General features: G+C 59.2%; 50 protein-coding genes. 28 read left to right on the top strand and 22 right to left on the bottom strand.

The annotated features are described in order from the left end of the window. From BMX80_RS16800 to BMX80_RS16775, 6 genes are all read left to right on the top strand, one after another. The coding region (locus BMX80_RS16800) for a transposase (protein ID WP_139213993.1) at window positions 1–218 on the top strand (218 nt) is incomplete at its 5' end. Between the two features lie 117 nt (window positions 219–335). Continuing rightward, complete coding sequence (locus tag BMX80_RS16795) at window positions 336–707, top strand: alpha/beta hydrolase (RefSeq protein ID WP_083394364.1); 372 nt, start codon at window positions 336–338, stop codon at window positions 705–707. A gap of 185 nt (window positions 708–892) precedes the next feature. After that, window positions 893–1,756, top strand: coding sequence for a GGDEF domain-containing protein (locus BMX80_RS16790; protein WP_328586317.1), 864 nt, complete (start codon window positions 893–895; stop codon window positions 1,754–1,756). Between the two features lie 91 nt (window positions 1,757–1,847). Then, window positions 1,848–3,254 (top strand): ATP-dependent RNA helicase RhlB, encoded by a 1,407-nt coding sequence (gene rhlB / locus BMX80_RS16785; protein WP_074870594.1) that lies wholly within the window; start codon window positions 1,848–1,850, stop codon window positions 3,252–3,254. Window positions 3,255–3,417: 163 nt separating this feature from the next. Further along, window positions 3,418–4,509 carry an efflux RND transporter periplasmic adaptor subunit gene (locus tag BMX80_RS16780; RefSeq protein ID WP_074870592.1) on the top strand — a complete coding sequence of 364 codons (1,092 nt, stop codon included), beginning with the start codon at window positions 3,418–3,420 and terminating at the stop codon, window positions 4,507–4,509. Next, entirely contained in the window at window positions 4,509–7,577 is a 3,069-nt protein-coding gene (locus BMX80_RS16775; RefSeq protein WP_071872015.1) for an efflux RND transporter permease subunit, read from the top strand. The genes BMX80_RS16780 and BMX80_RS16775 overlap by 1 nt, the downstream gene beginning before the upstream one ends. 50 nt (window positions 7,578–7,627) lie before the next feature. Here BMX80_RS16775 and BMX80_RS16770 read toward each other — a convergent pair whose 3' ends face one another. The 3 genes from BMX80_RS16770 to BMX80_RS16760 all read right to left on the bottom strand — a co-directional run bounded on the left by BMX80_RS16770 (window position 7,628) and on the right by BMX80_RS16760 (window position 9,867). Continuing rightward, window positions 7,628–7,876, bottom strand: a complete 249-nt coding sequence (locus tag BMX80_RS16770; RefSeq protein WP_071871794.1) for a MoaD/ThiS family protein — start codon at window positions 7,874–7,876, stop codon at window positions 7,628–7,630. Further along, window positions 7,869–8,351: a cyclic pyranopterin monophosphate synthase MoaC gene (moaC, locus tag BMX80_RS16765; RefSeq protein ID WP_074870590.1), complete on the bottom strand. Its 483-nt coding sequence runs from the start codon at window positions 8,349–8,351 to the stop codon at window positions 7,869–7,871. The genes BMX80_RS16770 and moaC overlap by 8 nt, the downstream gene beginning before the upstream one ends. Window positions 8,352–8,478: 127 nt before the next feature. Then, window positions 8,479–9,867, bottom strand: coding sequence for a PhoH family protein (locus tag BMX80_RS16760; RefSeq protein WP_071871796.1), 1,389 nt, complete (start codon window positions 9,865–9,867; stop codon window positions 8,479–8,481). A 214-nt stretch (window positions 9,868–10,081) separates the two neighbouring features. On the opposite strand from BMX80_RS16760, the gene BMX80_RS16755 reads away from it, so the two are divergent. The 3 genes from BMX80_RS16755 (at window position 10,082) to BMX80_RS17735 (ending at window position 12,968) form a co-directional block, all read left to right on the top strand. Further along, complete coding sequence (locus BMX80_RS16755; RefSeq protein WP_074870603.1) at window positions 10,082–10,423, top strand: zinc ribbon domain-containing protein YjdM; 342 nt, start codon at window positions 10,082–10,084, stop codon at window positions 10,421–10,423. A gap of 208 nt (window positions 10,424–10,631) precedes the next feature. Continuing rightward, window positions 10,632–12,695 carry a putative bifunctional diguanylate cyclase/phosphodiesterase gene (locus BMX80_RS16750; protein WP_071871953.1) on the top strand — a complete coding sequence of 688 codons (2,064 nt, stop codon included), beginning with the start codon at window positions 10,632–10,634 and terminating at the stop codon, window positions 12,693–12,695. Window positions 12,696–12,698: 3 nt separating this feature from the next. Next, a complete protein-coding gene (locus BMX80_RS17735; RefSeq protein ID WP_139214200.1) occupies window positions 12,699–12,968 on the top strand; it encodes a hypothetical protein in 270 nt (89 codons plus the stop codon). A 5-nt stretch (window positions 12,969–12,973) separates the two neighbouring features. Here BMX80_RS17735 and BMX80_RS16745 read toward each other — a convergent pair whose 3' ends face one another. Both BMX80_RS16745 and BMX80_RS16740 read right to left on the bottom strand, forming a co-directional pair. Next, window positions 12,974–13,867, bottom strand: a complete 894-nt coding sequence (locus BMX80_RS16745; protein ID WP_074870589.1) for a GIDE domain-containing protein — start codon at window positions 13,865–13,867, stop codon at window positions 12,974–12,976. A 5-nt stretch (window positions 13,868–13,872) separates the two neighbouring features. Next, entirely contained in the window at window positions 13,873–14,445 is a 573-nt protein-coding gene (locus BMX80_RS16740; RefSeq protein WP_071871798.1) for a LemA family protein, read from the bottom strand. A gap of 156 nt (window positions 14,446–14,601) precedes the next feature. On the opposite strand from BMX80_RS16740, the gene BMX80_RS16735 reads away from it, so the two are divergent. From BMX80_RS16735 to BMX80_RS16720, 4 genes are all read left to right on the top strand, one after another. Continuing rightward, entirely contained in the window at window positions 14,602–15,936 is a 1,335-nt protein-coding gene (locus BMX80_RS16735; RefSeq protein ID WP_074870587.1) for an imelysin family protein, read from the top strand. Between the two features lie 101 nt (window positions 15,937–16,037). Continuing rightward, window positions 16,038–17,432: a di-heme oxidoreductase family protein gene (locus tag BMX80_RS16730; protein WP_074870601.1), complete on the top strand. Its 1,395-nt coding sequence runs from the start codon at window positions 16,038–16,040 to the stop codon at window positions 17,430–17,432. A gap of 8 nt (window positions 17,433–17,440) precedes the next feature. Then, window positions 17,441–18,493, top strand: a complete 1,053-nt coding sequence (locus BMX80_RS16725; protein WP_074870585.1) for an imelysin family protein — start codon at window positions 17,441–17,443, stop codon at window positions 18,491–18,493. Next, a complete protein-coding gene (locus BMX80_RS16720; protein WP_074870583.1) occupies window positions 18,493–19,578 on the top strand; it encodes a DUF1513 domain-containing protein in 1,086 nt (361 codons plus the stop codon). The genes BMX80_RS16725 and BMX80_RS16720 overlap by 1 nt, the downstream gene beginning before the upstream one ends. A 14-nt stretch (window positions 19,579–19,592) precedes the next feature. On the opposite strand, the gene BMX80_RS16715 is transcribed toward BMX80_RS16720, so the two are convergent. Genes BMX80_RS16715 through BMX80_RS16700 form a run of 4 tightly spaced genes read right to left on the bottom strand, consistent with a single transcriptional unit; the run spans window position 19,593 to window position 24,883 of the window. After that, window positions 19,593–19,997, bottom strand: coding sequence for a hypothetical protein (locus BMX80_RS16715; protein ID WP_139214198.1), 405 nt, complete (start codon window positions 19,995–19,997; stop codon window positions 19,593–19,595). Continuing rightward, window positions 19,997–23,140, bottom strand: coding sequence for an efflux RND transporter permease subunit (locus tag BMX80_RS16710; protein WP_074870580.1), 3,144 nt, complete (start codon window positions 23,138–23,140; stop codon window positions 19,997–19,999). The genes BMX80_RS16715 and BMX80_RS16710 overlap by 1 nt, the downstream gene beginning before the upstream one ends. A gap of 1 nt (window position 23,141) precedes the next feature. Then, window positions 23,142–24,221 (bottom strand): efflux RND transporter periplasmic adaptor subunit, encoded by a 1,080-nt coding sequence (locus BMX80_RS16705; protein WP_074870578.1) that lies wholly within the window; start codon window positions 24,219–24,221, stop codon window positions 23,142–23,144. Next, a complete protein-coding gene (locus BMX80_RS16700; RefSeq protein WP_074870576.1) occupies window positions 24,215–24,883 on the bottom strand; it encodes a TetR/AcrR family transcriptional regulator in 669 nt (222 codons plus the stop codon). The genes BMX80_RS16705 and BMX80_RS16700 overlap by 7 nt, the downstream gene beginning before the upstream one ends. A 188-nt stretch (window positions 24,884–25,071) precedes the next feature. On the opposite strand from BMX80_RS16700, the gene hutI reads away from it, so the two are divergent. From hutI to hutC, 5 genes are all read left to right on the top strand, one after another. Then, on the top strand, window positions 25,072–26,283 hold the full coding sequence (hutI, locus tag BMX80_RS16695) for an imidazolonepropionase (protein ID WP_407922798.1): 1,212 nt from the start codon (window positions 25,072–25,074) through the stop codon (window positions 26,281–26,283). Continuing rightward, window positions 26,273–27,205 (top strand): formimidoylglutamase, encoded by a 933-nt coding sequence (gene hutG / locus BMX80_RS16690; RefSeq protein WP_074870572.1) that lies wholly within the window; start codon window positions 26,273–26,275, stop codon window positions 27,203–27,205. The genes hutI and hutG overlap by 11 nt, the downstream gene beginning before the upstream one ends. Before the next feature lie 17 nt (window positions 27,206–27,222). Then, on the top strand, window positions 27,223–28,890 hold the full coding sequence (hutU, locus tag BMX80_RS16685) for a urocanate hydratase (RefSeq protein ID WP_074870570.1): 1,668 nt from the start codon (window positions 27,223–27,225) through the stop codon (window positions 28,888–28,890). A 5-nt stretch (window positions 28,891–28,895) separates the two neighbouring features. Then, window positions 28,896–30,428, top strand: coding sequence for a histidine ammonia-lyase (gene hutH, locus BMX80_RS16680; protein ID WP_139214202.1), 1,533 nt, complete (start codon window positions 28,896–28,898; stop codon window positions 30,426–30,428). A 67-nt stretch (window positions 30,429–30,495) separates the two neighbouring features. Next, complete coding sequence (gene hutC / locus BMX80_RS16675) at window positions 30,496–31,209, top strand: histidine utilization repressor (RefSeq protein WP_074870567.1); 714 nt, start codon at window positions 30,496–30,498, stop codon at window positions 31,207–31,209. Window positions 31,210–31,211: 2 nt separating this feature from the next. On the opposite strand, the gene BMX80_RS16670 is transcribed toward hutC, so the two are convergent. The 10 genes from BMX80_RS16670 to BMX80_RS16625 all read right to left on the bottom strand — a co-directional run bounded on the left by BMX80_RS16670 (window position 31,212) and on the right by BMX80_RS16625 (window position 43,222). After that, the gene (locus tag BMX80_RS16670) at window positions 31,212–32,285 is read right to left on the bottom strand and encodes a protein-glutamate methylesterase/protein-glutamine glutaminase (protein WP_074870565.1); all 1,074 of its coding nucleotides are present in this window, start codon (window positions 32,283–32,285) and stop codon (window positions 31,212–31,214) included. A gap of 110 nt (window positions 32,286–32,395) precedes the next feature. Beyond that, a complete protein-coding gene (cheD, locus tag BMX80_RS16665) occupies window positions 32,396–33,007 on the bottom strand; it encodes a chemoreceptor glutamine deamidase CheD (RefSeq protein WP_074870563.1) in 612 nt (203 codons plus the stop codon). After that, window positions 33,004–33,822, bottom strand: a complete 819-nt coding sequence (locus BMX80_RS16660; protein WP_074870561.1) for a CheR family methyltransferase — start codon at window positions 33,820–33,822, stop codon at window positions 33,004–33,006. Before BMX80_RS16660 ends, cheD begins: the two co-directional genes overlap by 4 nt. Before the next feature lie 111 nt (window positions 33,823–33,933). Beyond that, window positions 33,934–37,035, bottom strand: a complete 3,102-nt coding sequence (locus BMX80_RS18095; protein WP_139214196.1) for a methyl-accepting chemotaxis protein — start codon at window positions 37,033–37,035, stop codon at window positions 33,934–33,936. Window positions 37,036–37,037: 2 nt separating this feature from the next. Continuing rightward, window positions 37,038–37,529: a chemotaxis protein CheW gene (locus BMX80_RS16650; protein WP_071871760.1), complete on the bottom strand. Its 492-nt coding sequence runs from the start codon at window positions 37,527–37,529 to the stop codon at window positions 37,038–37,040. After that, a complete protein-coding gene (locus tag BMX80_RS16645; RefSeq protein ID WP_074870559.1) occupies window positions 37,519–39,612 on the bottom strand; it encodes a chemotaxis protein CheA in 2,094 nt (697 codons plus the stop codon). Before BMX80_RS16645 ends, BMX80_RS16650 begins: the two co-directional genes overlap by 11 nt. 36 nt (window positions 39,613–39,648) lie before the next feature. After that, a complete protein-coding gene (locus BMX80_RS16640; protein ID WP_071871762.1) occupies window positions 39,649–40,014 on the bottom strand; it encodes a response regulator in 366 nt (121 codons plus the stop codon). 43 nt (window positions 40,015–40,057) lie between these two features. Then, window positions 40,058–41,764, bottom strand: a complete 1,707-nt coding sequence (locus tag BMX80_RS16635; protein ID WP_074870558.1) for an ATP-binding SpoIIE family protein phosphatase — start codon at window positions 41,762–41,764, stop codon at window positions 40,058–40,060. A 7-nt stretch (window positions 41,765–41,771) separates the two neighbouring features. After that, complete coding sequence (locus tag BMX80_RS16630) at window positions 41,772–42,056, bottom strand: STAS domain-containing protein (RefSeq protein WP_071871764.1); 285 nt, start codon at window positions 42,054–42,056, stop codon at window positions 41,772–41,774. Window positions 42,057–42,067: 11 nt separating this feature from the next. Next, entirely contained in the window at window positions 42,068–43,222 is a 1,155-nt protein-coding gene (locus tag BMX80_RS16625) for a methyl-accepting chemotaxis protein (RefSeq protein WP_074870556.1), read from the bottom strand. A gap of 318 nt (window positions 43,223–43,540) precedes the next feature. On the opposite strand from BMX80_RS16625, the gene BMX80_RS16620 reads away from it, so the two are divergent. Further along, a complete protein-coding gene (locus tag BMX80_RS16620; protein ID WP_074870555.1) occupies window positions 43,541–44,821 on the top strand; it encodes an alpha/beta fold hydrolase family protein in 1,281 nt (426 codons plus the stop codon). Next, window positions 44,814–45,602, top strand: coding sequence for an MlaA family lipoprotein (locus BMX80_RS16615; RefSeq protein ID WP_074870553.1), 789 nt, complete (start codon window positions 44,814–44,816; stop codon window positions 45,600–45,602). Before BMX80_RS16620 ends, BMX80_RS16615 begins: the two co-directional genes overlap by 8 nt. Here the strand turns inward: BMX80_RS16615 and BMX80_RS16610 are convergent, their stop codons facing one another. Together BMX80_RS16610 and BMX80_RS16605 are read right to left on the bottom strand one after the other, a co-directional pair. Continuing rightward, window positions 45,603–46,739: a patatin-like phospholipase family protein gene (locus BMX80_RS16610; RefSeq protein WP_074870551.1), complete on the bottom strand. Its 1,137-nt coding sequence runs from the start codon at window positions 46,737–46,739 to the stop codon at window positions 45,603–45,605. Window positions 46,740–46,860: 121 nt separating this feature from the next. Beyond that, window positions 46,861–47,799 carry a lipid A biosynthesis lauroyl acyltransferase gene (locus tag BMX80_RS16605; RefSeq protein WP_074870549.1) on the bottom strand — a complete coding sequence of 313 codons (939 nt, stop codon included), beginning with the start codon at window positions 47,797–47,799 and terminating at the stop codon, window positions 46,861–46,863. A 132-nt stretch (window positions 47,800–47,931) separates the two neighbouring features. Here BMX80_RS16605 and minC point away from each other — a divergent pair, with 132 nt between their 5' ends. The 5 genes from minC to BMX80_RS16580 all read left to right on the top strand — a co-directional run bounded on the left by minC (window position 47,932) and on the right by BMX80_RS16580 (window position 51,842). Beyond that, window positions 47,932–48,666: a septum site-determining protein MinC gene (gene minC / locus BMX80_RS16600; RefSeq protein ID WP_074870547.1), complete on the top strand. Its 735-nt coding sequence runs from the start codon at window positions 47,932–47,934 to the stop codon at window positions 48,664–48,666. Window positions 48,667–48,726: 60 nt separating this feature from the next. Further along, on the top strand, window positions 48,727–49,542 hold the full coding sequence (minD, locus tag BMX80_RS16595; RefSeq protein WP_071871771.1) for a septum site-determining protein MinD: 816 nt from the start codon (window positions 48,727–48,729) through the stop codon (window positions 49,540–49,542). Continuing rightward, complete coding sequence (gene minE, locus BMX80_RS16590; protein ID WP_071871772.1) at window positions 49,539–49,793, top strand: cell division topological specificity factor MinE; 255 nt, start codon at window positions 49,539–49,541, stop codon at window positions 49,791–49,793. Before minD ends, minE begins: the two co-directional genes overlap by 4 nt. A 55-nt stretch (window positions 49,794–49,848) precedes the next feature. Continuing rightward, window positions 49,849–50,484 carry an RluA family pseudouridine synthase gene (locus tag BMX80_RS16585; protein WP_071871773.1) on the top strand — a complete coding sequence of 212 codons (636 nt, stop codon included), beginning with the start codon at window positions 49,849–49,851 and terminating at the stop codon, window positions 50,482–50,484. Between the two features lie 65 nt (window positions 50,485–50,549). Further along, a complete protein-coding gene (locus BMX80_RS16580) occupies window positions 50,550–51,842 on the top strand; it encodes a M18 family aminopeptidase (RefSeq protein ID WP_071871774.1) in 1,293 nt (430 codons plus the stop codon). Here BMX80_RS16580 and BMX80_RS16575 read toward each other — a convergent pair. After that, on the bottom strand, window positions 51,839–52,786 hold the full coding sequence (locus tag BMX80_RS16575; RefSeq protein ID WP_074870545.1) for an NAD(P)H-quinone oxidoreductase: 948 nt from the start codon (window positions 52,784–52,786) through the stop codon (window positions 51,839–51,841). The genes BMX80_RS16580 and BMX80_RS16575 overlap by 4 nt on opposite strands. 92 nt (window positions 52,787–52,878) lie before the next feature. Between BMX80_RS16575 and BMX80_RS16570 the strand changes: the two genes are divergently transcribed. The 3 genes from BMX80_RS16570 (at window position 52,879) to BMX80_RS16560 (ending at window position 57,257) form a co-directional block, all read left to right on the top strand. Further along, entirely contained in the window at window positions 52,879–54,990 is a 2,112-nt protein-coding gene (locus BMX80_RS16570; RefSeq protein WP_074870543.1) for a carboxy terminal-processing peptidase, read from the top strand. A gap of 192 nt (window positions 54,991–55,182) precedes the next feature. Then, complete coding sequence (locus tag BMX80_RS16565) at window positions 55,183–56,268, top strand: ABC transporter substrate-binding protein (RefSeq protein WP_175474922.1); 1,086 nt, start codon at window positions 55,183–55,185, stop codon at window positions 56,266–56,268. 269 nt (window positions 56,269–56,537) lie between these two features. Then, a complete protein-coding gene (locus BMX80_RS16560) occupies window positions 56,538–57,257 on the top strand; it encodes an AAA family ATPase (protein ID WP_074870539.1) in 720 nt (239 codons plus the stop codon). Window positions 57,258–57,337 lie beyond the last annotated feature (80 nt).

The following is a 57,337-nucleotide window of genomic DNA, read 5'->3' as shown; positions in this document are numbered from 1 at the left end:
GCCAGTTGCAAGAGCAAATAGAACGCCTGAAAGCCAAAGTGCGCGCCAAAGTCGAGCATCCCTTTCACGTGGTTAAAAATCTGTTTCATTACCGCAAAACGCGCTATCGCGGTCTGACGAAAAACACGGCGCAGCTGTTCAGCCTGTTTGGCTTCGCGAATTTGCTGCTATCCAAGCGACATTTGATGCGTGCTCACGGGATAAATCCGTCTTGCTGACGGGAAATGGCCTCTACGGAGGCTGCGCTAACGCCAAAAGGCGCTAGTCATGCGGGGAATCGAGCTGGTTTTCTGATTTTGCGCTGCGAATCGGCACTGGTGCTGGTGTGAGGCTTAATAAATCAGCGTTTCCCTAGCGGCATTGCGCCTTCGCGGATCGTCTTGGCGGGTTTTTCACAAGGCGGCGCGGTCGCCCTGCACTGCGCTTACCGCATCTTGCAACAACCACTGGCGGGGGTGATTGGCCTCTCCACGTATCTACTCAACAGTGGCGAGCCGGCCAATGCGACCAACCTTGCACAAACACCCTTGCTCTATCTGCACGGCCAGCGCGACGACGTAGTGCCATTCCGCCTTGGGCAACACGCCTGTGCAGCGCTGAGCGAGCTGGGCGTGTCACTGACCGCTTACCAGCACGCTGGCTACCACGAAGTGCCCGCCAGCTGCCTAGAGTTGATTCAAACATGGCTAAGCGAGCGACTGCCTTGAGCGGCCAACAGGTCTAAGGCTACCGTTCGTCGCCGAGCAATTTGCGTATTACCCCACCCTGAACCAGTCTTGCCGGATGGCCAAACGCCAGCCAACGCAGGATTGTTATGTCGCACGACCACTGGCAGACACTGCTAGCGCAACTTCAGCAGGCGGACCTCTTTCAAGGTCTACCGGCAAAGGCTATGCGCGCGTTTTGCCATCAAGCGCAAACCCTTCAGCTCGATGCCGGGCAAACCCTGCTAAACCCCGAGCAGGACAACCACGCCTTGTTTATCCTGCTTGAGGGCGAACTGCTTGTGCACCTAAGCCCCGGCGAGCCGTTGCCTATCGCCACCTTAAAAGCCGGCAGCTGCTGTGGTGAGCTGAGCTTTCTCCAAGAAGAAAAACCCTGTGCTTATGTCACCGCCAGCCGACCTTGCACCCTGCTGCGCCTTACCCAAAGCCACTTACCTAACCTACTAAAAAGTTACCCACAGCTGGCTTTAAACCTGATTAACCTACTCAGCCAACGGCTGCGGCATAGCACGCAAGCACTGCACGCTAGCGAGCAAAACGCCAATATCGACAGCCTTACCGGGCTATACAATCGGCGCCGTCTAGAAGACATTTACGAGCGCGAAAGCACCCGCTGTGCGTACGACAACCTGCCGCTTAATCTGCTGATTCTCGATGTCGACTTATTTAAGGATTACAACGACCAGCACGGCCATATCGCCGGCGACTTCGCCTTAATGCTGGTGGCTGACACACTGCGCCACGAGCTACGCCCCAAAGACGCCATTGCACGCTTTGGCGGCGAAGAGTTTGTAGTGCTGCTACCGGAGCTCAACAGCCGTCAGTCGACCTCAGTAGGCCAGCGGTTACGCCAACGTTTAGCGAAAACCAGCGAGTTTCACTGCCCCATGGGCACCCTACCCGGCGTTACGGCCTCGATTGGGCTGGCGCAGATGCGCCAAGGCGACTCGCTGATTAGCTTAATCAGCCGCGCCGACCGCGCCCTCTACCGCGCCAAGCAGCGCGGCCGCAATCAAGTTTGCCGCGCTTGACAGACACACAGCCTTACTGCTTAAACACTGCGCGTTTTGCCGCAAATGCCGTAAACTGCCGCCATCTATCACTTTGCATACCGAGACGCCCGTGCTTAAAGCACTGAAAAAATTTATCGGCCAAGACGCCAGCGAACCCTCTTCAAGCGCCGCCGCAGCCGCTACCACGCCCAACCCAGCGCGCGCCGCTAGCGACAATGACAACCGCAACGCAGACAGCGCCAGCAAAAAACGCAAGCCACGCAAGCGCAAGCCAAAAACCGAGCGTAGCGTTGAAGCGCCATGGTCGCTGGACGAGTTCCCAGTAGCGGCGGAAGAAGGCAAAACCCGCTTCCACGATTTCAACCTGCCTCTGTCGCTGATGCGCGCCATTCATAGCGAAGGCTTTCAGTACTGCACGCCGATTCAGGCGCAAGTGCTCGGCTACACGTTAAAAGGCCGCGACGCCATTGGCCGCGCACAAACCGGCACCGGCAAAACCGCGGCGTTTTTGGTCTCCACCATTACTCAGCTGCTGCAATTACCACCGCCAGACGAACGCTACATGGGCGAGCCGCGCGCGCTGATCATTGCGCCGACCCGCGAGCTGGTCATGCAGATTGCTAAAGATGCCGAAGCCCTCACCCGCTTCTGCGGCCTGAATGTGATGGCCATGGTCGGCGGCATGGATTTCGAGCGTCAGCGCAAGCAGCTGGAAGCCCGTTACTGCGACATCTTAGTAGCCACCCCCGGCCGCCTGTTGGACTTCAACCAGCGCGGCGACGTGCATCTGGATATGGTCGAAGTGCTGGTGCTCGACGAAGCCGACCGCATGCTCGACATGGGCTTTATTCCTGACGTGCGTAAAATCGTGCGTCAGACTCCGTTTAAGGGCGAGCGGCAGACCCTGTTCTTCTCCGCCACCTTCACCGATGACGTGATGAACCTCGCCGAGCAGTGGACGGTTAACCCGCAGATCGTCGAAATCGAGCCGGAAAACGTCGCCAGCGATACCGTTGAGCAACACGTCTACATGGTCAGCCGCCAAGACAAATACACCCTGCTGTACAACCTGGTCAGCCAGAACAACTGGGAACGGGTCATGGTGTTTGCCAACCGCAAGGTGGAAGTCAGCCGCATCGAAGAGCGCCTGCGCAAAGACGGCATCAGCGTGGCGCAGATGTCTGGCGACGTACCGCAGCAAAAACGCATCCGCGTGCTGGAAGGCTTCCGCGAAGGCAAGATTCGCGTGCTCGTGGCCACCGACGTCGCCGGCCGCGGCATTCACGTGGATGGCGTCAGCCACGTGATCAACTACACCCTGCCCGAAGTGCCCGATGACTACGTGCACCGCATCGGCCGAACTGGCCGTGCTGGCACCACCGGCACCTCAATCAGCTTTGCCGACGAAGACTCCAGCTTTGCCCTAGAGCCGATCTGGGAAAAACTCGGCCGCAGCCTACCCTGCGAGATGCCGCCGGCGGAGCTACTCGCCGACGTCCCCCGTCAGCGCTCCTAACCCCCAACAGCCCGGTTCTTACCGGGCTGTTGCTTTTCAACGACACAAACACACACATGATCTGGCAGCAGCACAACCAACAACTAACTAAGCTACACCCCCGGTGGCCCTTTCAACGACCCGGAAGAGGTCAGACCACCTTCACCACCGTCTAGGAGACACCATGCGCACCTACCAACCTCTCGTCGCCTTGCTGTTCCCCCTATTACTGACTGCCTGCGGCAGTGACGAGGCTCCCCCCAGCGCCGAAGTGGTGCGCCCGGTTAAGCTGATCAGCGTGGCCGACTTGAGCAACAGCTTAGTGCGCGAGTTTCCCGCCCGCATTCAAGCCACCCAAGAGGCCGAACTGTCGTTTCGCGTGAGTGGTGAATTAAAAGAGCTGCCTGTCCTACAAGGCCAATCGGTGAAGAAAGGCGACTTGATCGCTGCCCTCGACCCCGCCGATTACGCCCTCAAAGTCAAAGATCGCCAAGCCACTTACGACTTAGCGCGTGCGCAGTTCCAACGCATGGCCAAGCTGGTGGAGCGGGAAATGGTCTCGCGCGCCGAGTACGACCAGAAAAAAGCCCAGCTCAATTCCGCTGAGGCCGCACTGAAAATGGCTAAGCAGGAGCTCGACTACACGCGCCTGCGCGCCCCGTTTGACGGCGTGATCGCCGCCACCTTCCTAGATAACTTCCAGGTTGTGCAAGCCAAGCAGCCGATCGCCACCATCCAAGCAGGTAACCGCTTAGACGCCACCTTCCAAGTACCAGAGAACCTACTCACCAGCGTGCGCAGCGAGCGCCGTGGCTACCATCCGCAGGTGCGTTTAGATAGCGCCGGCGGCTTACTACTCGACTCCGTGGTCAAAGAGTTCTCCACCATTCCCGACACTAAGACGCTGTCCTATCAAGTCACCGTGAGTTTCGAGAAGCCAGCCAACCTCACCGCCCTGCCCGGCATGAGCGCCACGGTCATCGTCGATTTCGCCAAGCTGTACGACAACAGCGAAGCCCCATTGCTGATTCCCGTGGAAGCCGTCTTCAGCCCCGACAATAGCGACGCCGACACCCAAGTGGTGTGGGTCGCCAGCACCGACGCGGCGGGTGTGCTGCGCGTTAACCAACGCCCAGTCACCGTTGGCCCCATCAGCGGCGAAGGCATTCAGATCCTCGATGGTTTAAGTGCTGGCGAGCAGGTGGTTGCCGCTGGCGGCCGCGAACTGCATGAAGGCGCCGCCGTTAAGCCTTGGGTTCGCGAGCGGGGGCTGTAATGAATAATCTCGCTGGCTACTTTATCGAGCACAAAGTCACCAGTTGGTTGGTGACTTTGTTGTTAGGCATTGGCGGCATGATCGCGTTCTTAGAGCTCGGCCGTCTTGAAGACCCCGCCTTCACCATCAAAACCGCCATTGTCACCGCGCAATACCCCGGCGCTTCGCCACAACAGGTCGAAGAGGAAGTCACCTACCCGCTGGAGAACGCCATCCAGCAGCTGCCCTATATCGACAAGATCCGCTCCATCTCCAGTAATGGTTTGAGTCAGATCACCGTCGATATTCAAAGCACCTACGGCCCCGATGATCTGCCGCAAATCTGGGACGAGCTGCGGCGCAAGGTCAACGACCTCACCCCACGCCTGCCACCGGGAGTAAAAGCCCCGGTGGTCAACGATGATTTCGGCGATGTATTCGGTGTCTGGTTAAACATCTCCGGTCCGGGCTATAGCTACCAAGAGCTACGCGATTTTGCCGACTTACTGCGCCGCGAGCTGGTGCTGGTACCCGGCGTGGGCAAAGTGGCGCTCAACGGCACGCTGCAAGAAGAAGTGCAGATCGAAATCTCGCGCACCAAGATGACCGCCCTAGGCATCGCTCCCGACCAAGTGTTTGGCATTTTGCAAAGCCAGAACGTGGTCTCCAATGCCGGTAGCGTGCGAGTCGGTAGCGAATATATCCGCCTGCACCCAACGGGCGAATTTAGCCAAGTGGCCGAGCTAGAGCGGGTGCTGATCAGCGAACCGGGCGCCACCCAACTGATCTATCTCGGCGATATCGCCACCATTCGCCGCGGCTTTGCCGAAATACCCAGCAACTTGTACCGCTACAACGGCGAGCGCGCCTTAGCTCTAGGCGTATCGTTTGCCCCTAAAGTCAACGTGGTGAATGCCGGGCATGCAGTACTCGCCCGCTTAGCCGAGCTGGATGGCGAACGCCCTGCGGGCATGCACATCGACACCTTCTATAACCAGGCCGTCGAGGTGGATGCTTCGGTACAGAGCTTCGTGCTCAACTTCCTCGCCTCGGTGGTGATCGTGGTCGGCATCTTGCTGATCTTCATGGGCGCACGCAGTGGCTTGTTGATCGGTCTGATTCTCGCCCTGACAGTGCTTGGCAGTTTCGTCTTTATGAAGCTGTGGGGCATCGAACTGCAGCGCATTTCTCTCGGCGCTCTGGTGATTGCCTTGGGGATGTTGGTGGACAACGCCATTGTGGTGGTCGAAGGCATCTTGGTTGGCCTGCAGCGCGGGCAAAGCAAGCTGCAAGCGGCCAACGCCATCGTCAAACAAACCGCCATGCCGCTGCTCGGCGCCACCGTGATTGCCGTATTGGCCTTTGCGCCTATTGGTCTATCCAGCGATGCCACCGGCGAATACTGCTATTCGTTGTTCCAGGTGCTGCTGATCTCACTGATGCTCAGCTGGGTAACGGCCATCACCATTACCCCGTTCTTCTGCGCCTTGTTGTTTAAAGAGCAAATCGCCAATGGCGAAAGCGCCGACAATGACCCGTATAAAGGGGTGATTTTCGTTCTGTATCGCAAGCTGCTGGATTTCTGCATGCGTTACCGCGCGGCTACGTTGCTGTTACTGGCCGGCTTACTGGTCGTCGCCATTGCTGGGTTCGGCATGGTACGGCAGAGCTTCTTCCCGCCGTCCAACACGCCGATGTTCTTCGCCGATATCTGGCTGCCACAAGGCACCGACATCCGCGACACAGAAGCCGCCGTCGAAGCCGCCGAGAAAATCATTCTCGCCGACCCACGCGTCGACCGTGCAGTGAGCACCATTGGCCGGGGCGCGATGCGCTTTATCCTCACCTACGACCCGGAAAAAACCTACGCCAACTACGCCCAAGTGCTGATCCGCACCCATCGTCAGGAGGATATTCTGCCGCTGATCGACGCTCTGGATCAGCAATTGCCCGAGGCACTGCCCAACATCACCCTGAAGTTCCGCCAGCTGATGCTTGGCCCCGGCGGCGGCGCTAAGATCGAGGCCCGCTTTAGCGGCGCCGACCCGGCGGTGCTGCGCCAATTGGGCTACCAAGCGCAGCAGATTCTGCACAACGACATTGTGGCTACTGGGGTTATGCATGATTGGCGCAATCGCACTAAGGTCATCCGCCCCCAGCTGGATGAAGCACAGGCACGCTCGACCGGCATCAACAAGTCGGAGCTGGATCAGGTACTGCTGACCAATTTCTCCGGCATGCAGGTCGGCCTGTACCGCGATGGCACCCGCATGTTGCCCATCATCACCCGCCCACCGGCTGGTGAGCGCTTAGATGCCAGCCAGATGAACAACCTGCAAGTCTGGAGCCCGGCACTACGCGCCTATATTCCAGTTAGCCAGGTGGTCAGCCAGTTTGTCACCGAATGGGAAGACCCCCTGGTAATGCGCCGCAATCGCCACCGCACGTTAACCGTGATGGCCGACCCGAGCATCATTAGCGGGCAAACCGCCCCCCAGATGATGGCTCGCGTGCAACAGCAGATTGAAGCCATCGAGCTGCCCGCCGGCTACACCTTTGAATGGGGTGGCGAACTGGAAAACTCGCAGAAAGCTCAGACCGCCGTTTTCGGCGCGTTACCGCTGGGCTTCTTGGTGATGTTCATTATCACCGTGCTGCTGTTTGACTCGTTCCGTCAGGCCAGCGTGATCTGGATTACCGTGCCACTGGCCATCATCGGCGTCACCGCCGGCTTCTTGCTCACCGGCATTCCCTTCGGCTTTATGGCGCTACTGGGCTTCTTAAGCCTGTCGGGCATGCTGATTAAAAACGGCATCGTGCTGGTGGATGAAATCAACCTGCAACTGGCGAGCGGTAAAGACCCGTTCGATTGCGTGGTGGATGCCGCCGTCAGCCGCGTGCGCCCCGTCTCCATGGCCGCACTGACCACCATCCTCGGTATGGCACCGCTGCTTGGCGATGCCTTCTTCCAGAGCATGGCCGTGGTCATCATGTTCGGCCTCGCGGCCGCAACCATACTCACCCTCGTGGTGGTGCCGGTGCTGTTCACCCTGTTCCACGGCATTAAACCGCAGCTACAAACGGCGTAAGCCGCCACATACAACAAAGGGGCTGATTGGCCCCTTTGTTGTGTTAATGCCTAACCACCGGTCACAGTGGGAAAGAACGCCACCTCATCGCCATCGGCGCAGCTGGTCTCAAGCGATACCAGCTCTTGGTTCACCGCGCACATCAGGCTGCTTTCTGCCAGCACCTGCCAAGCACCGCCACGCGCCAGCAAGGCATCGCGCACGTCGGCTAGGGTTTGCCATTCGGTTTGCCACGGCAGTTGCTCGCCGTCGCTGCCTAGTGTTTCGCGGTAGCGGGCAAAGTATTTCACGTTAAGCATCGCTAACCTCCTCGGCGCGGTAGTGGCCGCTTTTGCCGCCGCTCTTTTCTAGCAAGCGCACTTGTTCGATCAACATGCCTTTATCCACCGCTTTGCACATGTCATACAGGGTCAACGCTGCCACGCTGGCGGCGGTGAGCGCTTCCATCTCCACGCCGGTTTGCCCAGCTAGCTTGCAAGTGGCTTGAATATGCACGCGGTCGGCACCACTCGGCGTTAGCTCGACCTTTACCGAAGTGAGCATCAGCGGATGGCACAAGGGGATTAAGTCCGGCGTGCGCTTAGCCGCTTGAATACCGGCGATTCGCGCCACGGCGAGCACATCACCTTTGGGGTGGCCGCCTTGCTGGATCAGCTGCAAGGTGGTCGGCAGCATGCGCACCCAGGCTTCAGCGGTGGCACTACGTTGGGTAACGGCTTTCTCGGTGACATCCACCATGCGCGCTTGGCCTTGCGCGTCGATATGACTGAGCACGTAGCGCCCTCCTTAAACAAACATACCGGCATTGTAACCACAGTGGCGCGCGCAAAGCTGACGCAGAGCAAGCGCGAATAAAAAACGCCACGCGCTTTACAGGGCGTGGCGTTGGTTAGGCTGCGCGTTACAGGTTGGCTTCGGCAAATTCCGCTAACGGCGAACGTGGCACCCCTTGCAGGTGAATATGCGCGCCAAAGGGGAAGTCTTTAAAGCGCTCGGTGAGGTAGGTCAAGCCGGAGCTAGGCGCCGACAAATACGGCGTATCGATCTGCGCCAAGTTGCCCAAACAGACCACTTTGGTGCCGTTACCGGCCCGAGTGATGATGGTTTTGATTTGATGCGGGGTTAAGTTTTGGCATTCATCAATCAAGATAAAGCTCTGCTGAAAGCTGCGCCCACGAATGTAATTCAGCGATTTGAACTGCATCGGCACCTTGCTGAGGATGTAGTCCACACTGCCGTGGGTGCTTTCGTCATCCATATGCAGGGCTTCGAGGTTATCGGTAATGGCGCCGAGCCACGGCTCCATTTTCTCCGCCTCGGTGCCGGGCAAAAAGCCGATATCGGCATCCAGTCCTTGCGTGCTGCGGGTGGCAATTATGCGCCGGTAACGCTTATCCACCATGGTCTGCTCAATGGCGGCGGCCAGAGCCAGAATGGTTTTCCCCGAACCTGCCGCACCAGTGAGGTTCACCAAGTGAATATCCGGGTCGAGCAGGCTATACAGCGCCAAGGCTTGATAAATATCGCGCGGCTTTAACCCCCACGCCTCTTGGTGCAGCAAAGGCTCTTTGTGTAAGTCGAGCAAACGCAGGTTCTTGCCGTCGACTTCTTTAACCCAGCCAACAAACCCCTGCTCATCGATGATGAACTCGTTGATATTCACCGAGGGCAAATTATCGGTCAGCTGCACGCGATGCCACGTGCGCCCGGTGCCTTGTTCGGTTTCCACCTTATGCACACGATCCCAAAAACTGCCGTCGACGTTGTGATAACCACTAGGCAGCAGGTCGATGTCGTCGACCAACTGGTCGGTGTGGTAGTCCTCGGCATCCACCCCGCAGGCACGCGCTTTCAGGCGCATATTGATGTCTTTACTGACCAGCACCACCCGCCCGCCGGGGCGACGGCTTTTTAACTCGACCAGCTGGTTGATGATTTTGTTGTCGTTAAGGTTTTCTGGCAGGTAGGTGATGGGCTCGGCACGTTTATTCATCAGAATCGACAAGCTGCCGCTGGGGCCTGACTTATCGCGAATAATCGGCACGCCTTCTTCCACTTGCTCGGGCGTGGCATCGCCGAGCACTTTATCGATCAAGCGAATGGCTTGCCGGCATTCGGCAGCCACGCTGTGTTTACCGCTTTTTAGCTGATCGAGTTCCTCCAGCACGGTCATCGGCAGCACCACACGGTGCTCCTGAAAATTCAGCAAAGCATTGGGATCGTGAATCAGAACATTGGTGTCGAGAACGTAACAGGTGGGCTGAGTCGGCGTGCGTCCGCGTGCGGCCATAGAGCATTCCCCTTTGCCAATGAATGGTCGGTCGGCGCGGTGCGCTTCGCCCCCCGAATTGCTCCGCGCTTAATTAACCTTTAGCGCAAAAACTGTGTCAGCACTAAGACAAAATTGTTATTTCACCGGCAAAAATTTCGCCACAGCGATGATTTACCCCATCGGCGCTGGGCTGCTTTAAACTATGTGCCCGCCATTTTTTAAGCTAGCCACCATGAGTCAACTGCCTGCCTGCCCGAAGTGCGAATCGCCCTACACCTACGAAGACGGCCTGATGCTGATCTGCCCCGAATGCGCCCATGAGTGGAATGCCGATGGCAGCACCAACAGCAGCGATGCTGAGCGAGTGATCAAAGACTCAGTCGGCAATCTGCTGGCCGACGGCGACACCGTGACCGTGATTAAAGACCTCAAGGTCAAAGGCAGCTCGCTGGTGGTTAAGGTCGGCACTAAAGTGAAAAACATCCGTCTGTGCGATGGCGACCACGATATCGACTGCAAAATCGACGGCATCGGCGCCATGAAGCTGAAAAGCGAATTCGTCAAAAAAGCCTAAACGCAACCCCGCACCACCTTGGCATGCGCCAGCCCAGCTGAGCTGCCAAGGTTTGTCACTGTTTGCCCGCTAAGAGCGTTCGCCAAGCAAGCGACTTGCTTATCATTCCGCGAGTGCGTAAAAAATTGCCTTACTTTGCCTTTGCGCCTTTGACGGTCAAAGGTTTGCCGCCAATACTGTTATAAAAATAAAACGCGTGGATCCGGACTTGCCACAGACCTCATCAGCCAACAGCTTGTCGTTAAAACTGCTCCGCGCAGTGCTACTTGCCGCCTTGGTAGTGGGCATAGTGCTGAGCTGTGCGCAAATCATCTACAGCGCTTACCAAACACGACAAAGCATTGACCACGACGCCGAACGCATTCTGGCCATGGTGCGCGACCCCTCAACGCAGGCGGTGTACAGCCTCGACCATGAGATGGCTCGCCAAGTGGTGGAAGGTTTGTTCCAGCACGAAGCCGTGCAAGAAGCGGAAATCGGCAACCCCGGTGAAGCACCGCTGGCAGAAAAACGCCGCGCGCTGCAAGAACGGCCGACCCGCTGGATCACCGACCCGATCCTCGCCAAGCAGCAACCTTATTCGGTCAAGCTCTACGGCCAAGCGCCGTACCGCGAATACTACGGCGACCTCTCCATCACCCTAGACACCGCCGGCTATGGCGAGCTGCTGGTGTCTAACTCGGTGATTATCTTTATCTCTGGCATCCTGCGTGCCATGGCCATGGCGTTGATTTTGTTCCTCATCTATCACTGGATGCTGACCAAACCGCTGGCGAAAATCATCGAACACCTGTCGGACATCAACCCCGACCGCCCCGGCCAGCGCCAACTGCCGATGCTCAAAGGCCATGAAAGCAACGAACTAGGCCAGTGGATTACCACCGCCAACCAACTGCTGACCTCTATCGAGCGCAACTCCAACCTGCGCCGCGAGGCCGAAGACAGCCTGCTGCGTCTGTCGCAATACGATTTCTTAACCGGTTTGCCCAACCGCTTAATGCTGCAACAGCAGCTACAGCGCTTGCTGGAAGATGCCAACAAGCACCACAAAGGCATCGCCGTGCTGTGTGTGGGCCTGGATGACTTTAAAGGCATTAACGAAACCCACGGCTATCAGACTGGCGACGCCCTGTTGATTGCCTTGGCCGAACGTCTACGCGCCAGCAGTGAAGGCCTAGGCGGCCTCGCCCGTTTAGGCGGCGACCAATTTGCTTTAGTACTCACCGACATCGATCAGCCGTATCAAGCCGCCGCGCTTGCCCAGCAAGTGCTCGACGACCTCGACCGGCCGTTTGTACTGATGCAAATCGAAGTACGCCTGCGCGCCACCATCGGCATCACCTTGTTCCCTGATGACGGCGACAGCGCGGAAAAACTGCTGCAAAAAGCCGAACAAACCATGACGCTGGCGAAAACCCGCTCGCGCAACCGTTACCAGTTCTACATCGCCAGCCTCGACAGCGAAATGCGTCAGCGCCGCGAGCTGGATCAAGAACTGCGCGAAGCTCTACCGCGCGGTCAGCTGCACTTGGTGTATCAACCGCAAGTCGATTACCGCAATCATCAGGTGATCGGTGTGGAAGCGCTGATCCGTTGGATTCACCCCGAGCGCGGCTTTATTCCACCGGACCAGTTCATTCCGCTGGCCGAACAAAACGGCAGCATCATCAGCATTGGCGAATGGGTGCTCGACCAAGCCTGTCAGCAGCTGCGCGAGTGGCATGACCAAGGCTTTACCGAGCTGCGCATGGCGGTCAACTTATCCACCGTACAGCTGCACCACAGCGAACTACCGCGCCTCGTCAGCAACCTGATGCAGCGCCACCGCCTGCCGGGCAAGAGTTTAGAGCTAGAAGTGACCGAAACCGGCCTGATGGAAGACATCACCGCCGCCGCACGTCACCTGCACAGCCTACGCCGCTCCGGCGCGTTGATCGCGATTGACGACTTTGGTACCGGCTACTCGTCGCTGAGCTACCTACGCAGCCTGCCGCTGGACAAGATCAAGATCGACAAGAGCTTCGTGCAAGATCTGCTCGAGGACGAAGAAGACGCCACCATCGTGCGCGCCATTATTCAGCTGGCCAAGAGCTTGAATATGCAGGTGATTGCCGAAGGTGTAGAAACCCTCGAACAAGAGGCCTACATCATCGAGCACGGCTGTAACGAAGGCCAGGGCTATCTGTACAGCAAGCCGCTGCCAGCCAAAGAGCTGACCTTGTACTTGAAGCAAACCCAGCGTCTAACCCAAGCGGCGCGCGGCAGCGAGTAAGCCTTGCTGCCGATTTCGCCAAACCTCATTCGCCTGTGCGTTGCCGTACTGTTACCCGCTACAGCGTGCTTGGGTTACTACCGCGTAGAAGCGCTAGCGCCAGCAAGCCCATGGCTAAGCGCAGCGATCATCCTCGCCTACCCCGTTAGCCTCATGGGTTTTGCCGGGGTGCTGCTGTGCTTACGGCAGACACCCATCAAAACCAGCCTACTGGTGCTCGCCAGCGCCGCCACGCTGCTGCCTATTGGCTTAATTCAGACGCTAAGCAACTAACGCCATTAACCCAATAGCCAGCCGTTCTTTAGGCAAATCCAAATCACCCCACCAGTACCGCCCAACACGGCGACAAAACCTGCCAGTGCATGCCAGCGATAATGCTTCGCCAGTTCATCTTCGCCCATGCTTGAAAGCACAAACGGCAACTGACCGGGGTCGGCTAAACGGTGTTGGTCGCCTTGACGCAGGCGGCTTTTAAACCGCTTTTGCGCTTCCCAGCTGGCCTCTTGGCGCATGCGTGTCCACTCTTGCTCGTCCAGCTCGCCGTTGCGGTCGTAGTCGAAGCGGCGCAGAAGCGCTGGGTAGTCTTGCTTCCACTCGCGCACCACGCTGCCAACTTCCTGCGCCTCGTTAAACCCTTCGCGCGCGGCACCGTGAGAGCTGAAGTGGCCAAGCGCATACAGCGGCTCGCCCGCATGTAAGCGCTCCTCGGTATAGCGGTATTCGCCAGCAAAAAAACTGCCGATAAAGCTCAACGTATCAACCCGCAACGGGTGGCGCTGATTACCTTTCCAGACCTGCTTGGTCTGCGGCTTAACATCGGCGCCGCGCGGATCGATCATGCAGGTGCCCGTGCCATCGGCAAATAAGAAGCTAGCGCCACTGACCTCGCTCTCCACGGTACGCCACTCGCGCTTGTTGCCACTGCCGGTACGCTCCTCGATCTTGAATCGCCACCACGCGCAAGGCGTGCCGGTCAACGGCGCCTTCTGCATAGCTTCTGGCTCACCTTGCACGGTGCCGTACAGCTCGACAAAGCCTTGCGCGGCGGAGCGGATTTTCGAGGTCGGGGTGTCTTCTAACAGGCGCGCGCGTGACAGGTTGCGGAAAAACCAAAAGCCGCCACCGAACACGCCTACCGCCGAGAGCAGCAGAACAAAAATCGCTTCTTGCATGCTAATCAGCCAAACAACTTGGCCATGTCGACATCGGCTTTCTCAGCGTCGCTGAACTGCAGCAAATCGGCCGCTTTAAAGGCAAACCACTTGGCGATCAGCACATCGGGGAATTGCTCGATGCGCACGTTGTTGCGGTTCACCGCGTCGTTGTACAGCTCGCGGCGATCGGCGATGCCGTTTTCCAATCCAGTGATGCGCTCGGCCAAGTGGCGAAAGCTCTCGTTGGCTTTCAGCTCAGGGTAGTTTTCCGCCAGCGCAAACAGCTGGCCCAAGCCCATGCGCAAGCCGGTTTCGGCTTTCCCTAAGGCGGGCACATCACCTTGCTCGCGGGCACTGGCCACAGCGCTGCGCGCGGCAATCACTTGCTCCAGCGTGGTGCGCTCGTGAGTCATGTATTGCTTGCAGGTTTCCACCAGCTTAGGCAGCTCGTCGTGACGCTGCTTGAGCAACACATCGATATTCGACCACGCCTTGCTAACCCCGTGCTTCAGGTTAACCAAGCCGTTGTACAGCACTACGCCATAACCCAGCGCCAGAATCACCACCACTAACACCACAATGCTCGAACTCGACATCGCTCTACTCCTTGATTGATACAGGTCATTGTAACGAGTCATTTCCGCCTACGGCAGCAACGAATCCACACCCTGGGGTTTCTATTAATGAGAATTTTTCGCATTATATTTAGCTCTAACGCTTAACCGCTTTTAAACAAGACCAAGGGATCCCACATGAACTGCACTCGACTGGCCGGCGCTTCGCTGCTGGCAATCAGCATTGCTCTGGCCGGCTGCGGCCAAGAAGAGCCTGCCAAGCCAGCTGCTCAGGCGGCTGCTCCCGCCACCACCGACGCCCCCGCAGCCACCGTGGCAAAACCGACCAGTGCTGAGCAAGCCGCTGTGGTAAGCCACTACGCCGACCTCGCTTTGGCCGTCTTTGAAGATGCCCTGACCACCGGCAAAGCCCTGCAAGCGAGCATTGACGCGCTACTGGCCGAGCCCACCCAAGCCAATCTGGAAGCCGCGCGTAGCGCCTGGATTGCCGCCCGCAAGCCCTACATGCAGACCGAAGTGTTCCGCTTTGGTAACGCTGTGGTCGACGACTGGGAAGGCCAACTCAACGCCTGGCCGCTGGACGAAGGCCTGATCGACTATGTTGCTGGCGACTATCAACACGCCCTGGGCAACCCCGGCGCCAGCGCCAATATCATCGCCAACGCAAAGCTGACCATGGGTGATCAAACCCTGGATCTGGCCACCCTAACCCCTGAGCTGCTGGCCGAGCTGAACGAGCTGGGCGGCTCCGAAGCCAACGTCGCCACCGGCTACCACGCCATCGAATTCCTGCTCTGGGGCCAAGACCTCAACGGCACCAACCCCGGCGCCGGCAACCGTCAGGCTAGCGACTTTGTACAAGGTGAAGGCTGCACCAACGGTTTCTGCGACCGTCGCGCGGCATACCTGAAAGCCGTCACCACCCTGCTGATCACCGACCTCGAGTACATGGTCGGCCAGTGGCAAGCCGACAACGCCGACAACTACCGCGCCACCCTGCTCAGCGAAGCGCCCGAGCAAGGCCTGCGCAAGATGCTGTTCGGCATGGGCAGCCTGTCGTTGGGTGAACTGGCTGGCGAGCGCATGAAAGTGGCGCTGGAAGCCAACTCCACCGAAGACGAGCACGACTGTTTCAGCGACAACACCCACAACTCGCACTTCTACAACGCCAAAGGCGTGCGCAATGTGTACTTGGGCGAATACACCCGCGCCGATGGCAACGTAGTGAAAGGCGCCAGCCTGAGCGATTTGGTGAAAGCCGCCAACGCCGATGCCGACAGCAAGTTGCAAGCTGAACTGGCCGCCTCAGAAGCCGCGCTGCAGAAGCTGGTGGATAGCGCCAACAATGGCACCCACTTCGACCAGCTGATTGCTGCCGACAACACCGCAGGTAATGCTCTGGTGACAGGCGCTATCAACGCGTTAGTGGCGCAAACCAGCGGTATCGAAGCCGCCGCTGCCGCGATTGGCATTACCGAACTGAACCCGGACACCGCCGACCATCAGTTCTAATTGTTCACCGGAAGGCACTGATGCCTTAGCCTCAGTGCCTTCTTAGGCGCCGCACACAAGGATAGGTGCGGCACCGCCCCGCCGTACTCGAGGCCACCCCTGTGCCACGTTTTATCGTTTTGCTCAGCGCCCTGTTGCTGAGTGCCTGTAGCGACCCCCAACACGCCTACCAAAGCGGCGAAGAGCTGCCCGGCGGTAACAGCAGTGTTAGCGCCAGTGGCAGCCAAGCGTTTTCTTTACCTTCGGCAAACTTGCCGCCATCCCGCCGGGTGGATTTTGCCGTGGGTAACAGTTTCTTCCGTAACCCCTGGGTAATCGCCCCCGCCACCACCACGGCGCGCGATGGCTTGGGCCCGCTGTTTAACACCAACGCCTGCCAAAATTGCCATATCCGCGATGGCCGTGGCCGCGCGCCGTTAGAGGGCGCCACCCAAGTCACCTCGTTACTGGTGCGCTTATCGATTCCCGCCAACGCCGCCGATGCGCAAACGCTAAAGCAGCACGGCAATGTGCCGGACCCCATCTACGGCGGCCAACTGCAAGATTCAGGCATTCCCGGCATCGACCGCGAAGCGCTGGTGCGTGTGCACTGGCAAGAACACACCGTCATCCTGGCTGACGGCACGCAGATTAGCCTGCGCAAACCGCAGCTGGATTTGCACGCCTTTAACTACGGCGCGCCGCACCCTGCGCTACAAACCTCGCTGCGTTTAGCGCCGCCGATGATTGGCTTGGGGCTGCTGGAAGCGATTCCTGAAGCCGATATTCTCGCCAATGCCGACCCCGACGACCGCAACGGCGATGGCATCGCCGGTATGGCCAATCAAGTGTGGGATATCCAGCGCCAGCAGACTGTGCTTGGCCGCTTTGGCTGGAAGGCCGGCCAACCGACGCTGAACCAACAAAACGCCGCCGCCTTTGCCGGCGACCTTGGCCTGACCAGCGCGCTGTTTCCCCATGATGACTGCACTGACGCACAAACCGCCTGCTTACAAGCCCCGCACGGCGGCGAGCCGGAAGTCAGCGATGCGGTGCTGAAACAAGTGCTGCTCTACAGCCGCAACCTCGCTGTGCCTAAACGCCGCCATGCACAAGATCCGGACGTTCTAGCCGGTAAAACCCTATTCCAGCAAAGCGGCTGCGCAGCTTGTCACACGCCCAGCTTCAGCACTGGCAAGGCCGCCGAGCCCGAGCAAAGCAACCAGCGTATTTGGCCGTATAGCGACTTGCTGCTGCATGACATGGGCGAAGGGCTGGCAGATAATCGCGGCGAATTTTTAGCCAATGGCCGCCAATGGCGCACCGCGCCGCTGTGGGGCATTGGCCATACTGAAGCCGTCAGCGGCAACGTCAGCTTGTTACATGATGGCCGCGCGCGCTCGGTGCTAGAAGCCACTCTGTGGCACGGCGGCGAAGCACAAACCGCGCGCGATCGGGTTGTGCAATTAAGCAGCAGAGAACGCCAACAACTGCTGCGCTTTATTAACTCCTTGTGAGGCTCCCCATGCGCTTACGCTTTGCTGCCCCGTTGCTCTTTGCTGTGCTCGCCGGCTGCGACACACCGCCCGCCGATACGGTCACGGTGGTCAATCAGCTGAGTCAACAAATGCTGGCCGACTATCAACACTGGGCCAGCGCCAGCGCCGCACTGGCCAATAGCACGCAAGCCCTCTGCCAGCAAGGCGGTAGCCTGACTGCCAGCCAGCAAAGCTGGCGCGAGGCTTTTAACGCCTGGGCGGCCTTGCAACCGGCCTTAATTGGCCCGTTGGCCGAGCAAAATCGCAGCTGGCAGGTGCAATTCTGGCCCGACAAAAAGAACCTCGTCGGCCGCCAAGTGAAGATGCTGCTCGACGCAAACCCGAGCATCGACCAAGCACAACTGGATAAATCCAGCGTGGTGCTGCAAGGCTTAAGCGCCGCCGAATACCTGTTGTTTGACCAGAGCATCGACCTAAGTCAAACCGAGCAACAAGCCCGCTACTGCGGTTTACTGCTGGCGATTGGCGGGCACCAAACGCAGCTCTCGCAAGATATGCTCAGCGCTTGGCAAGGCGCGCAAGGCTTTGCCGCCACCCTCAGCAACACCCCTAACCAGCGCTTTGCCGAGCCGCAAGAAAGCCTCGCCGAACTGCTGCGCACACAGGTATCCAGCCTAGAGCTGATGAAGAAAAAACTCGGCACCGCTATTGGCCGCCTGAGCAAAGGCATCGCCCAGCCCTATCAAGCCGAAGCATGGCGCGCCGATGCCAGCCTCGACAGCCTGCGCGCCAGCTTAGCCAGCCTGCAAACACTGTGGGGGCAAGCGCAGCAAGTTGGCCTGCGTGATCTGGTGAACGATGCCGCCCTGCGTGAGCGTATCGAGCACCAACATGCGCAAACCCACGACACCTTTGCCGCGTTTACCTCCGGCCTGCAAAGCCTGCTCAGCAACAGCGACGACCAACAACGCTTAGACAAGGCTTACCTCGAGCTGGCCGAGCTACAGCGCCTGTACGAGAAAGACCTAGCACGCGCACTGAACATTCAAATGGGCTTCAACGCCCACGATGGTGACTAATGAACCGTCGCCAACTGCTTAGCCTTGGCCTGCTCGGTTTAGCCGGCGCCAGCCTAGGCCACTGGGCTTTTTCACCCGCCAGTCACAGCCCGCTGATTTACTCGGCGCGCAGCAATGCCCAAGGCCAGCACTTTGCCTGCGCGTGGCACTTAGATGGCCAACTGGCCTTCGAACAGCCCGTCGCGCAACGCTGCCACGATATTCTGCCGCTACCCGATGGCAGTGCACTGTTTGTTGCCCGCCGCCCCGGCACTCAGCTGTATTGGTTTAGCCCCAGCGGTGAGCTACGCCAAACGCTTAACAGCAGCGCCGACCGCCACTTCTATGGCCATGCCGTGCTCAGCCCCGACGGCCAACACATTTACGCCACCGAGAACGACACCCGCCAGCCGGGCCGCGGTGTGCTCGGGGTGTACCGCCTAGACCAGCAGATCAGCAAACAAGCTGAACTCAGCAGCCACGGCATTGGCCCACATCAGCTGCTGTGGCTGCCGCAGTCAGGTTTACTCGCCGTGGCCAATGGCGGCATTCGTACCGAAGCCGATAGCCGCGAGGCGATGAATCTTGAACACATGCAGGCCAGCCTAGTGCTAATGCACGGCGATGGCCGCTTGGTGAGCCAAGAAACCCTGTCCGAGCGACAAAACAGCCTGCGTCACTTAGCCGTAGCCGCCGATGACACGCTAGTCTGCGGCCAGCAATACATGGGCAACAGCCGCGACCGGGTTGACCTGCTCGCCATCAAACGCCCCGGCCAAGCACTGAGCGCCTTCCCGGTCGCCGAAGCGCAGCGCGCTGGCATGCAGCAATACACCGCCAGCCTCGCCATCCACAGCGAACAGCGAGTGCTCGCCGTCACCCTGCCGCGCGGCAATCGCGTGCAAGCCTGGCACCTCGACAGCGGTCAACTGCTGCACGACGCGCCGCTGCCGGATTGCGCGGGTGTTGCTGCGGTGCGCGAAGGCTTTGTCGTCTCATCTGGCCAAGGCCGTTGCCGCTTACTAAGCCTAACCGCCGAAGGCATCCACACCACCGCACTGGCCTTACCCGCCGGCGGCTGGGATAACCACTGGCGCCTTAGCTAAAAGTGCGAGCTTGATCACTTCAGCAAACGCAGCAACCAGCGGTTAAACACCCAAGCACACAGCCAACCAGCAGCGGCGCAGACCAGCAGCACCGTGAGGGCTTTTTGCCCGAAGTCGGTGTCGCCCACGCCCGGAGCGATAAACACGCAGGCGCTGAGTGCGCCGCCCCACAGCCCGCTGCGCGATGACAAGCTTGCCTGACGGCGTTTTGGCCAGATCAGCACGAGGTTAAACAAACCGGCCAACGCCGCCGGCAGCAAGCCGAAAAAGTAGGCGTAATGCAGCCAACCCGGCAGCGCCAGCACGCTGGTGATGCCAAACAGCGGCAGGCTCAGTAAACCGCCCAGCAAAGGGCCGAGTAGCGCAAAGCCAAACAGGCTTAATAGCAGCGCGGCCAGTACTCGCAATCCATATCGCATTAGCGCACCTGCTCCGCACTCAAGTTAGTCACCGGCTTACGCAGGGCGGCGGGTAAGTCCAGCAAGTCGTCTTCGAAGCTTTCCAGCGGTGGCTGGCGTTTTTCGAAGCGGCTGCCGAGCACCAGCATGCACGGGGTGAACAGTAAGGTCAGTACCGTGGCGAAGGTCAGGCCGCCGGCAATGGCGCTGGATAGCTGCGTCCACCATTGGGTAGACGGCGAGCCGATGGACAGCTCTGCGCCCAGCAGGTCGACGTTCATGCCCAGCACCATAGGGATTAAGCCCAGCACGGTCGTGACCGCCGTGAGTAGCACCGGGCGCAAACGCAAGCAGCCGGTTTCCAGTGCTGCATCGTAGGGGCTGAGGCCCTGACGGCGCAGTTGGTTGTAGGTGTCGATCAGGACGATGTTGTTGTTCACCACGATGCCGGCCAAGGCGATCAGGCCCATGCCGACCATCACCACACCGAACGACTGGCCGTTAAACAGCAAGCCCAGCAGCACGCCGGCGGTGGACAAGACAATCGCCGAAAGCACCAGCAGCGACTGGTAAATGCTGTTGAACTGGGTGACCAGAATCAGCGCCATGAGGAAGATCGCCACCATAAAGGCAGTCATCAGGAAGGTGCCGGCTTCTTTCTGGTCGGCATCTTCGCCGCCCAAGCGTACTTGCACGCCTTGCGGTGGTTCGCCGACGGCGGCCAACAGCGCCGGCAGACGTTCGTCGAGGCGGAAGCCTTCCTCAAAGTCGGCCTGCACGGTAATCGTCCGCTTGCCATCCACACGGCGCAGGGTGCCGACCTTAGGCGCCGGCGTTAAGGTGACAAAGTTGCCCATCGGCACTTGGCCTTTAGCGGTGTTCAGCGTGAGGCGATTGAACTGATCGAGCGAACGCCAGTTATCCGGCATACGCACGCGGATATCCACTTCGTCGGTGGCATCTTCCGGGCGGTAGGTGGCGACTTTCAGGCCGTTGGTGACCATCTGCACCGCGTTACCCACGCTCAGCACATCGGCGCCAAAGCGCGCGGCGGCTTCGCGGTCGACGGTGATGCGCCACTCGATACCCGGCAAGGCGCGGTCGTCTTCGAGGTCTTTAAAACCGCCGAGCTGTTCCATTTCCACCAGCAGTTTGTCGACAAACGCCGAGCTGGCCTCGGGGTCGAGGCTGGTGATTTTGATATTCAGCGGTTTGCCATCGCTGGGGCCGTTTTCCTGTTTACGGAATTCGAGAACCACCCCCGGCACATCGGCGCTGCGTTGGCGCATTTCTTCCAAGATCTGATTGGCCGGGCGACGCTCGCGCCAATCCACAAACTGGAATTGCAGCACGCCGATCACATCGGCAGCCAAGCGGTTATCGCCCTGCGCGAAGGAGCGCGCATACAGCGCCTTGACCTCGCTCATGCCCAGCACGCGCTGCTCCACTTGCTTGAGCACGGCGTCTTTTTCTTGAATCGACAGATCGCCACGGGTGCGCACCATAATCTGCGCGCTTTCTGGTTCAACATCGGGGAAGAACTCGAAGCCGTGGTTGAACTTGCCATACGCCACGTAGATCAGCACCACGGCGGCGAGCATGGCAAACAAGGTAGTCGCCGGGCGCTTGAGCAGCGCCGCCAGCACGCGGCGGTAACCATGCCCTGCGCGGCTAGCGTCGGCATGGTTGGCATCCACCGTGCCGCCGGTGACTGCGCCGAGCACCGGCATAAAGATCAGCGCCATGGCCAGCGAGGCCGACAGGCAGACGATCACCGTGGCCGGCAGGTATTTCATAAACTGACCCACCACACCGGGCCAGAACAGCAGCGGGATAAACACCACCACAGTGGTCGCGGTCGAGGCAATCACCGGCCAAGCCATGCGCGTGGCGGCGTTGACCCACGCTTGGCGCGGGCTTTGGCCTTGCGCCAAGTAACGGTCGGCCAGCTCCGACACCACGATGGCGCCGTCCACCAGCATGCCGGCAACCAGAATCAGGCTGAACAACACCACAATGTTGAGCGTGTAGCCCATCAGCCAGATCAGCAAAATGCCGGTAAAGAAGGCACCGGGAATGGTCACCCCAACCAGCAACGCAGGGCGCACGCCCATGGTCGCCATGATCAAAATCAGCACCAGCACGATAGCCACCAACACGTTGTTCAGCAGGTCGCTGAGCATGTTGGAGACCTCTTTGGACTGATCCATGATGTAGCTGACTTCAATCCCCTCGGGCAGCAAAGGCTTGGCCTGCTCCATCAGGGCTTTGACCTGCTCGATAGTCTCGATGATGTTGGCGCCGCTGCGCTTGGACACCTCCAGCACCACCGCCGGTTGGCCATTAATACGCGCAAAGCCTTCCGGGTCTTTGAAGGTGCGTCTTATCGTGGCGACGTCGGCGAAGGTCACCACGCTGTCGCCATCGACTTTGATCGGCAGGCTGAGCACGTCTTCGAGGTCTTCAATCACCCCCGGCACTTTCATCGCCATGCGGCCGGCGCCGGTATCCAAACTACCGGCAGCGACCAGCTTGTTGTTGCGGGTAACAAAACCAGCCAGCTCGGCGTAATCGATGCCGTAGCTGTCCAGCACTTGCGGGTCGACGAGGATTTCCAGCAGGTCTTCGCGGTCACCGCCGATTTCCACCGACAGTACTTGGGCGATGCCTTCGATGTTGTCTTTCAGGCGCCGGGCGATATACACCAGCTCTTGTTCAGACAGCGGGCCGGACAAACCAATCGACAGCACCGGGAACAGGGCCACGTTGATCTCGTGTACTTCCGGCTCTTCGGCTTCTTCGGGCAGTTTGCTGCGCGCGTTATCCACCTTCTCGCGCACATCGGCCAGCGCCTGTTTGGCGTTAAAGCCGGCATCGAACTCCATGGTCACCGAAGCGTGGCCTTCGCTGGCCACCGACTTCATTTCTTTAATGCCTTCGAGGCTACGCAGCTCTTGCTCCATGGGCCGAACCAGCAAACGCTCGGCGTCTTCTGGGGCGATGCCTTCGAGGCTCATGGACACGTAAATCACCGGAATACTGACATCCGGGTTGGATTCCTTGGGGATCACCAGGTACGCGGCAAACCCGCCGATCACCAAGAACAGCAAGGCCAACAGGCTGGTGCGACTGCGGTCGAGCGCCGCAGCAATCAGCGTATGCATATCAGTTCACCTCAGCGCCGCGCGCTTGCACGCGCTGCCCGGCTTCGACAAAGCCTTGGCCTTGGGTGATTAGCGCCACCTTACTGGGCAGGCCGCTGACCCAAGCTTCTTTATTGCTCACGGTGATCAAATCCACGGGGGTGAACTGCACCACATCGCCCTCGCCCAGCCACTTAATGCCGGGGCGACCGCTCTTATCTAAGCTGAGCAGCGCCGGCGACACACCGTGGGCCAAGGCCTCGCCCGTGGCCACACGCAAGGTGGCACTGGCACCGGCAATGCGCTGGCGCTCAGGGTTTTCTACCGCGACTTCGACACGGAAGCTGCGCGTGCCAATATCCGCCGCAGCGGCAATAAAGTGCACCTTGCCCTCCAGCGTGCGGCCATCGAGCAGCTCCACGGCGACCGGCTGATTGAGCTGCAAGTGCACCACATCTTGCTGCGGCACTTGTGCAGCCACTTTGAGCTGGCTGACGTCCACTAAGGTCAGCAGGCTCTGCCCCGGCTGCACGTAATCGCCGGGCTCGACCATGCGTTGGTCGTACACGCCAGCAAACGGCGCGTCGATGCGGGTGTGCGACAGCGCCAACTCAGCTTCGGCCAGCTCGGCTTGCGCTTTGGCTTGCTCGGCTTTGACCTTGAGCAGATCGTTGCTGGAAATCAGACGGTTTTTCAGCAGCCGCTGCGCGGCTTCCAGCTCAGCTTGTTGCTGCTGCGCGGCGGCACGTGCGCGGGCGGCCTCTGCCGGGCGGGCATCACCACTTAAGGTGAGTAAGCGCTCGCCAGCCTTAACGCGACGGCCTTTGTCGCTGTCTAAACGTTCAACCACACCAGTGACTTGCGCGCGCAATTCAACGCGCCGCCAAGGCTCCAACTGACCTTGCAAGACCAGCGCGCGCGGCACTTTTTGTGCTTCCAGCCACTGCACTTGCACTTGCGGCAGTTGCGCGTCGGCCAACGGCTCACTGGCCGGGGCGCTGTCTTGCATGGTGGAAATATTGCCCAGTGCCATCCACAGCAATAACGCCACGGCGATCACCGCTGCGAGTAACCAAGGTTTGTTCTTGATGGCATTCAACATGATTCACAGGTTCCTTCAACGCGCGTTTGCAGCATTTGGCCGGCCATGCCATGCAGGCCGGCCATGATGAAATCGGTTACTTGATCGAGGTAGGCGTCTAGCTCATCGCGGCCACACAGGTGGCCAATACCGCCGGCGGCCACGCGGGCCATAGCGCCGGTGAAGCAGGCATCGGCCGACCAGAGCAGGCGCTCGTAGTCTTCTACCGATAAGCCGGGGTTGCCTAAGGTGTCGTTGAGCATGCTGGTGAAAAACGCCAAGTACTCGTGCTCTAGGGCATCGAACTGCTGGCGAAATTCGGGGTCGAGACGCTTCTGAAAATCCGGTCGGTCGCAGTGCATAAACAGCTGCGCCATCACCGGGTCATCCAGCAACTTGGCAAAGGCATGACGGGTGACGGTGCGCATCGCCTCGTGCTTGGGCAGGCGTGCATGCAAGGCACGAAACTCGGCGATATTGGCTTGCGAATCGTTAATCACCAGCTGCGCGTAGAGCGCCTCTTTGCTGGGAAAGTGCTTGTACACCGTGCCTTTGCCGATGCCTGCCTGCACGGCCACTTCGGCGATGGTGACGCGATCCCAAGGCTTAACGCGGAACAGCTCCAGCGCGGCTTGCAGAATCGCCTGCTGGCGCAATTCAAATTGTTGATCGTGAAAGCTCATGACTGTAATTCACAACGTGACCGGCGGTCATGGTATGCCGCACACGCCGCGCTGACAAGCCGCTGATGGCCCAATGGTCGGTGCCGCACAAATGTATAAGCAAAAAGACGCTTTTCTGTACAAAAGCGCATTGACCACAGTGAAAAACGCCGCCTATTGTATATACATATTAACAATAAGAGCTGCCTATGCCTGCTTCAACCGCTTACCTGTGGCATGCCGTCAGTCTGTTCGACGGGCTGCGTAGCCATGCTGAGCCCATGTCTGTGCTGGTCGAGAACGGGCGCATCAGCCGGCTGTGGCCGGCTGCGCAGTGCAACCCGAGCGATTTTCCCCACGCGCAGCTGCTCGGCACGGGCGGCACCCTTACGCCTGGGCTGGTCGATTGCCACACTCACTTGGTATACGCCGGCAACCGCGCGCACGAATTTGCCTTGCGTCAGGCCGGTGCCAGCTATAGCGAGATCGCCGCAGCCGGCGGCGGCATTCTGAGTACCGTGCACGCCACCCGCGCGGCCAGCGAAAGCGCCTTGATCGAGGCCAGCATGCCGCGCTTGGATGCCCTGCTGGCCGATGGCGTAACTCGCGTAGAGATCAAATCCGGCTACGGTCTGAGCTTGGCCGACGAGCTAAAAATGCTGCATGCCGCCAAAGCCCTCGGCCAGCTGCGCAACGTGCACATTCACACCACCCTGCTCGCCGCACACGCCCTGCCGCCGGAATACCAAGGCCGTGCCGATGCCTATATCGAGCAGGTTTGCGACGTAATGATTCCCGCTGCCGCCGAGGCGGGGCTGGCCAGTGCGGTGGATGTGTTCTGCGAAGGCATCGGCTTTAACCTCGCCCAGTGCGAGCGAGTCTATCGCGCCGCGCAGCGCCACGGCTTGGCCATCAAGGCGCATGCCGAGCAGCTGACTAACCTGCACGGCAGCGCCTTGGCGGCGCGCTATCAAGCGCTGTCGGTGGATCACTTGGAATACCTCGACGAAGCCGGTGTGGCCGCCATGGCCGAGCACGGCACCGTGGCGGTGTTGTTGCCCGGTGCCTTCCACACCCTACGCGAAACTCAGCTGCCGCCGATTGCCCTGCTGCGCCAATACGGCGTGCCGATGGCCGTGGCCAGCGATGCCAACCCCGGCACCTCGCCGCTATGCATGCCCACCCTGCACCTTAACTTGGCCTGCGTGCTGTTTGGCCTTACCCCCGATGAGGCCCTCGCCGGGATGACCGCCTACGCCGCCCGCGCCTTGGGCCTGCCTGAGCACGGCCAGATTGCCGCGGGCCAAAGCGCCGAGCTGTGCTGGTGGGCCGCGCACAGCCCAGCAGAGCTGGCCTACGCCGTACAACCCAACCGCCTGCGCCAACGCATGCTTGATGGAGTGCTTTGCGATGCACAGTGAACTAGCCGCGCTCTGGCAAGGGCGCCACGACCCCGAACCCGACAGCCCGCGCTGGCATCAACAAATACAGCCGTTAGCCACAAACTGCGCGCCCGGCGTGGCGATACTGGGCTTTGCCTGCGATGAAGGCGTACGCCGCAATCACGGCCGCACCGGCGCCTTTGCTGCGCCTGCGGCGATTCGCCGTGCGCTGGCCAATCTTGCCTGGCACCGCAGCGGTCCGGCCTACGATGGCGACGATATCCGCTGTGATGACGGCGACTTAGCTGCGGCCCAGCTACGCCTCGGCCACCAAGTGGCGCAAGCCTTGGCCGACGGCCATCTGCCGCTGGTGTTCGGCGGCGGTCACGAGGTGGCTTACGGCAGCTGGCTGGGTTTAGCCGCGCACGCGCAAAGCAAGGGGCTGCGTATCGGCATTATCAATTTCGATGCGCATTTCGACCTGCGCGACCCCAGCCATGTGCACTCCTCCGGCACGCCCTTCGCGCAAATTGCCGAAGCCAGCGCCAGCTATGGACAAGCCTTCCGCTACGCCTGCTTGGGCGTTAGCCGCGCCAGTAACACGCGCGCGCTGTTCCAACGCGCCGCCGACCTGCAGGTGCTGGTGCGCGAAGACCACAGCATCCAAACCGACACCTTAAGTGCTCGACAAGCCGAACTGGCCGACTTCTGCGCCAACTGCGACATCGTGCAGTTATCCATCGACCTCGATGTGCTGCCCGCCTGCGAAGCGCCCGGCGTTAGCGCCCCAGCGCCCTATGGCGTGCCGCTGCGGCTGCTCGAACCTTTGCTGGCCAGCATCAAGGCCAGCGGCAAGCTCGGCCTGATCGAGCTGGCCGAACTCAACCCTCACCACGATATCGACCAGCGCACCGCCCGCGTCGCGGCGCGCTTAGTCCACCTGTTAACCCTCGACACCTGAGGCCAAGGAGCACCCCTGTGAACCGTTACCGCGATTGCACCATCCGCGCCCCGCGCGGCACCACGCTGAACGCCAAGAGCTGGCTCACCGAAGCGCCGCTGCGCATGCTGATGAACAACCTCGACCCCGACGTGGCCGAGAACCCCCAAGAACTGGTGGTGTACGGCGGTATTGGCCGTGCCGCGCGAGACTGGGCCTGCTTCGACCAAATCGTCGAGAGCCTTAAAGAGCTCAACGACGACGAGACCCTGCTGGTGCAATCCGGCAAGCCGGTGGGCGTGTTCAAAACCCATAAAGACGCGCCGCGCGTGCTGCTTGCCAACTCCAACCTGGTGCCGCACTGGGCAACCTGGGAGCACTTCAACGAGCTGGATGCCAAAGGGCTGGCCATGTACGGCCAGATGACCGCCGGCAGCTGGATCTACATCGGCAGCCAAGGCATCGTGCAGGGCACCTTTGAGACCTTTGTCGAGGCCGGCCGCCAGCACTACGACGGCAACCTCACGGGCCGCTGGGTGCTCACCGCAGGCCTCGGCGGCATGGGCGGCGCGCAGCCGTTGGCCGCCACCTTGGCCGGCGCTTGCTCGCTGAATATCGAATGCCAGCAGAGCCGCATCGACTTTCGCCTGCGCACCGGCTATGTCGATGAGCAAGCCAAAGATCTCGACGACGCCTTAGCGCGCATCCACAAGTACTGCGCCGAGGGCAAGGCCATCTCCATCGCCCTGTGCGGCAACGCCGCCGAGGTACTGCCCGAGCTGGTACGCCGTGGCGTGCGCCCGGACATGGTCACCGACCAAACCAGCGCCCACGACCCGCTCAACGGCTATCTGCCCAGCGGCTGGCAGTGGGACGACTACCGCCGCCGCGCCGCCAGCGAGCCGGAAGCGGTGATCAAAGCCGCCAAGCAGTCGATGGCCGTGCATGTGCAAGCCATGCTCGACTTCCAGAAAATGGGCGTGCCGACCTTCGACTACGGCAACAACATCCGCCAGATGGCGCTGGATGAAGGCGTGCAGAATGCCTTCGACTTCCCCGGCTTTGTGCCGGCGTATATTCGCCCGCTGTTCTGCCGTGGCATCGGCCCGTTCCGCTGGGCGGCGCTGTCCGGCGACCCAGAAGACATCTACAAGACCGATGCCAAGGTGAAGGAGCTAATCCCCGACGACGAGCACCTGCACCGCTGGCTGGACATGGCCCGCGAGCGTATTCACTTCCAAGGCTTGCCGGCGCGTATCTGCTGGGTCGGTTTAGGCCTGCGCGCCAAGCTCGGCCTGGCCTTTAACGAGATGGTGCGCAGCGGCGAGCTGAGCGCGCCGGTGGTGATCGGCCGCGACCACTTGGACTCCGGCTCGGTGGCCAGCCCCAATCGCGAAACCGAAGCCATGCGCGATGGCAGCGATGCGGTGTCCGACTGGCCGCTACTCAACGCCCTGCTCAACACCGCCAGCGGCGCGACCTGGGTGTCGCTGCACCACGGCGGTGGCGTCGGCATGGGCTACTCGCAGCACTCTGGGGTGGTGATTGTCTGTGACGGCAGCGACGAAGCCGCCGCGCGCATCGCCCGTGTACTCACCAACGACCCAGCCACCGGCGTGATGCGTCACGCCGATGCCGGCTACCCTGAAGCCATTGCTTGCGCCCGCGAACAAGGGCTCAACCTGCCGATGCTGCGCGGAGAATAAGCATGCTGCACCTGACCCTAACACCCGGCCAACTGACCCTCGCCGACCTGCGCGCCGCCTACCAAGGCCCCGTACAACTGCGTTTGGCGGACAACGCCGCCAGCGCCATCGACGCCAGCGTGGCGTGTGTCGAGCAGATTCTCGCCGAAGGCCGCACCGCCTACGGCATCAACACCGGCTTTGGCCTGCTGGCCTCCACCCGCATCGCCCATGCTGACTTAGAAAACCTGCAGCGCGCTTTGGTGCTGTCGCACGCCGCGGGGATTGGCGAGCCGCTCGACGACGCCATGGTGCGCCTGATCATGCTGCTGAAAATCAACAGCTTGGCACGCGGCTTCTCGGCGATTCGCCGCCAGGTGATCGACGCGCTGATCGCCTTGGTTAACGCCGAGGTGTACCCGCATATTCCGCTCAAAGGCTCGGTGGGCGCCTCTGGCGACCTCGCGCCGCTGGCGCACATGTCGCTGCTGCTGCTCGGCGAAAGCCAAGCGCGGCATAACGGCCAATGGCTGCCGGCCAACGAAGCACTGGCCATCGCCGGCCTAGAGCCGCTGACCCTAGCGGCCAAAGAAGGCTTAGCGCTGCTCAACGGTACGCAAGTTTCCACCGCCTATGCGCTGCGCGGCCTGTTCGAGGCCGAAGACCTGTTCGCCGCCGCCACCGTATGCGGCGCACTCACCGTGGAAGCCGCCCTCGGCTCGCGTAAACCCTTCGATGCGCGCATCCACGCCGCGCGCGGCCAGCAGGGGCAAATCGACAGCGCCGGCGCGTATCGCCATCTGCTCGGCGACAGCAGCGAGATCGGCCGCTCGCACGAAGCCTGCGACAAAGTGCAAGACCCCTACTCGCTACGCTGCCAGCCACAAGTGATGGGCGCCTGCTTAACGCAAATCCGCCAAGCCGCCGAGGTGCTGGCCGTCGAGGCCAACGCGGTATCGGATAACCCACTGGTGTTCGCCAGCGATAACGAGGTGATCTCCGGCGGCAACTTCCACGCCGAGCCGGTGGCCATGGCCGCCGATAACCTAGCCTTGGCCATCGCCGAAATCGGCGCATTAGCCGAGCGGCGCATCTCGCTGATGATGGACAAGCACATGTCGCAGCTGCCGCCCTTTTTGGTCGCCAACGGCGGGGTTAACTCCGGTTTTATGATCGCTCAAGTCACCGCCGCCGCGCTGGCCAGCGACAACAAGGCGCTGGCTCACCCGCACAGCGTGGACAGCCTGCCCACCTCGGCCAACCAAGAAGACCACGTTTCGATGGCGCCCAACGCCGGCAAACGCCTGTGGGACATGGCCGCCAACAGCCGTGGCGTGCTCGCCGTGGAATGGCTCGGCGCCTGTCAGGGGCTGGACTTCCGCGCCGGGCTAAAAAGCTCGCCAGCGCTGGAACAAGCGCGCCAATGTTTGCGTCAGCACGTGCCCACCTACGAGGAAGACCGCTTCTTCGCCCCGGACATCGCCGCTGCCGACCAACTGCTGGCCGAACGCGCACTCACCCCGCTGCTGCCCAGCGGTCTGCTGCCTTCATTGAGCTGAGCCCAAGGGATGATGGCGCAGCCCAAGCTCCGCTATCATCCCGCCACTTGCCACCCAAGGAGCTGCTGTGAGCCGTCCGCCGCCACGCTACAAAGCCATCGAAGCCTTTCTGCTGGAGCGCATTCACAGCGGCGCCTATCCGGTGAATCACCAAATTCCGCCGGAAGAACAACTGGCGCGTGATTTCGGCGTCAGCCGCATGACCGCCAACAAAGCGATTCGCGACTTAGTGCAGCAGGGTTATCTGAGCCGTCAGGCCGGTTTAGGCACTTTTGTTTGCGACCGCAAGGCCGAGTCGTCGCTGCATGAAGTGCTGAATATCGCCGGCGAAGTGCGCGCCCGTGGCCATCACTACAGCAACCGCGTACTGCTCAGCGAAGCCCGCGCCGCCGACGACGAAGTGGCCCTACGCCTTGGCGTGCGTCTGGGCAGCGAGGTATTTCACAGCGTGCTGGTGCATTGCGAAGACGGCGTGCCGATTCAATACGAAGAACGCTTTGTGAACCCGCGCTGGGTGCCGCACTACCTAAGCACCGACTTCAGCCAGCACACCCCCAACGAGGTACTGGTGGCCAGCTGCCCGATCAGTGATGTGGAGCATGTGGTCGAAGCCGTGCTGGTGGATGCCGGCATCGCCCAAGCCCTCGACATGCCCGCCCAGCAGCCGTGCCTTAGCGTGATTCGCCGCACTTGGTCGCAAGAACATCTGATCAGTTACGCCCGCCTGCTGCACCCCGGCGACCGTTACAAGCTGCGTTCGACGCATTTGCAGCGCCGCTAGCGTTAACCCTTATGCTGGCGCTGCGCGACGTGGTGAATCAGTTGCCGTGGCATTTGCCCCAAGCTGTGCTGCTCGTGCACTCCGCCTAAGGCCACGGCCTCACGTGGCATGCCATACACCACGCAACTGGCTTCGTCTTGCGCCATGGTCATACCACCGGCTTGGTAGATATCCAGCATGCCTTGCGCGCCATCTTTGCCCATGCCGGTAAACAGCGCTGCCACGGCATTCGGCCCGGCAGCATTGGCCACCGAGCGAAATAACACATCCACCGACGGCTTATGGCGAAACACCGGCGGCGCATCCGACAGCTTAGTGACGTAAAAGCGCCCAAACCGCTCGACCACTAAATGCTGATCGCCGGGGGCGATGTACACATGCCCAGGCAAAATACGCTCGTCACCTTTGGCCTCCAGCACGGTCAGCTGCGACAGGCGATCAAGCCGCGCCGCAAAAGACGAGGTAAACCCCGGCGGCATGTGCTGCGTGATCACCACGCTGGGAAAGTCTGGCGGCAAAGCCATAATCACCCTCTTCAGCGCCTCTGGGCCGCCGGTTGAGGCGCCTAGAGCAACGATTAGGCCGGTGTCATCTCGCAGGCCGCCGGGTTTGGTTGCCTTGGGCATCACCTCGTCGACTTTCACCGCTTTACGCACCGGTGGTAAGCGCTTGAGGATTTTCGCCTGCGCCGCAGAACGCAACTTATCGAGAATATCGTCGCGGTAGGCTTGCATGCCTTCCACGACACCAATCTTGGGCTTAGGCACAAAGTCGATGGCGCCAAGCTCCATGGCTTTAAAGGTGGCTTCGGAGCCTTGCTCGGTGAGGGTAGAAATCATCACCACCGGGGTGGGCCGTGCGCGCATCAGTTTATCGAGGAAGGTCAGGCCATCCATGCGCGGCATTTCGATATCGAGGGTGATCACATCGGGCGTGAAGTGGTTGACCATGTCGCGCGCTTCAAACGGATCTTTGGCGGTGCCAACGACAATAAAGTCCGGGCTTGCGCTGATCATTTCACTCAGCAAGCTACGAATTAACGCCGAATCATCGACAATCAATACCTTGATAGCCAAGGCGACCTCCTCTACTAACTACGCACTGCCCCTGAGCAGCTTTCCTGTTCGCTAAAAACTATTGGTTGGTATTAGCAAGTTTAGCTAGCCTTAAACCGCCCTCAAGCCCGTTAAAACAAATCGATATCGCCCGACACCGGCACTTTGCGAATACGCATGCTGTACTCCATTTCCCGATCCAGCAGGGTGGTGTTGTTGAGACTCTTAAGCTTTTTAATCAACACACGGCCCGTGGCGGGAAAGAAATACACCTTGCGCGGATACACATCGAGTAAGTCCTCGGCCACCACGGGCACGCGCTCAACGTGCAAGTATTCGTGAATAAAATCAGCATTACGCCTACCCACATGGTTTTGCGTGATGCCGCGCAGTACGTTACCACCACCGAAGATTTTCGCCTCGAAGTTGTGCCGTTTGGCCCCCATTTTCAGCAGGTGGTTAATCAGCATTTCCATGGCGTACACACCATAGCGCGCTGACGATGATGCAGGGTTTAGCCCTTCGTCAGTGCCCGGCAACATAAAGTGATTCATGCCACCGACGCCGGTGGTGCGGTCACGCAGGCACACTGAAATACACGACCCCAGCACCGTCACGATCAGCACATCGCGCTTGGTCACGTAGTACTCGCCGGGCAGAATCTTCACCGCTTCGGTTTCAAAGTAGCGGTCGAAGTAGGTGCGCTCTTCCAGTGGCCCGTTATGTTGTTCGTGCTGGCTCATTTGCGCACCGGCTTGTAGATAGTGCGGCCAATCAGGCGAACCACATCGTTAGCGTGCACAAAGCTTTCTGAGTGCCCGGCAAAAAAGCGACCGTGCTCTGGCAATAGTTTTGCCATGCGCTCAAGCACTTTGTGCTGGGTGGGCTTATCGAAATAGATCATCACGTTGCGGCAAAAAATAATGTCCAGCGCATTGCCTAGGCCCCAGTTCTGATCGAGCAAATTGATTTGCCGAAACTCGATCATCTGCCGCAGTTCTTTCACCACCCGCACCTTGCCGGCATTACTCTGCTTGCCGCGTAAAAAGAACGCCTTGCGCCGCTCCGTGCTGACCGACTCTAGCCGTGCTTCGGGGTAGATGCCTTCACGCGCTGTGCTCAGCACTTTGGTGTCGATATCGGAAGCAATCAGTTGCACCGGCACATCGAAGCGGCCAAACGTCTCGGCCAAGGTCATGGCGATGGAATACGGCTCTTCGCCGGTGCTGGCTGCGGAGCACCAAATGCGCCAGTTACGCCCCGGCTTGTGTTGTTCGCGCAGGTACTGCGCTAAGTACTCAAAATGATGCTCTTCCCGAAAGAACGAAGTCAGGTTCGTAGTCAGCGCATTAACGAAGTGCTCAGCCTCTTCAGGATGCTTATCGAGGTAGAGGAAATAACTGGGGAAATCGCGCAGACGCAAGCTGCGCAAACGCCGCACCAGCCGGCTGTACACCAACTGGTCTTTACTCGGCGCCAAGCTGATGCCGGCCATCTGGTAAACCCGCTGGCGCACCTGCTCAAAATCGGCCTTGGTGTAGGTAAATTCCCGCTCCATAGCCCCCGTTACGACTCCTTAGACTGCTTCACAGCTGGACTAAGACCACGGCAAGGCTACATGCAAAATCTGCAGACTTGCCGTGGGCCTGTGCGACGTTTGCGCGTGGGCTTAGAACTCCTCCCACTCATCTTCCGCCGACTTGCTCACCTTAGGCAGAGAGCGCGTTGCCATCGGCCGAGCTGCGACAACGGGCTTGCTGGCCGCCAGTTTGCTTTGCTGTGGGCGATCATCGAGCTTAAACACCGCCACCGACTGCGACAGCATGTTGGACTGGCCCTGCAGGGCTTCGGCCGAGGCAGCGGCCTCTTCCACCAGTGCGGCGTTTTGCTGGGTCATTTCGTCCATCTGACTCACAGCGCGGTTCACTTCTTCAATACCGGTGCTTTGCTCGGCCGAAGCGGCGGCAATATCGGCCATGATGTCGGTGACTTTCTGGATCGACACCACGATCTCGCTCATGGTGCTGCCGGCTTGAGCCACGAGGCTATTACCGTCTTCCACCTTGTTCACCGAGTCTTCGATCAGCGATTTGATCTCTTTCGCGGCCGAAGCAGAGCGCTGCGCCAAGTTACGCACCTCTGCCGCGACCACGGCAAAGCCACGGCCTTGCTCGCCGGCTCGCGCCGCCTCTACCGCGGCGTTAAGCGCCAAGATATTGGTTTGGAAGGCGATGCCGTCGATCACGCCGATGATGTCGGCAATTTTGCGTGCCGAATCATTAATCGCCGCCATGGTGTGCACCACTTTCTGCACCACATCACCGCCGGAGGTAGCCACCTGCGAGGCATTCATGGCCAATGAGTTAGCCTGCCGCGCATTGTCGGCGTTATTACGCACGGTAGAGGTGAGCTCTTCCATGCTCGAGGCGGTTTCCTCAAGGCTGGAAGCCTGCTGCTCGGTGCGCGAAGACAAGTCGGAGTTGCCCTGCGCAATCTCGCTGGCGGCGGTAAAGATGGTATCTGCCGACTCGCGAATCTGCCCGAGCATATCGGCCAAGCTTTCTGCGGTTTGGTTGGAGTAGCCCTTAAGGTCGGCAAAGATACCTGAGTAGTCTCTAGTCACCCGTACGGTGAGATCACCCTTGGCGAGGCCTTCGAGCATACGCTGCAAATCGCGCAAGCCATCCTCAACACTGACCATTAAGGTATTGAGGTCTTCACTTAGGCGCTTAAAGAAGCCCATTTTCCCGGCGACATCTAACCGCTGAGTAAAGTCCCCGGCCGAAGCAGCATTCACCAGATTGCCTACTTCTTTCTCCACACGAACTTCTTCAGTGCGATCGATCCACTGCACTGCCGTACCTAGGCGATCACCGTCATCATCAAACACAGGAGTCACCACCAGCGCGAAGGTCAAACCGCCGACCTCAATCTGCGCCCGGTGAGTGCCGCTCAGCTGCGCCAACATACGCGCTTGGTGCTCGGGGCTCTTGTGGAATTGGTCGATGCTGCCGCCAATCAGTTTGCTGGCATTAAACATAGGCAGGTCTTTGCGAATATCGCGTTCGCACTTTTGCAGCAACTCAGCCACCGACTTGTTCATATAGATGATGTCGCGCTCGGGACTGGCGATCATCACGTTGGCAGACACGTTATCCAGCGCGCTCTTAATCCGCGCGTTGTCTTCGGCGATCTTGTCCAGCGCAGCCTGACGAAGTTGCTCTTCCGCTTGCGCCTTCAGCTCGGCGGTGCGATCTCGCCACTCCACCACAGTGCCGATACGATCGCCGTGGTTGCCAAACACCGGGGTGGCGGTAAAGGCCATGGTGCGTGGGCCAATGTTAATTTGCGCTTTGTGCGGCTCTTTGAGTTTTTCCAACATGCCCTGCTGATACGCGGGGTTCTTGTGGAACTGGTCGATATTACGGCCCACCACCGAAGCGGCATCAAAGCGCGGTAAGTCTTGACGAATATCTGCTTCCGCCGCTTTGAACATTTCTTGCACGGCTTTGTTGGTGTAGACGATGACGTTGTTTTCGTCGGCCAACATCAAGCTGGTGCTGGCGGCATCCAGCGCGTGGATGGTGCGGGCGGTTTCGATATCGCGCTTGAGCAACTCCTGCTGCATGGCTTTAAGGTTACCGAGCAGACGACGGGTGTCGTAGTCGCCCTCTTCATTGATCTGCGCGCGCAGATTACCGTTGGCAATCTCTTGCGCCGAATCGATAGCGACACGGAATGAACGCAGAATCGAGATGCCCACCCAAGCAATCAGCGCCAGCATCACCGCCAAGGCCAACACGCTTAAAACCGCGCTGCGGGTGAAGTCGGCACCGAAGGCATCGTGCTGGTATTCCAGCTGCTCATCCAAGGCTTTTAGTGCGGTGTAGTTGTAGCTGAGCACCTCATCGAGCACTTGAGTGTATTGGGCGAAGAAGTCACGCGTGTCGATGTTGTATGCCAGCGCATTGAGAATTTCCCGCTCGCTCATGGTCTTCAGCTCGCCTACCTTGGCGGCGACGTTTTGCATGCCCGGCTGCAGGCGATCACGAATTTCTGGGCTATCGGCAAACGAGCGGCCCAAATCACGCTGCATAAAAAACAGGATGCGATCGGTCATGTTCAGCAGGCCGCGCATTTGCCCGCGCTTCTCGCCGCCACCGACGCCGTCGTTAATAGCGGCGATGCCTAAGCCACGGGTTTGCGCGAGGTTTTGTATCAAGTCCGGCACATGGGTGACGGTAACCAGCATCAGGTAATAAGTCGCTTGTTCGGGGTCGAGCGACAAGCCAGATACTTCGGCAAAGTCATCAATAAAGCCGCGTACATGCAGAATCATCTCGGTATGGGCGGTAAAGCTTTGCGTGTCGTTTAAGCGCTCACCCAAAACATCCGCACTGATCTTGTCCACCTCTACCTGCAAATTGCTTAAGTCTTTTTGCAGGGTGGCGCTGTGCTTAAGCAGGCTAGAGGCCTGAATCTTTGGCAAGAACTCTTGCTTTACTTCACCCAGCAAGCGTTGGTACTCGGCCGTAGTGGCATTACCACCCAAGATAATCTGCGCTTGGCCGCGCATTTTTTGCAGGCGCGCCATCATGTTGAGCAGGTTATTGATCGGCTCAATCGCCTCGCGCTCTTTATCGATACGCGTCAGGTTGTTGTAGATCGCCATGTCGAGCTGATACACCGGCACTGCCAGCCCGAGCACGGCCAGCATGGCGATCAGCAAGAGCTTCCAGCTGATGCGGATTCGACTCTGCAAGCTACCCATGTTCACACCTCCCCTTCTGCCGAAGCATCGACCAAGGCCATTTCCTGGCTGGTCATTAATTGTTCGATATCCACCAGAATCAGCATGCGTTCATCGACGGTGCCCAAACCCAGCAGGTATTTGGTGTCGAAGGCGCCGCCGAACTCTGGCGGTGGTTTGATGGCGGTTTCCGCCAGCCCCACCACATCGGAGACCGAATCCACCACGACGCCGACCACACGTTCGGCAACGTTGAGGATGATCACTACGGTGAACTGGTTGTAGACCGGATCAGACAGTTTGAATTTGATGCGCAAATCGACAATCGGCACGATGGCGCCACGCAGGTTGATCACGCCCTTGATGAACTTAGGCGTGTTGGCGATGGCCGTGACTTGGTCGTAACCGCGGATTTCTTGCACGCGCAGAATGTCGATGGCGTACTCCTCCGGCCCCAAGGTAAAGGTCAGGTACTCGCGCAGTGGCCCGGCTTGGGCTTCGCTGTCATGGCTCATAGGCGAACTCGTGTTGTCCTGCTAATTGGGGAAGCGCATCGACATCCAGAATCAGCGCCACACTGCCGTCACCCATGATGGTGGCGCCGGCAACGCCGTCGATGCGGTGGAAGTTTTGCTCAAGGCTCTTGATCACCACCTGCTGCTGGCCCACGAGGTAATCGACCAACAAGGCAAACTTGCGCCCTTCGGCCTCGAGGATGACCACAATGGCGGTTTCCGGCTTCGGCGGCTCAACGCCCATGCCAAGAAGCTGGTGCAAGCTGAACAGCGGCATGTATTCGCCGCGCACGCGAATCACTTGGCCTTCGTTATTCACGCTGCGGATGTCATCCACCACCGGCTGTAGCGACTCGACGATGTAGGTCAAAGGCACCACATAGTTAGTGCCGGCCGCCGAGAGAATCATGCCGTCGAGAATCGCCAAGGTGAGCGGCAAGCGAATGGTGATGCGCGTACCCACGCCCAGCGCCGAGTCGATCTCGACCTTGCCACCGATGCTTTGGATATTGCGTTTGACCACATCCATGCCCACGCCACGCCCGGACAAATCCGTGACCTGCTCGGCGGTAGAAAAGCCGGGCATAAAGATCAGCTGCCAGACTTCGTTATCGCTCATGCCTTCGTGGGCGGGCAGGCCTTTTTCTTTGGCTTTGGCGAGTAATTTCTCCCGTGACAGGCCTTTGCCGTCGTCGGCGATCGTCACCACGATGCTGCCGCCTTGGTGGAAGGCCGACAGGCGAATGGTGCCTTGTTCAGGCTTGCCGGCAGCGAGGCGGTCTTCGGGCTTTTCGATACCGTGGTCAACGCTGTTGCGCACGATGTGGGTCAGCGGGTCGGCGAGCTTTTCGATCACGCCTTTATCCAGCTCGGTGTGCTCGCCTTGCAGAATCAACTCGACCTTTTTATTCAGCTTGCTGGAGGTATCGCGCACCAAGCGCGGGAAGCGACTAAACACAAAGCTGATCGGCAACATGCGGATCGACATGACCTGCTCTTGCAGGTCGCGGGTGTTGTGTTCCAACTGCCCCAAGGCATGAAAGATGCGCTCGAACTGGCTGGGGTCGAGCACTTGGGTGAGCTGATTAAGCATCGACTGGGTAATCACCAGCTCGCCGACTAAGTTCACTAAGGTGTCGATTTTCTCCACGCTGACACGGATGGAGCTGGATTCACTATCCGCGCGCGGCGCGGCGGCTTTAGGTGCAGCCTTGGCCGCAGGCTCTGCTGCGGGGGCTGGTTTTTCCGGTGCTTTTTCCGCTGCCGCCGCTTGCGGCGCAGCAGTTGGCGCGGGCACTGGCGCGAGCACTGGCGCGGCTTCGGCAGGCGCTGCTAGCGGCTCTGCGGCAGCCTCTGGCGCTGCGGGCACCTCAGCGCTTGGCGCCCCTGGGGCGTCATCAAAAAAGCCAAAGGCTTCGTCGTCGGCTTTTTTCTCTTGTTTAGGGTCAGGCAGATCGACAAAGAAGCCGTAACCTTGATCTTCTTCACTGCTGGCCGTGGCTGTATCGGCCGTTTCTGGCGTGCCGGGGGCATCGGCGAAAAAGCCATAAACCTCACCCTTGGCTTGGTCTTCCGCTTCTTCAGGCATGTCCGGCAGCACCATAGGCGCATCGATATCCGGCACGCCGGGGGCGTCGACAAAAAAGCCGAAGCCTTGCTCGTCGTCATCGTCCGTATCGGCTTGCAGACCTAAGGCTTTGTCCGTCAGCGCCTGCAAGCGCTGCGACATTTCTGCGCCAAGCTTGGGCGCTGCGGGCTCGCCACTTCGGTGGCCATCCATTAGCTGCCAGAGCACATCGCGGGCTTGCAGAAACACGTCGATCATTTCAGCTTCAAGGCTGACTTCTTGGCTGCGCAGCTTGTCGAGCAGGGTCTCGAGAATGTGGGTCACCGACGTCAGGTCGTCGAAACCGAACATACCGCTGGAGCCCTTGATCGAGTGCGCGGCACGAAAGATCGCGTTCAGCGCTTCTGGGTCTGGATTATCGACATCAATAGTCAGCAGCTGCTGCTCAAGCGCAGCCAGATGCTCTTCGGTTTCTTCGAAGAACACTTGCAGAAACTGACTCATATCCAGGCTCATGGGCGCTCCGTGAAACGATGCTGTTATTCGCGCGGCTTAGGGCAAAACTTTCTTCAACACTTCGAGCAACTTGGGCGGGTCAAACGGTTTCACCAGCCAGCCGGTGGCGCCTGCGGCGCGGCCTTGTTGCTTCATCGCATCGCTGGACTCAGTGGTGAGCATCAGAATCGGCGTGCTTTTGTAGGTGGGGATTTGCCTCAGCGAGCGAATGAGCGTCAGGCCATCCATGTTGGGCATGTTCTGGTCGGTAAACACCAAGTTGTAGGACTTGCCTTGGGCCTTACCGAGGCCATCTTTGCCATCCACCGCTTCATCCACTTGATAGCCAGCCGAGCGCAAGGTGAAACCCAGCATTTGGCGGATCGACGCGGAGTCGTCAACGATCAATATGTTTTTGCTCATAGCTCTCTCGTTCCAGTATTACCGTGGGGCCATAGGCACCTTGTCAGCGTTCTTGCGCCGCACTGTCTGTGCTCAGTTCGGCATACACCTCATTACCGCGGCCACGTACTTCCAACACCTCAGTTAAGGCCCGCACCAACTGCAAACCGCGCCCGTGATAGGCCAAACTGCCGGGGTTTGGCTCAGGCAAATTATGTAAATCAAAGCCCTTGCCAGAATCGCTCACGCTGATGGCCAAAGTGCCGCCCTGCGGGGTTAGCCGGTGCGCAATTTCAATGTCGATTTCGCCCTGTTCGAGGCCTTGCAGGCGTTGGCTGCGCTCTTCGATATAGCGCTCAAAGCCTTCCACTTCGCCTTTAATGCGCGAGTCCATCTCCAGCACGCCGTGATCCAGCGCGTTACTCAGCAGCTCGGCCATAATCAGGTTGAATGAGCCACGCAGCGATGGCTCGACCCCCAGCGACTGCCCCCAACCGACCAGTAGGGGCAGCATGTCGAGGCGTTTCAGTTGCTCAGCAGAGAGGCTCACGCTAAAGCGCCACTCGCCCACTTGGCTGCTGACTTGCCCGCCTTTACGGGCGGGCTGCTTATTGGCCAGTTCCAGCGGGCAGCTCAGTAACAGGCAAGACAGGTCATCTTGAATAGGCTGGCCATCGAGGTAACTAAAGGCGCTACGGCGAATCGCCTCTAAGCGGCGCTCTGGGGCGACGTTGTGCAGCGCTTGCTCCAGTCGCTCTTTGCCATATTGCTCGCCTGCGGGGTTGCAGCCCTCAATTAAGCCGTCGGAGTAGAGCAGTAACTGGCAGTCCTCACGGATCTGACACAGCTCGGTTTCATTGATGAATTCATCATTGGGCAGCACACCAAAAGGCACATTGCGCGAGGCAAAACGGCGCAAGACTTGGCCTTTCTTGTCCAGCAGCAAGGCCGGAGGAATGCCGCCATTCCAAATTTCCAAAATGTGCTCACGCGGGCGAAACACCGCCAAGGTAGCCGCCACAAAGCGATCCACCGGGTTGTACTGACGGTTTTGCAGGTTGAGCTCAGCGGCGATGGTGGCCAGCTGAAACCCCTTACTGGCCATGGCGTAGAAGGTTTGCGTCAGCGGTATCAGGGTGATTGCCGCCGGCAGGCCGTGGCCGGTGGCATCGGCCAGCATCACGTAGATATCGCCATTGTTAGAGGGGCACGCCAACAGCAAGTCGCCAGACAGCAAACTGGCTGGGTAAATCATGTGCTGTACGTTGCTGTGATTGAGGTGCTCTTGGCGCACCAGACGCGCCATTAAGTGCTGGGCAATGCGCCGTTCTTCTTCCTGAACCTCGCGCAAATGCAGTAATTCGCGGTTTTTCCGGCTGATCTGCGCCTGGAGATCGGCGGTACGGCGAAAGGCGTGGATCTTCGCCTCAAGCACATGAAAGTTGATTGGCTTAGCGAGAAAGTCATCGCAACCGGCATTCAGCGCTTCAATCTGCTCATCCACCTCGCTAAAGCCAGATAGCATGATCAGTGGGCACCAGTTGCGACCTTGTTGTAGGCGACGCAACTTGCCCGCTAGTTCAAGGCCATCCATGCCGGGCATCACTCGATCGAGCAACACCAAGTCAAACTCCTGCTCGCCGAAATGCGCCAGCGCCTGCGCCCCGTTTTGCGCATACACCGCGGTATGCCCAAGACTTTTGGCAAACTCTTCGATGGACTGGCCGATCAATTGGTCGTCATCCACCACCAGCAGGCGCAGAGCTTTCATAGGCTGCTCAACTGATTTTGAACACTTTGGGGAAGTTGGCGATTTCCAGCACTTCGCGCACTGCGCCCGAGGTATTCACCAGCTCGACCTCTTTGCTGGCCGCTTTGGCGCGATCACGCAGCAACAGCAAGATGCCGAGTGCCGCCGAATCCATGTACTGCACCTCTTTGAGGTCGACCAAAATCCGCTTGACCTCTTTGCTTTCCAACGCAGGCTCGTACGCATCACGAAACGCGCGGTAGCAGTTGAAATCAAAGCGGCTTTGCGGCCGTACGACAAAATCGCTGCTCATTAACCAGTCTCCTAAAACAACTCGACGTCACCGGCGGTGATGTTTTTTTGTGCCACCGGGCTACTCAGGGCCTGCTCTAGGGCACGCGCCTGCTCTACAAGATAGTCACTCCACTGAGCCGGGGCTTGTTTTTGCATGCTTTGCAGCGCCTCGCCTAAGGCTTGCAACTTGTTCTGATGACGACGGATTTGCCCAACCAGTTGTCCGGCCATGTCTTGAAACTGCAAGGCTGTCACGGCGCGGCTGACGTCACGATCAATGTCAATCGAGAGAGCGTCTAGCTCACTGACCACGTTGACGGTGTGGTGATTGAGCTGCTCTAAGTCGCTGAGCATGCCGCCAATTTGTTTCTTCGACGTCAGCGCAAAGCTCATGTCTTTGGCGGCCAGTTGGCTGACCTCACCTTCAGCCTGCTTGAGCTCTTGAAACACCTCTTCGACATGCTCGCGAATCACCTCGGAGAACTCGGTCGAGCGGCTGGACAAGCTGCGCACTTCATCGGCCACCACGGCAAAACCGCGCCCGGCTTCACCGGCACGCGCTGCCTCAATGGCGGCATTCAGCGCGAGCAAATTGGTTTGCTTGGCGATGCTGTCCATATCGGCGGTGGATTTGAGAATTTCTTCGATCTTGCCGGTGACCTTATCCATGCGATCGACCAACTTCATGGAGGTGCGACTGGTTTCTACCGTCGCCTCCACAAACAAACTCATGGTGCTTTGTGTGGCGCTGACAAAGTCTTGAAAGCTGCCGCTTTGGCCAACATTGTCCTCACCGTAACGCGCCACTAAAGACTGCGCCTGCTCATGCTGGCGGTGCGTGCGTGCGGCCAATTGATGAAAGCTAGCGGAGAGTTCGTCGATGGCATGTTGCAGAATCTGCTCAACGCGCTTGAGCTGTTCTTCCACCACCGCCACTTCGGCCACCAGCGCATGGCCCAAGGGCTGCCAGTCGATGGCTGGGCGCTGCGCTTTTTTCTTGGTGTGGCGTACTTGGCTGCGCTGCTGTGCATCCCACGCCACTAAGCCTAGGCTCATCACGGCCCCTAGCGGCAGCAGCAACCACAGCGGCAACCACAGGCTTAAAACAGCGACGATCAGCCACGGCACTACGCTAAGCAGCAGGTGCTTAACCGGCATAGTGCTTGGTGCTGTGGGGTCCTGCATGAAAACTCCCTTCTGGTCGCTTTGGCTGCGCCAGATCCCTGTTCTGCATTCACATATAAAACCTAGTGCGCCGTTGCAGCCTGTCAAACTTGGCAGCCTAACCGGCGCAAACGTGATAGCGGCTTGATGCCACATAACTTTAGACGAGCGCTGGCAAAGGCAGCGGCCAACGGCAAACCCACCGAGCAATGCGGCACTTATGCCACCTGAATTGGCTGTATTAGCAGCAAAACCAGCCCTTCCACCCCACCCGGCATAGCCGCTCATTGCCGAAACCCTTAGCATGACGACCACGCACCCACTGCCGAGCGAACACTGATGAAACCTCTGTTGCTATGTTGTCTGGCGCTGCTGCCACTGCTGGCCCACGGCAAGCGCATTGCCGTTGAAGACTATGCCTACCCGGTGACTAATCCATTTATCGCCACCATTGCCGGCACGCCCTCAGATGCCGCTATCACGCTGCCTGATGCGCGCGATATTGAGCAAAACGACTACGCCTTGGCGCTGAAAAAGCGCAGTGAATTGCCCGGCGTGTTCTACCAAGGCACAACGCTGAAGTACCGCCTTGCCGAGCAAGAAGGCCGTGCGCCTTTGCTGTTCATCATTGCTGGCACCGGAGCGCACTACGCCAGCGGCAAAAATGAGCTACTGAAAAAACTCTTCTATCAGGCCGGTTTTCATGTGGTGCAGCTGTCATCGCCGACCAGTTGGGACTTCATCTCAGCCGCCTCACGCAGCGCCACGCCGGGCTACAGCCCCGATGATGCCGATGACTTGTACCGGGTTATGCAGGCCGTGCTGGCCAATCACCCCAAGCTTAAGGTCGCTAGCGTCAATCTTGCCGGCTACAGCCTCGGCGGGCTGCACGCCGCCTTTGTCGGCGCGCTGGATAAACAACGCCGCGCGCTGAACATTCAGCGTGTGCTGATGCTCAACCCGCCGGTGAATCTGTACACCTCGGTGCGCAACTTAGACCGCTTAGTACAAACCCAAGTACCGGGCGTTAGTAACCAGCAAACCTTTATCGACGGTTTGATGCAGCGCCTGACCCGCTTCTTTGAGCAGCAAGGCCGCATCGAGGTCAATGAAGCCATGCTCGCGGCCTTCCAAAGCTCGCCCGAAGGCCTTAGCAATGAAGAGCTGGCCATGCTGATCGGCAGTGCGTTTCGCTTCACCGTGGCCGACATGGTGTATACCGCCGACCTGCTCAATCAGCGCGGCCTGATCACACCAAAAGACTATCCGCTGGGCTTTGACAGTGATCTGGCGCCATTTATGAAGCGCGCCATGATGTGTGACTTCGACTGCTACATCGCTCAGCAGCTCATCCCTTGGTGGCGCGCCAAGCACCAAGGCGGCAGCTTGGTGCAGATGATGAACCAAGTCAGTCTCTATGCGCTGGAGGACTACCTGCGCGACAACCCCAACATCGCCGTTATGCATAACGCCGACGATGTGATTCTTGGCCCCGGTGATTTGGGCTGGCTGGAGCGCACCTTCGGTGAGCGCTTAACCCTGTACCCACGCGGCGGCCACTGCGGCAATTACGCCTACCCGAAAAACGCCCACGACATGCTGGAGTTCTTCCATGACTAAGCCCCTGCACCTAGCTGCAGGCACCAGCCTGCTATGGCTTGCCGCCAGCGCAACAGCCGCCCCCTATCAAGCGCCCGAGGCCGACAGCGATGGTTTCACCCGCCCGCTCAGCACGCTGCGCTTTAACCCCTATCTTGATCAGCAAGAGTTCGAGCGCGCCAGCCTCGAAGCACTGGATATCTACGACCCGTGGACAGGGGTTAACCGGCGCATTTATCAGTTCAATCAGCGCTTCGATGAGTGGGTGTATATGCCCGCCGTTAACGGCTTTCGCTACGTCACTCCGGATATCGCCGAGCAAGGCGTGACGAACTTCTTCAGCAATCTAGGCGACATCGGCAACCTGCTGAACAGCGCATTGCAGCTCAAAGGCCAGCGCAGTATGGAGATCACCGCGCGCCTGTTGATCAACACCACCATCGGCGTATTCGGCCTGTGGGACCCCGCCACCTTGATGGGCGCAGCGAAACATAGCGAAGACTTTGGCCAAACCCTAGGCCATTACGGCGTTGGCAGCGGCCCGTATCTAGTCTTGCCGATTTTGGGGCCATCCAACCTGCGCGATGCCAGCGGAACCTTAGTGGATTTCGGCACCTCGCAAGCGGTGAACTTTTTGAATGTCGCGACCGCCAGCAGCCGCAACCCGGCGATTACCGGCGTGCGCGCGCTGGATGCGCGCAGCAATACTGCATTTCAATACGGCCAGACCAACTCACCGTTTGAGTACGAGAAGATTCGCTTCGTGTATGACGCGGCGCGCAAGATCCAAATCAAAGACTGATCAGATTTTGCACACCAAACCGAGGAACTCCATCAGCTTATCTTGCTGGGCCATCGCATCTTGATAACCCAGCTCGATCAGCTCGCGGCAAAAGCCCTGCTCAAACAGCAGGTAACTCAAGGCACTACCACCGGTGGAGCGGGTGGCGCCCGAACCGCGCAAGAAGAAGCGCAAGCTGGCTGGCAGCTCGCGGCGGTGCCGTGCGGCGATCACATCAATCGGCTTGCTCGGCGAGATCACCAACACATCCACCGGCTTAAAGCCGCGTGACTCACGCGTGCCAGAATGCGGCACCAACAGCGCCATGCGGTTGATCTTATCCAGCAGCTCGATGTCGCCTTCTAGCGAATCAACAAAAGTGCTGTTGAGCATATGCCCGACGATTTGCGCCAATGACGGCGGCTCACCACGCGGGCGCGTTTCTTCTGCCTGCTGACGGGCTAAGTTGCTACTGACCCCAATCACCAACACACGACTGGCACCTAAGTGCAACGCGGGGCTAATCGGTGCCTGCTGACGCACCGCGCCATCGCCAAAAAACTCGCGGTGAATTTTCACCGGACGAAACAACAGCGGAATGGCTGAAGAAGCCATTAAGTGATCGACATTTAACCGTGTGGGAATGCCCACGCGGCGGTGACGCATCCACGGGTCAATGGTGCCGCGCCCTTGGTAGAAGCTCACTGCGTGGCCACTTTCATAGCCAAATGCAGTGATCGACACCGCGTGCAGGCGACGCCGCGCAATCGCGGCGGCAATCCCGTTGTAGTTAATGCGCTCGGCTAATAAGTCACGCAGCGGGCTGTTATCCAGCAGCGACACCGGCTCATCACGGTTTAAGCCAAAAAACTGGCTGGCGCCAAAGGTAAAAGCCGATTTAAGTAGTTGATGCCACTCGGTACGGAACACCTGATCGCAGGAGAAGTCTCCCCACACATCGGTCAGGCGCAAAATCGCTTCGCGAAAATGCAGCGCACCGCCGGCCAAGGCCAGTGCATTGATGGCCCCGGCGGAGGTTCCGCAAATAATCGGGAAAGGGTTGAGCGAGTCATTGGGCAGCAAATCGGCAATCGCCGATAACACGCCGACTTGATAGGCGCCGCGCGAGCCGCCGCCGGACAACACCAGCGCGGCCATATCCTTCGGCTGTTCAACCGAACTGGCGAAAGCGGTCACCCATCCCCCTTAGCATTTTGCGCGTGTGTTATCCCAAGCCTTGTACTGTGAAGCTAGAGCGCCGTGCCGGCTAGCGCAAGTTTCAGCGCTTTTTACGCTTACGGTACGGGCGTGCCTCGCCTTCAGGGCGGGTCTTAAAGCGTCGGTGCGCCCACAGATATTGCTCCGGCTGCTGACGAATCTGCGCTTCGATCCATTGATTGATGCGCAAGCAGTCGGCCTCGTCACTGGCGCCGGGAAAGTCCTCCAGCGCCGGGAACACAGTTAAATCGTAACCCTGCCCATCGGCGCGGCGATGTTGCACAAACGGCACCACCTTGGCCTTGCCCAGCTTGGCAAACTTGCTGGTGGCCGTCACTGTCGCGGCCGGCACGCCAAATAACGGCACGAAAATGCTGTGATCGCGGCCGTAGTCTTGATCCGGCGCGTACCACACCGCACGGCCTTGGCGCAGGCTTTTCAGCATGATGCGCACGTCATCCCGCTCGATCGCTTGGGCGTCCAAGTTGTGCCGCTCACGGCCACGGCGCTGCACGTAATCGAACACCGGGTTGTCGTGTTCGCGGTACATGCCGTCGATGGTCGCTTGCTGGCCCAACAACGCCGCGCCTAACTCTAAGGTGGTGAAGTGCAGCGACATCAAGATCACGCCCTGCTTGGCTTCTGCCGCTTGCTGCAAATGCTCCAGCCCCTGCACATGCGCCAGTGAGCTTAAGCGCGTCTTAGGCCACCACCACGCCATGGCCGTTTCCGCCAACGCCATACCGGTGGAGGCAAAATTAGCGCGGCACAGTTGCTCACGCTCGGCCGGCGATAACTCTGGGAAGCACAGCGCCAAGTTAGTCTCGACAATATGTCGGCGGTCGTGCGCCACGCGATACATCAACGCCCCCACCACACGCCCCAGCGCCAACAGCAGGCGATACGGCAGCTGCGCAATCAACCAGCCTACCCCTAAGCCCAGCCACAGCGGCCAATGCTTAGGATGAAGAAAATGCTGTTTGAACTGAACACGCTGCATAACGGCCCCAACACACGAAAAACGCGCATTCTACCTGTTTTACCCCGCAAATCGGGCCATCAAAGGCCGCTGTACTTGCCCTGATCCGCCGCCAGCGGCTATAAGTCTGCCCTGCTCTTGGGGGAAACCGTTGTGAATCAGCCTGATCTGCTAATAAATGATCCCGTGTTCCAATTCAAAGGCAGCATGCTGGCTGTCACCGTGCTGGAACTCACCCACTCGGACCTCGACCGCCTGCGCCAGCAGTTGGCCAACAAGGTCGAGCAAGCCCCCAACTTCTTCCGTGACACACCGCTGATCTTAGGTCTGGACAAACTTGCCGGTGGCGAAAGCCGCCTAGCGCTAAGCGACTTAATGCAGTTGTGCCGCGAGTTCGGCCTGCGCACCTTGGCAGTGCGCACTGAGCACCCCGACGACATCGCCGCCGCCAATGCGCTGGATTTAGCCGTGATGCCGCCCTCCAACGCGCGCGAGCGCAGCATTACCCCGCAAGACTCCGTGCCGCGCACGCCGCAAAAGCCCGCTGAGCCTGTGCGCGTACCGAGCAAAATCGTCCGCACGCCGGTGCGCGGCGGCCAGCAGATCTATGCGCCCGGCGGTGACCTGATCGTACTCGCCCCCGTCAGTGCCGGCGCCGAACTCCTCGCCGACGGCAATATTCATGTCTACGGCCCGCTGCGTGGCCGTGCCTTGGCAGGGGTCAAAGGCGATCAAAGCGCTGGCATTTTTTGTCAGGGCTTAAACGCCGAGCTGGTATCGATTGCCGGTGTTTATAAAGTGGCTGAAGACCTGCGCCGTTTGCCGCATTGGGGCAAGTCTGTGCAGGTCAGCCTGTCGGATGAGATGTTGAACATCCTCCTGCTTTAAGAAATACTCCCGCGACTTCAGGGATTAGAAACCGCACAGACAAATTTGGGGTGAAACACCTTGGCTAAGATTCTCGTTGTCACCTCCGGTAAGGGTGGCGTAGGTAAAACCACAACCAGCGCAGCCATTGGCACCGGCCTGGCCATGCGCGGCTACAAGACAGTGATCGTCGACTTCGACGTCGGTCTGCGTAACCTCGACCTGATCATGGGTTGTGAACGCCGCGTGGTGTACGACTTCGTTAACGTGATCAATGGCGAAGCCAGCCTGAATCAGGCGCTGATCAAGGACAAACGCATCGAAAACTTGTCGATTCTGGCCGCCAGCCAGACCCGCGACAAAGACGCCCTCACCCAAGAAGGCGTGGAAAAGGTGCTCAACGAACTGCGCGAGCAATTCGACTACATCGTCTGCGACTCACCGGCAGGCATCGAAAAAGGTGCTTATCTGGCGATGTACTTCGCCGATGAAGCGATTGTCGTCACCAACCCCGAAGTCTCTTCGGTACGTGACTCCGACCGCATGCTGGGCCTTCTGGCCAGCAAGTCGCGCCGCGCCGAAAAAGGCGAAGAGTCAGTCAAAGAGCACCTGCTGCTGACCCGCTACAACCCCGAGCGCGTCAGCAAAGGCGAAATGCTCTCCGTAACTGACGTGGAAGAAATTCTCGCCATCCGCCTGCTGGGCGTGATTCCTGAGTCGCAAGCCGTACTGAAAGCCTCCAACCAAGGCATTCCGGTGATTCTGGATGACATCAGCGATGCCGGCCAAGCTTACAGCGACGCCGTAGACCGCCTGCTGGGCAAGGATGTAGCGCACCGCTTCTTAGAGGTGCAGAAGAAAGGAATCATCCAGCGACTGTTTGGAGGCCGTGAATGAGCCTGATGGATTTCTTTCGCAACCGTAATAAGCCGGCCACGGCTTCGGTGGCGAAAGAGCGTCTGCAGATCATCGTTGCCCACGAGCGTGGGCAACGCAGCCAACCCGATTACCTGCCGCAACTGCAGCAGGATCTGGTTGAAGTGATCCGCAAGTACGTCAAAATTGACCAAACCGATGTTCAAGTAGCGCTAGAAAACCAAGGCAGCTGCTCGATTCTGGAACTGAACATCACCCTGCCCGACCGTTAATCCCGTTGGCCTGCAGTGGCCGCCTTAGGCGGCCAGGCCGCGCTGGAACCTCCCCATGCCGCTATCTCAAGTGCGCTTCGTGCATCAGGACGAGCACATTCTATTGGTCAGCAAACCCACCCTGCTGCTCTCCGTGCCCGGCCGCGCCGAAGACAACCGCGACTGTCTGATCACCCGCCTGCAAGACAACGGCTACCCCGAAGCACGCATCGTGCATCGGCTAGATTGGGAAACCTCAGGGCTGATTATTCTCGCCCGCGATGCCGACACGCACCGCGAGCTGTCGCGCCAGTTTCACGACCGCGAAACCGAAAAGGCCTACACCGCGCTGTGCTGGGGCCAGCCAGAGCTGGACAGCGGGCGCATCGAACTACCGCTGCGCTACGACCCACCCACCAAGCCGCGCCATGTGGTTGACCACGAGCAAGGCAAGCACGCACTGACCTTCTGGCGCGTGCTCGAGCGCCACGCCGAGCATTGCCGTGTCGAACTCACCCCAATCACCGGTCGCTCGCACCAACTGCGCGTGCATATGCTCGCCATTGGTCACCCGCTGTTGGGCGACGGCTTATATGCCCACGAGCAAGCCCTTAAGGCATACCCGCGCTTGTGCTTGCACGCCAGCATGCTGGCCTTTACGCATCCGGCCAGCGGCGAGCGCCTGCGCTTTCACGACCCGGCACCGTTCTAGGGCCGAAGCACACACTTCGGGTAAACTGCCCCGCATTGCTGTCTTATCGAACGCTTGGAGTTGCCATGAGTGCGTCGTTGCCACAGGGTTTAATTGATTATCTCGGCCAGTCCCCTTCGCCGTTTCACGCCACCGCCAGCCTCGCCCGCCTGCTGGAAAGCCAAGGCTATGTACGCCTGCTCGAGCGTGACAGCTGGCAACTTAAGCGCGGCGGCCGCTACTTCGTCACCCGCAACGACTCCTCATTGATTGCTTGGCAGATGGGCCAAAGCGAGCCTAGCGAAAGCGGCCTGCGCATGGTCGGCGCGCATACCGACAGCCCCTGCCTTAAGGTCAAACCCAACCCTGAACTGCTGCAACAGGGTTATTGGCAGCTGGGCGTCGAAGTCTACGGCGGCGTGTTGCTAGCGCCGTGGTTCGACCGCGACTTGTCGCTCGCCGGCCGCGTGACCTTCCGTAAAGACGGCGCCATCGACAGCCGCCTGGTCGACTTTCAGCGCCCCATCGCGGTGATCCCCAACTTAGCGATTCACTTAAACCGCGAAGCCAACGACAGCCAAAGCATCAACAAGCAAACCGACCTGCCGCCGCTGCTGGCTTGCGTCAGTGGCGCCGAAGCGCCGGACTTCCGCAGCTTGCTGGCCGAGCGTATCGAGCAAGAACACGGCCTGACCGTCGATCAAGTGCTCGACTACGAAATGAACTTCTACGACACCCAAGCGGCGGCGGTGATTGGTCTTGAGAACGACTTTATCGCCGGTGCCCGTCTGGATAACTTGTTGTCCTGTTATGCCGGCGCACAGGCGCTGCAAGACGCTGCCGAAGCGGGCCAATGGGCCGTGCTGATTTGCACCGATCACGAAGAGGTGGGCTCCTCATCGCACTGCGGCGCCGACGGCCCGATGCTCGAGCAAGTGCTACGCCGCGTGTTGGGTGACGACGAAAGCTTTACCCGCACCATGCAGCGCTCGATTCTGATCAGCGCCGACAACGCCCACGGCATTCACCCCAACTACCCTGATCGCCATGACAACAACCACGGCCCGCGCTTAAACCAAGGCCCGGTGATCAAGATCAACCATAACCAGCGCTACGCCAGCACCAGCGAAACCAGCGGTTTATTCCGCCAGCTGTGCCTAGAAGCCGAAGTGCCGGTACAGAGCTTTGTGGTGCGCAGCGACATGGCTTGCGGCTCGACCATCGGCCCGATCACCTCTAGCCAAGTGGGCGTACGCACCGTGGATATCGGCGTGCCGACCTTCGCCATGCACTCCATTCGCGAGTTGGCCGGCAGCCAAGATTTGGGCTTTCTGGTCAAAGTGCTGAGCCACTTCTACCGCCAAGAGCAGCTGCCCTAAAGCTGCAACAGCACCTTGCCCTGCACCTGATTGCTTTCCAGCAGGGCAAAGGCGCGCTCGGCGTCGGCCATGGGAACCACCTCGGCCACGCAGGGCTGGCATTGGCCGCTGGCAAGCAGCGGCCAAACCTCGCTACGCAAGGCGCTGACCAGCTCGGCTTTATCTTCCGCACTGCGGCTGCGCAACGTCGAACCCAGCAGGTGAATGCGCTTAGCCAGCATCTGGGCCAAATCCAGCTCGACCTTGCGCCCGCCCATTAAGCCGATCAACACCCAACGGCCATCCAGCGCCAACAGACGGGTATTGAGCTCGGCATAGGCGGCACCAACCGGGTCGAGCAGTACATCAAACGGCGCCCAGTCGGCCAACGCGGCCACGTTATCACCACGCACCACACCGCCTTGCGCGCCTAACGATTGGCAATAGGCCAAACGCTCAGCACTGCCCACGCTCACCCAGCACGGGTTACCCAAAGCCTTGCACAACTGAATCGCCGCCGAGCCCACGCCACTGGCGCCGGCGTGCAGTAACACGCGCTCGCCGGGTTTTAGCTGCGCCAAGATAAACAAGTTAAGCCATGCGGTGGCGTAGACCTCAGGCAAGGCCGCCGCCTCGAGCAGGCTCACGCCTTCGGGCACCGGCAACACATGCTGGCTATCGACCACCACTTCTTCAGCCATACCTCCACCGGCGAGCAACGCGCACACCTCATCGCCCACTTGCCAAGCGCTGCCGGCGCCCACTTCGCTGATCACGCCGCTGCATTCCAAGCCCAACACCGGCGTTACGCCAGCCGGCGGTGGGTACAGCCCTTTACGCTGCAACAAGTCGGCGCGGTTTAACCCCGCCGCTGCCACCTGAATACGTACCTGTCCGGCGCCGCAATGTGGCCGCTCGGTCGTCTGCCAGCTCAACTGGCCGGCGTTGGCTTGCAATGCTTTCATCCTGTCCCCATAGTTAATTGAACAAGGCAGACTCGTGAGTGTCTCACTCACTGCCATGATGGCACTTCATCCCGCTAGAGTACTCGCGCCCCATGATCGCTTCCGCTGCACGTTTGGCCAAAACCCGCACACCGCTGCGTACCGCCCTCACCTTGGCCTTGGCTGGCTGTCTGAGCCTGCCGGCTTGGGGCGCGGCTTGGCAAGACTTAAAGCCAACGCGCGAGCAACAACTGGCCAGCCTCAACGTGGTGGAGCTGCTGCGCCGCTACCACTACAACAAGCCGCCGCTGGATGACAGCCGTTCAAGCAAGATCTACGACAGCTATTTAAAGCTGCTCGACCCCAACCGCAGCTACTTTACCGCCGCTGATATCGAGCAGTTCGACACCTACCGTTTGCGCTTTGACGAATTGCTGCAGCAGGCCGACCTGCAACCGGGCTTTGATATTTATATTCGCCATCTGGAGCGCTTAACCGAGCGGTTGAACTTCGCCATTAACCAGCTGGAAAACCACTTCGACAGCTTCGACTTCGACAGCGAAGCCGTGCTGCAGCTCGACCGCGAAGAAGCCCCATGGGCGAAGAACACCGCCGAGCTGGATGAGCTGTGGCGCCTGCGTTTAAAAGACGAAATTCTGCGCCTAAAACTGGCCGGCAAAGACGCCAAAGGCATTCAAGAGCTGCTCTTAAAGCGCTACAAGAACCAGCTCAAGCGGCTCAACCAAACCCGTGACGAAGACATCTTCCAGGCCTATATCAATGCCTTCGCCATGACCTACGACCCGCACACTCAGTACCTGTCGCCGGATAACGCCGAGAACTTCGACATCAACATGAGCCTATCGCTAGAAGGCATCGGCGCCGTGCTGCAAACCGACAGCGACTACGTCAAGGTGGTGCGTTTGGTGCCGGCAGGCCCGGCTGACAAAGGCAAGCAACTGCAACCGGCCGACCGCATTGTCAGCGTCGGTCAAGGCGACAAAGGCGAGCTGACCGATGTGATCGGCTGGCGCTTGGATGAAGTGGTCAAACTGATTCGCGGCCCGAAAGGCTCCACCGTGCGTCTGGAGATTATTCCCTCGGCCAACGGCGCTAACGACTTAAGCACCAAAGTCATCCAGATCACCCGCGATGCGGTGAAGCTGGAAGAACAAGCCGCGAAAAAATCCATTCTTAACCTCACCGACAACGGCAAGCCGGTGAAGGTGGGCGTGATTGAGATCCCCGCCTTCTACATGGACTTCAAGGCCTACCGCGAAGGCAAAAGCGACTACAAGAGCACCACCCGCGACGTAAAGCGCCTGCTCAAAGAGCTGCAAGCCGAGAAAATCGACGGCTTGGTGATCGACCTGCGCAACAACGGCGGCGGCTCGCTGCAAGAAGCCAACGAGCTGACCGGCCTGTTTATCGGCCAAGGCCCCACTGTGTTGGTGCGCAACAGCGATGGCCGCGTCGATGTACTGTCGGACGACCGCAGCAAGCCCATGTACCAAGGCCCGATGGCTGTACTGGTGAATCGCCTGTCGGCTTCGGCCTCGGAGATTTTTGCCGGCGCCATGCAGGACTACCACCGCGCACTGATCTTAGGCGGGCAGACCTTCGGCAAAGGTACGGTACAAACCGTGCAGCCGCTGAATCATGGTGAGCTGAAGCTGACATTGGCGAAGTTCTATCGCGTCTCGGGCAAGAGCACCCAGCATCAGGGCGTGATTCCTGATGTGAGCTACCCATCCATCGTGGACGTAAAAGAAATCGGCGAAAGCGCGCTGCCAGAGGCCCTGCCCTACGACAGCATTCGCCCGGCGATTAACGTCAGCAAGAACCCCTACGCGCCGTATTTGCAGCAGCTGCAAGACCGCCACTTGCTGCGCGCGGCCAACGACCCGGACTTCGTGTTTACCCGCGACAGCCTGCAACTGGCGCAAAAACTGGCCAAAGAAACCACCCTCACGCTGAATGAGAAAGGCCGCCGCGCGTACAAAGAGGCCATTGAACAGCAGCGCCTTGTGCTCGAAAACGCTCGCCGCAAGGCCAAAGGTGAAGAGCTGCTGAGCAAGATCGACGATGAAGACCCGCTGGAAGAAGTCGTCGCCGACGACAGCGACGACCCGCACAGCAAGCCTGAAGACGACGCCTTCCTGGTCGAAAGCGGGCGCATTCTCGCCGACTACCTGACCCTGCAACAACGCGTCGCCAAGCACTAAGCGCATTGCCCCGGTGCGCCGACCAGCACCGGGGCTGTTTCTCTCTCGCGCTATCGCGGGTTAATCACTAGCACCGCCAAGCACCTGCACAGCGGTAACGCCTAATGCGCCGTTGCACTACTATAAGAAGCAAGCCCTGAGGTCTGGACACCCCGCCCTATGCCATCACCCTCGCTGGTTTTGCGCAGCGTCATGCACAGCGTTTGCTGCTTGGTGGTCTGCGCTGTTTTCAATCTGAGTCACGCAGCCAGCGCCAGCGTTGTCTTTATCAATCCAGACCGCCCCGGCAACCCGTTTTGGGATCAGGTCAACACCGTCATGCAAGCCGCTGCGGATGATCTCGACCTAGAGCTGCAAATTCTCTTCGCTGAGGAAAACCGTTATCAAGCCATTCGCTTGTTAGAAGGCCTGATTACCTTAGGCAAGCAGCCCGACTATCTGGTGTTTATGTTCCAGCAAGGCGCCGGCGTTAAGTTGCTACGCCTTGCTGAGCAAGCGCAGATTCGCTCGATCATGATCAACACCGATATCCCCAGCGCATTGCTCAGCAAAACCGGCGCGCCGCGGCAACACTTCAAACATTGGCTTGGCCACCTGTACCCGGATGACCAGCTCGCCGGGCAACTGCTGATGGACAGCCTCGCCGAGCAGGCGAGGCAAATGCTGCCGCAACAGGCATCCCTAGGCGTGGTGGCGCTCAGCGGCTCGCACGACTCCTCGGCGGCGCAAAAGCGCAATCAAGGCTTACAAGTCAGCCTGAACAAGCAGCCAGACTTAGCCCTTAACCAACTGGTGTTTTCTCAATGGCGTGCCGACTTGGCTGGCCAACAGGCTGCCCGCCTGCTCGCGCGCTACCCGCAAAGCCAGATTGTTTGGGCCGCCAGCGATCACATGGCATTAGCGGCCGCACAAACCTTGCAGCTAGAAGGCATTGAGCCGGGCAAAGACATCCTGCTCGGCGGCATTGACTGGACACCGGCAGGCCTTAAGGCCATGCGCCAAGGCCAGCTGCATGCCTCAGTGGGTGGCCACTTTGCCGAAGGCGCTTGGGCCTTAGTGCTGATTCACGACTATCACCACGGGCATGACTTTGCCGACCTCGGGCTGGAGTTTCTCACCCCCATGGCCGTCATGACGCCCGCTAACCAAGCCCTGCTCGAACCCATTCTGCGCACCGGCAACTGGCAGCAGTTCAACTTCCGCCAACTGTTACGCGGCCAACACACCAAGCGCCACTATGCGTTCAGCCTGCAGGCGATTCTCGATACAGCCCAGTAAGTTTCTTAGCGCCACGGCAGCGCTAGTCTGAGCGGTCTTACCAGCGCGCGATATCGCGGGACTGCCGGAGAAGGGCTAAAAGCGGCCAGTGTGCACGGCAAATAAATTTGCCCCCCTCTCCACATCAGCAGCTGAGCTTGTCACACCCTTGGTGATGCCATCAGAAAATGACACCCCAACTCCCACAGACCTCAAACACCATGCTAAAGTTGATCAGATGGTGTTTTTTGACATTTTTTGTCAAAAGTTAATGCGCAGGGTGGCAAGCAATGTTAATTCAGTTAACTGTAAAAAACTGGCGATCTGTTCGGGACGAACAAACATTCAGTTTGGTAAAAGCAAAAGGCGGCGAACTAACCGAATCGAATACATTTAACCCAGAAACTCCTGCCACAGGGGATCTACTGCGCTCAGCTGCAATCTATGGCCCCAATGCTGCAGGCAAGTCGAATCTCATCAATGCCCTGAGAACGATGACAGAAATCGTGATTGGCTCGGCAAACCCTCAGCCAGGAAACGAAATCCCCGTCAAACCATTTATCCTAGACTCACGCACTGAGAAAGAGCCTACTGAATTCGAAGTTGTATTTTCTGCAAAGCAGGTTCGCTATCAGTATGGATTCTCCGCAACCAAAGAACGAATTATTACTGAATGGCTGATCGCATATCCAAATGGAAGAGCACAGAGTTGGTTTACCCGAGAGTGGAAGTCTGAATCTCAAAATTATGACTGGTCATTTGGGAGTTCCTTTAGCGGACAAAAACAAGTCTGGCAAGAGTCAACCTTAAGCAACGCTTTATTCCTATCAATCGCCACCAAACTTAACAGCAAGCAGTTAAAGCCTGTATTCAATTGGTTCAAATACACTCTACGCTTCAGCAGTGTAGCGGGCTGGACTCCAAACCACACAGCATCCCAATGCGAAACAACAGAACAAAAAGCGAGGGTTTTAGATTTTCTTAGAGCTGCAGACCTAGGGAAACGCTGATTTATTAAGCCTCACACCAGCACCAGTGCCGATTCGCAGCGCAAAATCAGAAAACCAGCTCGATTCCCCGCATGACTAGC

It is taken from the genome of Atopomonas hussainii (genome assembly GCF_900109735.1).
Classification (GTDB): domain Bacteria; phylum Pseudomonadota; class Gammaproteobacteria; order Pseudomonadales; family Pseudomonadaceae; genus Atopomonas; species Atopomonas hussainii.
The sequence above is the reverse complement of the archived record's forward strand: the minus strand, read 5'-3'. Positions and strand labels throughout refer to the sequence as shown.

What these genes read in the sequence shown, in the direction of transcription:
- BMX80_RS16630 (WP_071871764.1), bottom strand. Translation starts at nt 42,056, where the DNA reads ATGAGCAGCGATTTTGTCGTACGGCCGCAAAGCCGCTTTGATTTCAAC.
- BMX80_RS16605 (WP_074870549.1), bottom strand. Translation starts at nt 47,799, where the DNA reads ATGCAGCGTGTTCAGTTCAAACAGCATTTTCTTCATCCTAAGCATTGG.
- BMX80_RS16610 (WP_074870551.1), bottom strand. Translation starts at nt 46,739, where the DNA reads ATGGCCGCGCTGGTGTTGTCCGGCGGCGGCTCGCGCGGCGCCTATCAA.
- BMX80_RS16775 (WP_071872015.1), top strand. Translation starts at nt 4,509, where the DNA reads ATGAATAATCTCGCTGGCTACTTTATCGAGCACAAAGTCACCAGTTGG.
- BMX80_RS16650 (WP_071871760.1), bottom strand. Translation starts at nt 37,529, where the DNA reads ATGAGCCATGACAGCGAAGCCCAAGCCGGGCCACTGCGCGAGTACCTG.
- BMX80_RS18095 (WP_139214196.1), bottom strand. Translation starts at nt 37,035, where the DNA reads ATGGGTAGCTTGCAGAGTCGAATCCGCATCAGCTGGAAGCTCTTGCTG.
- BMX80_RS16735 (WP_074870587.1), top strand. Translation starts at nt 14,602, where the DNA reads ATGAACTGCACTCGACTGGCCGGCGCTTCGCTGCTGGCAATCAGCATT.
- cheD (WP_074870563.1), bottom strand. Translation starts at nt 33,007, where the DNA reads ATGAGCCAGCACGAACAACATAACGGGCCACTGGAAGAGCGCACCTAC.
- BMX80_RS16640 (WP_071871762.1), bottom strand. Translation starts at nt 40,014, where the DNA reads ATGAGCAAAAACATATTGATCGTTGACGACTCCGCGTCGATCCGCCAA.
- BMX80_RS16620 (WP_074870555.1), top strand. Translation starts at nt 43,541, where the DNA reads ATGAAACCTCTGTTGCTATGTTGTCTGGCGCTGCTGCCACTGCTGGCC.
- BMX80_RS16725 (WP_074870585.1), top strand. Translation starts at nt 17,441, where the DNA reads ATGCGCTTACGCTTTGCTGCCCCGTTGCTCTTTGCTGTGCTCGCCGGC.
- BMX80_RS16570 (WP_074870543.1), top strand. Translation starts at nt 52,879, where the DNA reads ATGATCGCTTCCGCTGCACGTTTGGCCAAAACCCGCACACCGCTGCGT.
- BMX80_RS16705 (WP_074870578.1), bottom strand. Translation starts at nt 24,221, where the DNA reads ATGTTGAATGCCATCAAGAACAAACCTTGGTTACTCGCAGCGGTGATC.
- BMX80_RS16790 (WP_328586317.1), top strand. Translation starts at nt 893, where the DNA reads ATGCGCGCGTTTTGCCATCAAGCGCAAACCCTTCAGCTCGATGCCGGG.
- BMX80_RS16645 (WP_074870559.1), bottom strand. Translation starts at nt 39,612, where the DNA reads ATGAGCCTGGATATGAGTCAGTTTCTGCAAGTGTTCTTCGAAGAAACC.
- BMX80_RS16720 (WP_074870583.1), top strand. Translation starts at nt 18,493, where the DNA reads ATGAACCGTCGCCAACTGCTTAGCCTTGGCCTGCTCGGTTTAGCCGGC.
- BMX80_RS16755 (WP_074870603.1), top strand. Translation starts at nt 10,082, where the DNA reads ATGAGTCAACTGCCTGCCTGCCCGAAGTGCGAATCGCCCTACACCTAC.
- BMX80_RS16560 (WP_074870539.1), top strand. Translation starts at nt 56,538, where the DNA reads ATGTTAATTCAGTTAACTGTAAAAAACTGGCGATCTGTTCGGGACGAA.
- hutG (WP_074870572.1), top strand. Translation starts at nt 26,273, where the DNA reads ATGCACAGTGAACTAGCCGCGCTCTGGCAAGGGCGCCACGACCCCGAA.
- BMX80_RS16635 (WP_074870558.1), bottom strand. Translation starts at nt 41,764, where the DNA reads ATGAAAGCTCTGCGCCTGCTGGTGGTGGATGACGACCAATTGATCGGC.
- BMX80_RS16745 (WP_074870589.1), bottom strand. Translation starts at nt 13,867, where the DNA reads ATGCAAGAAGCGATTTTTGTTCTGCTGCTCTCGGCGGTAGGCGTGTTC.
- minE (WP_071871772.1), top strand. Translation starts at nt 49,539, where the DNA reads ATGAGCCTGATGGATTTCTTTCGCAACCGTAATAAGCCGGCCACGGCT.
- BMX80_RS16575 (WP_074870545.1), bottom strand. Translation starts at nt 52,786, where the DNA reads ATGAAAGCATTGCAAGCCAACGCCGGCCAGTTGAGCTGGCAGACGACC.
- BMX80_RS16740 (WP_071871798.1), bottom strand. Translation starts at nt 14,445, where the DNA reads ATGTCGAGTTCGAGCATTGTGGTGTTAGTGGTGGTGATTCTGGCGCTG.
- BMX80_RS16625 (WP_074870556.1), bottom strand. Translation starts at nt 43,222, where the DNA reads ATGCAGGACCCCACAGCACCAAGCACTATGCCGGTTAAGCACCTGCTG.
- BMX80_RS16660 (WP_074870561.1), bottom strand. Translation starts at nt 33,822, where the DNA reads ATGGAGCGGGAATTTACCTACACCAAGGCCGATTTTGAGCAGGTGCGC.
- BMX80_RS16580 (WP_071871774.1), top strand. Translation starts at nt 50,550, where the DNA reads ATGAGTGCGTCGTTGCCACAGGGTTTAATTGATTATCTCGGCCAGTCC.
- BMX80_RS16760 (WP_071871796.1), bottom strand. Translation starts at nt 9,867, where the DNA reads ATGGCCGCACGCGGACGCACGCCGACTCAGCCCACCTGTTACGTTCTC.
- BMX80_RS16715 (WP_139214198.1), bottom strand. Translation starts at nt 19,997, where the DNA reads ATGCGATATGGATTGCGAGTACTGGCCGCGCTGCTATTAAGCCTGTTT.
- BMX80_RS16565 (WP_175474922.1), top strand. Translation starts at nt 55,183, where the DNA reads ATGCACAGCGTTTGCTGCTTGGTGGTCTGCGCTGTTTTCAATCTGAGT.
- BMX80_RS16585 (WP_071871773.1), top strand. Translation starts at nt 49,849, where the DNA reads ATGCCGCTATCTCAAGTGCGCTTCGTGCATCAGGACGAGCACATTCTA.
- BMX80_RS16710 (WP_074870580.1), bottom strand. Translation starts at nt 23,140, where the DNA reads ATGCATACGCTGATTGCTGCGGCGCTCGACCGCAGTCGCACCAGCCTG.
- BMX80_RS16770 (WP_071871794.1), bottom strand. Translation starts at nt 7,876, where the DNA reads ATGCTTAACGTGAAATACTTTGCCCGCTACCGCGAAACACTAGGCAGC.
- BMX80_RS16700 (WP_074870576.1), bottom strand. Translation starts at nt 24,883, where the DNA reads ATGAGCTTTCACGATCAACAATTTGAATTGCGCCAGCAGGCGATTCTG.
- BMX80_RS16615 (WP_074870553.1), top strand. Translation starts at nt 44,814, where the DNA reads ATGACTAAGCCCCTGCACCTAGCTGCAGGCACCAGCCTGCTATGGCTT.
- BMX80_RS16780 (WP_074870592.1), top strand. Translation starts at nt 3,418, where the DNA reads ATGCGCACCTACCAACCTCTCGTCGCCTTGCTGTTCCCCCTATTACTG.
- hutI (WP_407922798.1), top strand. Translation starts at nt 25,072, where the DNA reads ATGCCTGCTTCAACCGCTTACCTGTGGCATGCCGTCAGTCTGTTCGAC.